At 65.5% G+C, this 56,093-nt stretch carries 51 protein-coding genes, 1 tRNA gene and 2 pseudogenes; 19 read left to right on the plus strand and 35 right to left on the minus strand.

Features of this window, described 5'->3' with window-relative positions:
• Positions 1-42: 42 nt before the first annotated feature.
• Positions 43-486 carry a thioesterase family protein gene (locus AC1Q7H_RS03180; RefSeq protein ID WP_013958014.1) on the minus strand — a complete coding sequence of 148 codons (444 nt, stop codon included), beginning with the start codon at positions 484-486 and terminating at the stop codon, positions 43-45.
• A 284-nt stretch (positions 487-770) separates the two neighbouring features.
• On the opposite strand from AC1Q7H_RS03180, the gene AC1Q7H_RS03185 reads away from it, so the two are divergent.
• The gene (locus AC1Q7H_RS03185; protein ID WP_211980303.1) at positions 771-1,763 is read left to right on the plus strand and encodes a Bug family tripartite tricarboxylate transporter substrate binding protein; all 993 of its coding nucleotides are present in this window, start codon (positions 771-773) and stop codon (positions 1,761-1,763) included.
• Between the two features lie 241 nt (positions 1,764-2,004).
• Entirely contained in the window at positions 2,005-3,507 is a 1,503-nt protein-coding gene (locus AC1Q7H_RS03190) for a methyl-accepting chemotaxis protein (RefSeq protein ID WP_211980304.1), read from the plus strand.
• A gap of 12 nt (positions 3,508-3,519) precedes the next feature.
• Here AC1Q7H_RS03190 and AC1Q7H_RS03195 read toward each other — a convergent pair whose 3' ends face one another.
• Both AC1Q7H_RS03195 and AC1Q7H_RS03200 read right to left on the minus strand, forming a co-directional pair.
• Positions 3,520-4,227 (minus strand): FadR/GntR family transcriptional regulator, encoded by a 708-nt coding sequence (locus AC1Q7H_RS03195; RefSeq protein ID WP_013958017.1) that lies wholly within the window; start codon positions 4,225-4,227, stop codon positions 3,520-3,522.
• Between the two features lie 93 nt (positions 4,228-4,320).
• Positions 4,321-5,658: an MFS transporter gene (locus AC1Q7H_RS03200; protein WP_492378458.1), complete on the minus strand. Its 1,338-nt coding sequence runs from the start codon at positions 5,656-5,658 to the stop codon at positions 4,321-4,323.
• Between the two features lie 348 nt (positions 5,659-6,006).
• Between AC1Q7H_RS03200 and AC1Q7H_RS03205 the strand changes: the two genes are divergently transcribed.
• Positions 6,007-6,555: an ureidoglycolate lyase gene (locus AC1Q7H_RS03205; protein WP_013958019.1), complete on the plus strand. Its 549-nt coding sequence runs from the start codon at positions 6,007-6,009 to the stop codon at positions 6,553-6,555.
• Positions 6,556-6,604: 49 nt separating this feature from the next.
• On the opposite strand, the gene AC1Q7H_RS03210 is transcribed toward AC1Q7H_RS03205, so the two are convergent.
• The 8 genes from AC1Q7H_RS03210 to AC1Q7H_RS03245 all read right to left on the minus strand — a co-directional run bounded on the left by AC1Q7H_RS03210 (position 6,605) and on the right by AC1Q7H_RS03245 (position 14,177).
• Positions 6,605-6,787 (minus strand): nuclear transport factor 2-like protein, encoded by a 183-nt coding sequence (locus AC1Q7H_RS03210; protein ID WP_148271590.1) that lies wholly within the window; start codon positions 6,785-6,787, stop codon positions 6,605-6,607.
• A gap of 301 nt (positions 6,788-7,088) precedes the next feature.
• Positions 7,089-7,949 (minus strand): c-type cytochrome, encoded by an 861-nt coding sequence (locus AC1Q7H_RS03215; protein WP_211980307.1) that lies wholly within the window; start codon positions 7,947-7,949, stop codon positions 7,089-7,091.
• A 288-nt stretch (positions 7,950-8,237) separates the two neighbouring features.
• Positions 8,238-8,708, minus strand: a complete 471-nt coding sequence (locus tag AC1Q7H_RS03220; RefSeq protein ID WP_492380950.1) for a cupin domain-containing protein — start codon at positions 8,706-8,708, stop codon at positions 8,238-8,240.
• Between the two features lie 310 nt (positions 8,709-9,018).
• Positions 9,019-9,834: an enoyl-CoA hydratase/isomerase family protein gene (locus AC1Q7H_RS03225; RefSeq protein WP_153954187.1), complete on the minus strand. Its 816-nt coding sequence runs from the start codon at positions 9,832-9,834 to the stop codon at positions 9,019-9,021.
• Positions 9,831-11,066, minus strand: a complete 1,236-nt coding sequence (locus AC1Q7H_RS03230) for a CaiB/BaiF CoA transferase family protein (RefSeq protein WP_013958024.1) — start codon at positions 11,064-11,066, stop codon at positions 9,831-9,833. The genes AC1Q7H_RS03225 and AC1Q7H_RS03230 overlap by 4 nt, the downstream gene beginning before the upstream one ends.
• Positions 11,067-11,142: 76 nt before the next feature.
• A complete protein-coding gene (locus AC1Q7H_RS03235) occupies positions 11,143-12,108 on the minus strand; it encodes a Bug family tripartite tricarboxylate transporter substrate binding protein (RefSeq protein WP_492380951.1) in 966 nt (321 codons plus the stop codon).
• Positions 12,109-12,170: 62 nt separating this feature from the next.
• Entirely contained in the window at positions 12,171-13,109 is a 939-nt protein-coding gene (locus AC1Q7H_RS03240) for a LysR family transcriptional regulator (RefSeq protein WP_211980310.1), read from the minus strand.
• A 222-nt stretch (positions 13,110-13,331) separates the two neighbouring features.
• Positions 13,332-14,177 carry a hypothetical protein gene (locus AC1Q7H_RS03245; protein WP_492380952.1) on the minus strand — a complete coding sequence of 282 codons (846 nt, stop codon included), beginning with the start codon at positions 14,175-14,177 and terminating at the stop codon, positions 13,332-13,334.
• A gap of 597 nt (positions 14,178-14,774) precedes the next feature.
• Here AC1Q7H_RS03245 and AC1Q7H_RS03250 point away from each other — a divergent pair.
• Positions 14,775-15,818, plus strand: a complete 1,044-nt coding sequence (locus tag AC1Q7H_RS03250; protein WP_041228469.1) for an SGNH/GDSL hydrolase family protein — start codon at positions 14,775-14,777, stop codon at positions 15,816-15,818.
• Positions 15,819-16,921: 1,103 nt separating this feature from the next.
• Here the strand turns inward: AC1Q7H_RS03250 and dapA are convergent.
• Both dapA and AC1Q7H_RS03260 read right to left on the minus strand, forming a co-directional pair.
• On the minus strand, positions 16,922-17,818 hold the full coding sequence (gene dapA, locus AC1Q7H_RS03255; RefSeq protein WP_013958029.1) for a 4-hydroxy-tetrahydrodipicolinate synthase: 897 nt from the start codon (positions 17,816-17,818) through the stop codon (positions 16,922-16,924).
• A 318-nt stretch (positions 17,819-18,136) separates the two neighbouring features.
• A complete protein-coding gene (locus AC1Q7H_RS03260) occupies positions 18,137-19,111 on the minus strand; it encodes a LysR family transcriptional regulator (protein WP_492380966.1) in 975 nt (324 codons plus the stop codon).
• Positions 19,112-19,209: 98 nt separating this feature from the next.
• Here AC1Q7H_RS03260 and dsdA point away from each other — a divergent pair, with 98 nt between their 5' ends.
• Both dsdA and AC1Q7H_RS03270 read left to right on the plus strand, forming a co-directional pair.
• Complete coding sequence (gene dsdA / locus AC1Q7H_RS03265; protein WP_211982337.1) at positions 19,210-20,550, plus strand: D-serine ammonia-lyase; 1,341 nt, start codon at positions 19,210-19,212, stop codon at positions 20,548-20,550.
• A 96-nt stretch (positions 20,551-20,646) separates the two neighbouring features.
• Positions 20,647-21,211: pseudogene (locus tag AC1Q7H_RS03270) on the plus strand (MFS transporter); the annotation flags it as partial.
• Between the two features lie 276 nt (positions 21,212-21,487).
• On the opposite strand, the gene AC1Q7H_RS03275 reads toward AC1Q7H_RS03270, so the two are convergent.
• The 7 genes from AC1Q7H_RS03275 to AC1Q7H_RS03305 form a co-directional block, all read right to left on the minus strand.
• Positions 21,488-22,672 carry a ribonucleotide-diphosphate reductase subunit beta gene (locus AC1Q7H_RS03275; RefSeq protein WP_013958036.1) on the minus strand — a complete coding sequence of 395 codons (1,185 nt, stop codon included), beginning with the start codon at positions 22,670-22,672 and terminating at the stop codon, positions 21,488-21,490.
• 138 nt (positions 22,673-22,810) lie between these two features.
• The gene (locus tag AC1Q7H_RS03280; protein WP_492380953.1) at positions 22,811-25,744 is read right to left on the minus strand and encodes a ribonucleoside-diphosphate reductase subunit alpha; all 2,934 of its coding nucleotides are present in this window, start codon (positions 25,742-25,744) and stop codon (positions 22,811-22,813) included.
• Positions 25,745-26,237: 493 nt separating this feature from the next.
• On the minus strand, positions 26,238-26,855 hold the full coding sequence (gene ampD / locus AC1Q7H_RS03285; RefSeq protein ID WP_013958038.1) for a 1,6-anhydro-N-acetylmuramyl-L-alanine amidase AmpD: 618 nt from the start codon (positions 26,853-26,855) through the stop codon (positions 26,238-26,240).
• Entirely contained in the window at positions 26,852-28,474 is a 1,623-nt protein-coding gene (locus AC1Q7H_RS03290) for a sigma-54-dependent transcriptional regulator (protein ID WP_492380954.1), read from the minus strand. Before AC1Q7H_RS03290 ends, ampD begins: the two co-directional genes overlap by 4 nt.
• Before the next feature lie 25 nt (positions 28,475-28,499).
• Positions 28,500-30,605: a sensor histidine kinase gene (locus AC1Q7H_RS03295; protein ID WP_492378437.1), complete on the minus strand. Its 2,106-nt coding sequence runs from the start codon at positions 30,603-30,605 to the stop codon at positions 28,500-28,502.
• On the minus strand, positions 30,602-30,907 hold the full coding sequence (locus tag AC1Q7H_RS03300) for a PP0621 family protein (RefSeq protein WP_013958041.1): 306 nt from the start codon (positions 30,905-30,907) through the stop codon (positions 30,602-30,604). Before AC1Q7H_RS03300 ends, AC1Q7H_RS03295 begins: the two co-directional genes overlap by 4 nt.
• Positions 30,908-30,913: 6 nt before the next feature.
• Entirely contained in the window at positions 30,914-31,852 is a 939-nt protein-coding gene (locus AC1Q7H_RS03305; protein ID WP_211980314.1) for a cytochrome C assembly family protein, read from the minus strand.
• A gap of 132 nt (positions 31,853-31,984) precedes the next feature.
• On the opposite strand from AC1Q7H_RS03305, the gene ffh reads away from it, so the two are divergent.
• Both ffh and AC1Q7H_RS03315 read left to right on the plus strand, forming a co-directional pair.
• Positions 31,985-33,379, plus strand: coding sequence for a signal recognition particle protein (gene ffh, locus AC1Q7H_RS03310; RefSeq protein ID WP_013958043.1), 1,395 nt, complete (start codon positions 31,985-31,987; stop codon positions 33,377-33,379).
• A 54-nt stretch (positions 33,380-33,433) separates the two neighbouring features.
• A complete protein-coding gene (locus AC1Q7H_RS03315; protein ID WP_013958044.1) occupies positions 33,434-33,976 on the plus strand; it encodes a hypoxanthine-guanine phosphoribosyltransferase in 543 nt (180 codons plus the stop codon).
• A 47-nt stretch (positions 33,977-34,023) separates the two neighbouring features.
• On the opposite strand, the gene AC1Q7H_RS03320 is transcribed toward AC1Q7H_RS03315, so the two are convergent.
• The 4 genes and pseudogenes from AC1Q7H_RS03320 to AC1Q7H_RS03335 all read right to left on the minus strand — a co-directional run bounded on the left by AC1Q7H_RS03320 (position 34,024) and on the right by AC1Q7H_RS03335 (position 35,975).
• The gene (locus AC1Q7H_RS03320) at positions 34,024-34,638 is read right to left on the minus strand and encodes a LysE family translocator (protein ID WP_013958045.1); all 615 of its coding nucleotides are present in this window, start codon (positions 34,636-34,638) and stop codon (positions 34,024-34,026) included.
• Between the two features lie 106 nt (positions 34,639-34,744).
• The gene (locus AC1Q7H_RS03325; protein WP_211980316.1) at positions 34,745-35,227 is read right to left on the minus strand and encodes a type II secretion system protein; all 483 of its coding nucleotides are present in this window, start codon (positions 35,225-35,227) and stop codon (positions 34,745-34,747) included.
• Positions 35,199-35,590 (minus strand): annotated as a pseudogene (locus AC1Q7H_RS03330) (type II secretion system protein). Before AC1Q7H_RS03330 ends, AC1Q7H_RS03325 begins: the two are co-directional and overlap by 29 nt.
• On the minus strand, positions 35,565-35,975 hold the full coding sequence (locus AC1Q7H_RS03335; RefSeq protein WP_211980317.1) for a general secretion pathway protein GspG: 411 nt from the start codon (positions 35,973-35,975) through the stop codon (positions 35,565-35,567). The pseudogene AC1Q7H_RS03330 and the gene AC1Q7H_RS03335 overlap by 26 nt, the downstream one beginning before the upstream one ends.
• On the opposite strand from AC1Q7H_RS03335, the gene AC1Q7H_RS03340 reads away from it, so the two are divergent.
• Entirely contained in the window at positions 35,968-36,402 is a 435-nt protein-coding gene (locus AC1Q7H_RS03340) for a lytic polysaccharide monooxygenase (RefSeq protein ID WP_211980318.1), read from the plus strand. The two genes, AC1Q7H_RS03335 and AC1Q7H_RS03340, sit on opposite strands and share 8 nt — an antisense overlap.
• Before the next feature lie 16 nt (positions 36,403-36,418).
• Here AC1Q7H_RS03340 and AC1Q7H_RS03345 read toward each other — a convergent pair whose 3' ends face one another.
• Genes AC1Q7H_RS03345 through AC1Q7H_RS03355 form a run of 3 tightly spaced genes read right to left on the minus strand, consistent with a single transcriptional unit; the run spans position 36,419 to position 39,779 of the window.
• Positions 36,419-37,312, minus strand: coding sequence for a 2OG-Fe(II) oxygenase (locus AC1Q7H_RS03345; RefSeq protein ID WP_013958049.1), 894 nt, complete (start codon positions 37,310-37,312; stop codon positions 36,419-36,421).
• Positions 37,309-38,052, minus strand: coding sequence for a lytic transglycosylase domain-containing protein (locus AC1Q7H_RS03350; protein WP_013958050.1), 744 nt, complete (start codon positions 38,050-38,052; stop codon positions 37,309-37,311). The genes AC1Q7H_RS03345 and AC1Q7H_RS03350 overlap by 4 nt, the downstream gene beginning before the upstream one ends.
• 5 nt (positions 38,053-38,057) lie before the next feature.
• Positions 38,058-39,779: a proline--tRNA ligase gene (locus tag AC1Q7H_RS03355; RefSeq protein ID WP_013958051.1), complete on the minus strand. Its 1,722-nt coding sequence runs from the start codon at positions 39,777-39,779 to the stop codon at positions 38,058-38,060.
• A gap of 192 nt (positions 39,780-39,971) precedes the next feature.
• Here AC1Q7H_RS03355 and AC1Q7H_RS03360 point away from each other — a divergent pair, with 192 nt between their 5' ends.
• A complete protein-coding gene (locus AC1Q7H_RS03360; RefSeq protein WP_013958052.1) occupies positions 39,972-40,655 on the plus strand; it encodes an RNA pyrophosphohydrolase in 684 nt (227 codons plus the stop codon).
• Positions 40,648-41,229, plus strand: coding sequence for a CNP1-like family protein (locus AC1Q7H_RS03365; RefSeq protein ID WP_013958053.1), 582 nt, complete (start codon positions 40,648-40,650; stop codon positions 41,227-41,229). The genes AC1Q7H_RS03360 and AC1Q7H_RS03365 overlap by 8 nt, the downstream gene beginning before the upstream one ends.
• A gap of 90 nt (positions 41,230-41,319) precedes the next feature.
• Here AC1Q7H_RS03365 and proB read toward each other — a convergent pair whose 3' ends face one another.
• The 4 genes from proB to rplU form a co-directional block, all read right to left on the minus strand.
• Entirely contained in the window at positions 41,320-42,438 is a 1,119-nt protein-coding gene (gene proB, locus AC1Q7H_RS03370) for a glutamate 5-kinase (RefSeq protein ID WP_013958054.1), read from the minus strand.
• 97 nt (positions 42,439-42,535) lie between these two features.
• Entirely contained in the window at positions 42,536-43,633 is a 1,098-nt protein-coding gene (obgE, locus tag AC1Q7H_RS03375; RefSeq protein WP_013958055.1) for a GTPase ObgE, read from the minus strand.
• 133 nt (positions 43,634-43,766) lie between these two features.
• The gene (gene rpmA, locus AC1Q7H_RS03380) at positions 43,767-44,027 is read right to left on the minus strand and encodes a 50S ribosomal protein L27 (protein ID WP_010814747.1); all 261 of its coding nucleotides are present in this window, start codon (positions 44,025-44,027) and stop codon (positions 43,767-43,769) included.
• Positions 44,028-44,066: 39 nt separating this feature from the next.
• The gene (rplU, locus tag AC1Q7H_RS03385) at positions 44,067-44,378 is read right to left on the minus strand and encodes a 50S ribosomal protein L21 (protein WP_006576525.1); all 312 of its coding nucleotides are present in this window, start codon (positions 44,376-44,378) and stop codon (positions 44,067-44,069) included.
• A gap of 530 nt (positions 44,379-44,908) precedes the next feature.
• Between rplU and ispB the strand changes: the two genes are divergently transcribed.
• Both ispB and AC1Q7H_RS03395 read left to right on the plus strand, forming a co-directional pair.
• Positions 44,909-45,838, plus strand: coding sequence for an octaprenyl diphosphate synthase (ispB, locus tag AC1Q7H_RS03390; protein ID WP_049800579.1), 930 nt, complete (start codon positions 44,909-44,911; stop codon positions 45,836-45,838).
• A gap of 130 nt (positions 45,839-45,968) precedes the next feature.
• A tRNA-Pro gene (locus tag AC1Q7H_RS03395) sits at positions 45,969-46,045 on the plus strand.
• A 110-nt stretch (positions 46,046-46,155) separates the two neighbouring features.
• On the opposite strand, the gene AC1Q7H_RS03400 is transcribed toward AC1Q7H_RS03395, so the two are convergent.
• Positions 46,156-46,437, minus strand: coding sequence for a helix-turn-helix domain-containing protein (locus AC1Q7H_RS03400; RefSeq protein ID WP_249221207.1), 282 nt, complete (start codon positions 46,435-46,437; stop codon positions 46,156-46,158).
• A gap of 240 nt (positions 46,438-46,677) precedes the next feature.
• Between AC1Q7H_RS03400 and pilB the strand changes: the two genes are divergently transcribed.
• From pilB to AC1Q7H_RS03430, 6 genes are all read left to right on the plus strand, one after another.
• Positions 46,678-48,408 (plus strand): type IV-A pilus assembly ATPase PilB, encoded by a 1,731-nt coding sequence (pilB, locus tag AC1Q7H_RS03405; protein ID WP_211980320.1) that lies wholly within the window; start codon positions 46,678-46,680, stop codon positions 48,406-48,408.
• 79 nt (positions 48,409-48,487) lie between these two features.
• Positions 48,488-49,759 carry a type II secretion system F family protein gene (locus AC1Q7H_RS03410; protein WP_013958059.1) on the plus strand — a complete coding sequence of 424 codons (1,272 nt, stop codon included), beginning with the start codon at positions 48,488-48,490 and terminating at the stop codon, positions 49,757-49,759.
• 3 nt (positions 49,760-49,762) lie between these two features.
• Entirely contained in the window at positions 49,763-50,665 is a 903-nt protein-coding gene (locus AC1Q7H_RS03415; protein ID WP_013958060.1) for a prepilin peptidase, read from the plus strand.
• A 63-nt stretch (positions 50,666-50,728) separates the two neighbouring features.
• The gene (gene coaE / locus AC1Q7H_RS03420) at positions 50,729-51,355 is read left to right on the plus strand and encodes a dephospho-CoA kinase (RefSeq protein WP_035826779.1); all 627 of its coding nucleotides are present in this window, start codon (positions 50,729-50,731) and stop codon (positions 51,353-51,355) included.
• Between the two features lie 209 nt (positions 51,356-51,564).
• Entirely contained in the window at positions 51,565-52,323 is a 759-nt protein-coding gene (gene zapD, locus AC1Q7H_RS03425) for a cell division protein ZapD (RefSeq protein ID WP_035826777.1), read from the plus strand.
• A 17-nt stretch (positions 52,324-52,340) separates the two neighbouring features.
• Positions 52,341-52,529 (plus strand): DNA gyrase inhibitor YacG, encoded by a 189-nt coding sequence (locus AC1Q7H_RS03430; protein ID WP_013958063.1) that lies wholly within the window; start codon positions 52,341-52,343, stop codon positions 52,527-52,529.
• Between the two features lie 29 nt (positions 52,530-52,558).
• Here AC1Q7H_RS03430 and AC1Q7H_RS03435 read toward each other — a convergent pair whose 3' ends face one another.
• From AC1Q7H_RS03435 to AC1Q7H_RS03445, 3 genes are all read right to left on the minus strand, one after another.
• Positions 52,559-54,598, minus strand: a complete 2,040-nt coding sequence (locus AC1Q7H_RS03435; RefSeq protein WP_492378433.1) for an OPT family oligopeptide transporter — start codon at positions 54,596-54,598, stop codon at positions 52,559-52,561.
• A 94-nt stretch (positions 54,599-54,692) separates the two neighbouring features.
• Complete coding sequence (locus tag AC1Q7H_RS03440; protein WP_013958064.1) at positions 54,693-55,139, minus strand: NUDIX domain-containing protein; 447 nt, start codon at positions 55,137-55,139, stop codon at positions 54,693-54,695.
• The gene (locus AC1Q7H_RS03445; protein ID WP_013958065.1) at positions 55,136-56,041 is read right to left on the minus strand and encodes an ATP-binding protein; all 906 of its coding nucleotides are present in this window, start codon (positions 56,039-56,041) and stop codon (positions 55,136-55,138) included. Before AC1Q7H_RS03445 ends, AC1Q7H_RS03440 begins: the two co-directional genes overlap by 4 nt.
• Between the last annotated feature and the right edge of the window lie 52 nt (positions 56,042-56,093).

The raw sequence follows: 56,093 nt of genomic DNA on the forward strand, positions 1-56,093 counted from the left end.
AGGGCGTTTTTTCTCGGCCGGAAAACCCCCCCACGCTGGCGGTTACTCGACCCAGTTCACCTTCGGGAACCGCCCGGCAAACCCCTCCGGCATCGCCACCACGTTCTTCCCCACGTAGTCGAAGAAGACAAAGCCCGACTTGGCCATCGCGATCAGCGCGCCATCGGCCGGCCGCGTGATGCGGAAGATGATGTCGCCGCCGTACTTGTTGAAGTCCATCACCCCCACCTCGAACTGCAGCTGGTCGCGCGCATGTGCCTCGTTGCGGTACATCGTGGCCAGGTCGGTCACGATGATGCCCACCCCTTCCTGCCGAACATCCTCGCTGCCGAATTCATACAGGAACCGCGCCCGCGCCTCGGAGATCATCGAGATCATCGAATCGTTGGCAAGGTGGTTGGCCGAGTTGATGTCGGTCACGCGCACGGTCAGGTGCGTGGCGTAGCAGAACTGGTCGGCAGGCAGGTCGAGTTTGAGGCGGGCCATGATGGAACAAGCAAGAAATGGATCGGGCGCCGCACGGGATCAGGCAGGCAAGCGGCAGAGACGGCGGCGGCGCCCATCATAAGGGAAACGCCGGTTCGGATTGCGGCACTGCCGCATAAACCCTCCCGCACATGCCCCCGGGTAAGTACTCCCCACTCTTTTCGTCCATCCCGCCGATGCCCCGGCATGGCGCTGCCTCGTAGGCTGCGGGTTGCCGTGGTCACTGGCGCCCTGGCGCACCCGTACCGCGCACCGACACGATGTCAACGACTGGAGGAAACACGATGCAAGCCGACCGCCGCAAAGTCCTGCACTGGCTGGGAGCAGGTTCCCTGGCCGCCACCGCCTCGACCCTTGGAGTCAACCGGGCGCGGGCCCAGCAGGCTTACCCGTCGCGCCCGGTGCGTCTGGTCGTGCCCTACCCGCCCGGCGGTGCCACCGACGTGCTGGCGCGCGCGCTGGGCGACCCGCTCAGCAAGCTGTGGCAGCGCCCGGTGATCGTGGAGAACCGCCCCGGCGTGGGCGGCATGATCGGCGCCGACGTGGTCGCCAAGGCGCCGGCGGACGGCTACACCCTGCTGCTGGCCCTGCCCAGCCTGGTGCAGACGCCCTATATGGTGGCCAAGCCGCCGTTCGACCCGCTGCGCGACCTGACCGCCATCAGCCAGCTATGCACCACCAGCCTGGTGCTAACCGCCAGCAGCGCCATGCCGCGCACGCTGCCGCAGATGATCAGCCTGGCCAAGTCCCAGCCCGACAAGTATTCCTATGGCACCTATGGCATTGGCACCGGCGCCCATCTCTACATGCAGGTCTTCCTCAAGGGCGCGGGCGCCCAGCTGGTCCATGTCCCGTACAAGGGCGAAGCCCCCATCGCCACCGACCTGATCGGCGGCCAGATCTCGCTGGGCACGCTGTCGCCGATGACCGTGCGTCAGCATGCGCGCACCGGCAAGCTCCAGCCGCTGGCCGTTACCGGCAATACCCGCGCGCCGATGCTGCCGGATGTGCCAACCTTCCAGGAACTCGGCTACAAGGGGCTGGATGGCCCGGCCTGGTTTGGCCTGTTCACCACCGCCGGCACGCCGCAGGCCATCGTCGACAAGATCTCGGCCGATGTGGAAACGGTGATGGCCGCGCCGGAGATCCGCCAGCGCCTGGCCGAGCTGGGGCTGATCGTCAAGACGACGCAGCCGGCGGCGTTCGCGGCGGCGACCAGAGCGGATCAGGCGTACTGGGGCAACGTGATCAAGGAAAACAATATCCGGCTGGACTGAGGCATGGCGACTGAAGCAGCGCCGCGGGCCGCGCCGGCACATCGTAGCGCCTGGCGCCGGCTCTGAACATCACTCAATTGCAGCAATTTTCCCGCGGTGTTGCGCGGCTGCGCCATGGCCTGTCGCAGCCGATAGGCGTCGATATAATCAGCCGCGCAACACCATAAAGTAAGACATTAGAACAATTAGCCATCAGGCGAACGGGGTGCAGCGTCTTCTCGACTTACGCTGCGAGGGAACCATGATCAGCGCTGACCACGCCCTGACCGGACGGCTGTCCGCGACCATCCCTGCCCGCCGTGCCGCGGGCAGTTCCGTTTCTGCGCAAGCCGCGCCGCACACCCCGCTGCTGCAAGGCGTGCACCGCCGCGCAGACCAGTTGATGACGGCCATGCTGTGGGTGCTGAGCCTCCTGTCGCTGATCGTCGGCAATCACTATGGGTCGACCGGGCTGACGCTGGCGCTGGGCTTGCCAATGGCGCTGCTCGGCACGCTGATGGCGGTCACCCTGCCCGCCCGCCTGGCTACGCGGCTGGCGATGGCCGTGCTGCTGATGATCTTCGTCGCACTGCTGATCCACCAGGCGCACGGGCAGGTGGAATTCCACTTCCTGGTGTTCGTCTCGCTGTCGCTGCTGCTGGCCTACCGCGACTTCCGCGTGATCCTGCTGGCGGCGGCGGTGATCGCGTTGCATCACCTGAGCTTCAACTTCTTCCAGCAGTGGGGCTGGAACACCATCTGCTTCACCGACCCGAGCTTCAATATGGTGCTGTTCCACGCCGCCTTCGTCATCGTGCAGACCGGCGTGCTGTGCGTGATCGCGTGGCGGCTGGAGCGCGATGCCCACTCCACCGATGAACTGAGCGCCCTGGCCGCGGGCATCGAACGCGAACCCGGCTACCTGACGCTGACCGCCGATGGCACCCACCCGGACAGCGACTTCGCGCGCGCCTTCCGCAAGACGCTGGACACTGTGCGCCAGACACTGCTGCAGGTACGCAACACCGCCGGTACCGTGGCCAACGCGGCTGGCAACATCCTGGACACCAGCGCCACCGTCGCCCGCCGGACCGACGAACAGGCTCGCACCGTGGCGCACACCATGCAGGACATGCAGGCGCTGACCCAGGCCGCCCGCGCCAGCGCCGACCAGGCCCGCGGCGCCTGCGAACTGGCCGGGGCCTCCAGCACCGTGGTCGCGCGCGGCAGCGGCGAGATCCTGTCGGTGATCCACACCATGGGCGAGATCAACGAGGCCTGCGGGCGCATCACCGAGATCATCGGCGTGATCGACAGCATCGCCTTCCAGACCAATATCCTGGCGCTGAACGCCGCCGTGGAGGCCGCGCGCGCGGGCGACCACGGCAAGGGCTTTGCGGTGGTGGCTGGCGAGGTCCGGCAACTGGCGCATCGCTGTGGCGCCGCGGCCAAGGAGATTCGCGGGCTGATCAATACCTCGGTCGAACGCGCCCACGCCGGCACCGAGTTGGTCGGCCATACCGGCGAGACCATGAACGAGGTGGTGGCCAGCATCGGCAAGCTTGCCACGTTGGTAGAGGAACTGGCGACGCTGGGCGACAACCAGCGCAGCGGCATCGAAGGCATGGCCCGGCGCGTGGCGGAGATCCAGGCGGCATTCGAGGAGAATGCAGAGTTGGTGGCCAGTGCCGCCGAAGCTGCGCGGGTGCAGCGGCAGCAGACGGAGGGGCTGAACCGGGCGGTCGGGGTGTTCCGGCTGGGCTGACACCCGCTCAGCTCAATCCTCTTTCTCGTCCCCCGTGGGGAAATGCACGCCTGCACGGCGCGCCGCCAGCATGATGTGGCGCTCCATCGCGCGCTGCGCCTGCTCCGGCTGGCGGGCGGCCAGCGCCTCTATGATGGCGCTGTGCTCGGTGAAGGTGGCATTGCGCGCGCCGCGCCGGTAGTACGGCAGGCGCTGGCTCTCGCGCATCACCTCGGCGCTTTCGCGCAGGATCTCGCGGATGACCTGGTTTCCGGACACCGTGACGATCAACGTGTGAAATTCATAGTCGAGCTGCGAGGCTTCGTCATAAGCATCCGCCTCGATCGCCCGCTGCATCGTGGCCGCGTTCTGGCGCAGCTGTTCGATCTCGTTCTCGGAGATGGCCAGCGCGGCCAGCCGTGCGGTCAGCCCTTCCAGCGCGAAGCGCAACTGGTAGATATCGATCAGCGAATGCGTGGCCGCAAAACGCCAGGGCGGCGTGGCTGCGGCGCTGTCGCCGGCGGCCGTCACGTAGACGCCCTTGCCCGGGCGCGACACCACCACGCCCATTCCCTGCAAGGTAGAGATCGCCTCACGCAGTGACGCGCGGCTGATGCCGACCTTCTCCGCCAGCTCCCGCTGCGCCGGCAGCAGCGTGCCCGCGGGGAACGTGCCGTCGCGCACCCATTGCTGGATAAGGCTGACAGCCTGGTTGGCGACGGAGGTGGAAGATCCTGTCATACGTGAGGGGGGGTGACCAGTAAGAGGTGACGCACAAGGGGCGCGAAGCCGGTTGCCGGAAATTCTAGCCGACAAACCGGCCTGTCCTGCCCCTTACTTGTTGACCAGCCTGGCCGGCACCGAATAGGTCAGCAGCGCGCCGCACAGCAGCACCGCTGCCAGCACGAACATCGCGGCATCCGTGCTCCGGGTGGCATCCTTGATCAGGCCGATCATGTACGGGCTGATAAAGCCGGCCAGGTTGGCGAACGAGTTGATCAGCGCAATGCCCGCCGCCGCGCCCACGCCCGACAGGATGGACGTCGGCAGGCTCCAGAACAGCGGCGAGGTAGCCAGGCTGCCGCCGGCGGCCAACGCCAGCGCTGCCAGCGACAGCGCAGTGTTATGGCTGAAGACCGCGCTCAGCACCAGGCCCGTGGCCGCGCAGCAGAACGGCACGATCAGGTGCCAGCGGCGCTCGCGCATGCGGTCAGAGCTACGGCTGACCAGGATCATCGAACACACCGCCACGCCAAACGGGATCGCGGTCAGCAAACCCACGTCCAGCACGCTCTTCACGCCGGTCTGCTTGATCAGCGTGGGCAGCCAGAAAGTCAGCCCGTACTGGCCCATCACCGTGCAGAAGCAGATCATCGTCATCTTCAGCACGCGCGAGTCCGTCACCAGCGTGCGCAGCGACATATGGGCGGACTTCTGTGCGTTTTCGGCGGCGATATTGCGCTCCAGCAGCGCCTTTTCATCGGCCGTCAGCCAGCGCGCCGACTGGATGTTGTTGTCCAGGTACCAGAGCACGGCCACGCCCACCAGCAGCGACGGCACGGCCTCGATCACGAACATCCACTGCCAGCCGCGCAGGCCGTTGACGCCGTGCATGGCCTCCATCACCCAGCCCGACAGCGGCCCGCCGAAGATGCCCGAGATCGGAATCGCCGCCATGAACAGCGCCACCATGCGCGCGCGCCGGTGCGACGGGAACCAGTAGGTCAGGTACAGGATCATGCCGGGATAGAAGCCCGCCTCCGCCGCGCCCAGCAGGAAGCGCAGCACATAGAACTGCGTGCTGGTCTGCACGAACATCATCGCCGCGGAGATCAGGCTCCACAGGATCATGATGCGCGAGATGGTGGCCTTGGCGCCGATGCGGTGCATCAGCAGGTTGCTGGGCACCTCGAAGAAGAAATAGCCGATAAAGAACAGCCCCGCGCCCAGCCCGTAGACCGCCTCGCTGAACTGCAGGTCGGCCAGCATGCTCAGCTTGGCAAAGCCCACGTTGACCCGATCCAGGTAGGCCACCACGTAGCACAGCATCAGGAACGGCAACAGCCGCCAGGCCACCTTGCGGTACACCGCGTCCTCCCTGGCCTGTGCCTGCGCCTGCGCCTGCGGCACGGAAATGGCATCCGGCCCGGCATGGGCGGTTTCAGTCGGAATCATGGAAGTCTCCTTGGTTTTGTTCGAGTCATCGGCGTGGCAAAGCCTGGATCGCATCCGGCACGACGCCAAATCGTCATACCGGTCTGACCAGTAGATGCCGAATGGTAGGGAGGCACCTTGCCGGTGTCAAGGAGCGATTGGACTGGGGAAAGCCCGTATCTGCAGGCCGATTTTGGCGAGAGTGCCCGCTGCGTGGGGATCGCACCAAACTCCGCCGCTTGTGCAAAATCGAGACTTGCTGCAAAATCCGGCACAACTGGTCCGACCAGTTGAGGCTGGCCCACATGATGCGTGCCACAGGGCAGACAGCCGCTTGCCGGCCCGACCTTCAGCTAGGAGACTTTGATGGGAACCACGCCCCCGCTCATGGCATCAGCCATGGTGCGCCTGCATCCGCTGCCGCTGAGCGCGGCCGCCTTTGCGCCCTTCGGTGACGTGATCGAGGCGCGCCCAGCCGGCGACCCCGGCGCCTTTCCGATCAACGGCGGCATGGTCATGCGACACCACGACCTGGCTGCCGTCGAACTGGAAGGTGGCCGGGCCCTGATCAACCTGTTCGAGGCCAAGCCCTACGCGTATCCGCTGGAGATCGCAATGCTGGAACGCCATCCGCTCGGCAGCCAGGCCTTTATCCCGCTATCGGAGCAGCCCTTTGTGATCGTGGTGGCGCCAGCTGGCGACGTGCTGGATCCCGCTTCGCTGCGCGCCTTCATCACCAACGGGCGGCAGGGCGTCAACTACCGCCGCGGCGTCTGGCACCACATGCTGCTGGCCGTGGGCGTGCCGGCGCGCTTTGCCGTGATCGATCGCGGTGGGGATGGCAACAACTGCGAGGAGCGCACGCTGGCGCAGCCGTTGCTGCTGGAACTCCCGCCGGCGCTACACGCCGCATGAGTGTGTGGAGGCAACCGCGACAGGCCGCGGTTGCACCAGCCCGTCGCGCTTACTTGGCGTCCGGCCAGGAGACCTGCTTCCAGTAGGCCTCTTTCGAGCGGATCTTGCCATTCACCACCCGGTAGACCTCCAGCCCGGCTGCGTCCACTTTCTTCTTCCCGCCGCTGGCCGGCACCCGCACGCGGAAGCGCATGATGGCCAAATCACCGCTGTACTCAAGCTTGACGTCCACTAGATGGGCAATGACTGGTTGTCAAGTGACACCAGAAAATAAGCACAATCCGAGTGGATCGGAGCATTGTCTTTGGACTGGCCCGAGCGGGCGTTGAGAGGACTCTGGAATCGGCGGAAACGAAGTCGTAGCCAGCATCTTGCTACGCTGGTCGAGGGCTTGCCATCATGCGGATCTCCTGCGCGCTGGCAGAATGAGACAGCCAACGGGCCGGAGCGCAATACTTGCCTAGCGCAGCGGTATTGGGAGACGAAGATCCCGCAAGGCAGCGCGCAGAGATTTGTCGACGCGGCCGGGCCGGTTACTCCTTGCCGCCGAATGGCTGCGGCTTGAGCGAGCCAAGGTAAGCGACCAGCGCGTTCATGTCGGCACCACTGATGTTCTTGTACCAGTCGAACGCCATGGGCGGCTTGTAGTGCATGCCGTTCTTGCCTGTGCCTCGGATGGCCTGGGCGATCTCTTCCTTGCTCCAGTTCTTGAGCCCGCTCTCATGGGGAGTCAGATTGCGTGCCACACTCTCGCCCCAAGGACCTTTGAACACCTGGCCGCCGGCGCCCAGACGCGTGAGCACCAGCTCTCCCTTTTCATCCCGCGGCGTGTGACATTCCATGCAATGCCCGATATCGGCGAGGTACCGGCCATACGTGATCGTCTCCTTGGGCGAGGGCGCGCTAACGCCTTTCACAGCCGGGCCGTAGCTGGGCGGCAACGGGATGTTGTACTCGGACTTCCTGACGGTATTCTTCACGGGCGGCTGTACCCTCAGATAGGCGATGATCGCTGCCAGGTCTGCGTCAGACATGCGCCGGTAGAACTCGATAGGCATCGGCGGACCGATGATGGTCCCGTCCGGCCGGATACCTTCGCGGATCGCCTTGCCGAGCTGTGCATCGGTCCACTTGCCGATCCCTGTCTCAGGGTCTGGCGTAATGTTGGCCGCGTACGCCTTGAACGGCGGGTGATCGAAGACCATGCCACCCGACAGGCCCCTGGAGAAGACAGGCGCCCCATTTTCCGCTCGGGCAACATGGCAATTGCCACAAGCCACCACCCCCTCCATCAGGTATTTGCCACGCGCGATGCGCGCCTGGTCCTGCCCGCTGCTTGCGCCAATTTGAGACATCAGGAACAAGCCTGCGGCCAACCTCAGGAATATCGCCATGGTTACCCCTTGCCTGGATTCCTGGCCAATGCGCCCGGACTGAATCCATCGAAGTATCGGCAAATCCTGTCTGAATGGAATCCTCCAAACAGTTGAGTACGGCGGTGGAGGGGGCCGATATCCAGCGCTGCGGCAGGAGTTCGGCGATGTCACCGGTCTCCTGGACAGGCAGGCGCTGGAGCACGTCCGTAGCCCCCTGCCCCACGGCATCTGCCAGCCCGAAAGCTGCCCCGGCCTATCCGGCGGTGTGCCGAATGTTGCCTCGCCCGGATCGCCCGGCACCAGGCATCACTTCTTCTTCCTGGGATCATCAGCCGGGTTGACGAAGTTGAAAGCCCAGGGCCCCGTCGCATTGATCTGGATAATGGTTTCGTCCTTCGTCCAGCCAAAATGGTGCATCTTGGGTGGCATGACAATCAGGCTGCCGGGGCCGAGCGGCGAGGTCTTTTCCGGGTCGAGCTTGTCGCCCATGCCATAGTTGAACGTCCCTGAAAGCACGGTCACCCGCTCCACGCCTGGGTGCCAGTGCGCTGCCACCTTAGCATCCGCGGGTAGCTTGATCCGGGCCGTGAACGGCTCTTTCTTGTCCATCTGCCCCTCGAGAACGGCGAGTTTGGCACCCGGTATCAGTGGCAGGTCCGCCTTGATCTCGTCGGCGGTGACCTTGATCATGCTGCCCGCAGGGGCAGCCAATGCCGCAGACATCGTCAGGCAGACGCCGAAGGCCAGTGTGGCAATCGGGGGAAGCTTGTTTTTCATGGCGCGCTCCTTCCTGAGACGGCAACCAGACAGCCGGAGCGGTGACGGCACAGACCGCATTGATGCCATCTGGCACCCGATTCCGCCACCAGCCGCGCTGGAGACATCCACTGCATGGCACAGGTTCAGGCATGCAGGCTCGAGCGTCTTCATCGCCCGAAGCAATAATCTGATGCATATCACGGACCACCCGTGGTGGGAGGCTGACGGGCGGGTGCGTGACGCTTGCCCGGTGTGTCGGTTGCGCGGTAAATCGGCCAGATCGTTTCAGTTGTGAAACACCGGCGGCTAGCGTACCAGGCCCCGACTTTCAACTCCCCTTCCACACCGGCGACCGCCGGCCCACAAACGCATCCACTCCTTCACGAAAGTCGCTACTGCCATAGCACAACCGCACCAGATCGTCCGTGTCGGCCACCGACTGCACGGTCTGGCGCCGCAACGCCTCCTTAACGACCGTCTGCGTGACAGGCGCCAGCGCGCCAAGCCGGTCGCATAGCGAAGCGACCTCGGCCTCTAGCGCCTCCGCGGCATATACGCCCTCCAGGAAACCGCAGGCCAGCGCGGCGTCCGCGTCGAGGATCTGCGCCAGCAGCAGCATGCGGCGCACCGGCTGCAGCCCCCAGGCCGCTCGCAGCTTGGCAAGATTCAACGCCGACAGCGTATTGCCCAGCGTGCGCGCAATCGGCACGCCAAAGCGGCCCTTGGGAGTAGCGACACGGAAGTCGCACGCAGTAGCGATAGCCAGGCCGCCGCCCACCGCCCAGCCTTCGATAACCGCCACAGTTGGCATCGGCAGTTGCTCGACCAGGCGGATGCCTTCGTCGATACGCGCTTCGTAGGCAACCCCGTCGTCGCCGCTGGAGAACTGCTGGAACTGCGCGATGTCGGTACCGGCAACAAAAGCCTCACCGCCCGCGCCGCGCAGCACCACCACGCGCGCACCCGCATTGCCTTGCGCCGCAAGCCTGCGGCAATGCGTGCCGAGTTGCTCGTACATGGCCCACGTCATCGCATTGCGCGCGGCAGGACGGTCGAACGTCAGCGTCGCGACCTGCCCCTGCATCGTGAGCGTGACCTGTCCGTCGTTGCCGGAACCGCCTTCCGGCGGCAGCGCGGCCTTCATGATCCGAATGCGCCGGCTACAGCCAGCGACTGCTGTTCGTCCTTCGGAATACCCAGTTCGGCCAGGATTTCTTCCGTGTGCTGGCCAAGCAGCGGCGGGGGGCGCCGTACCTGCTGGGGCGTGCCGCCCATCTTCACGGCGAAGCCGATATTGGGCACCTTGCCCTCGATCGGATGATCGATCTCGATGCGCATCTGGCGGTGCCGGCCGTGCTCGCTGTCGAAGGCCTGCGGGTAGGTCAGGATCGGCCCGGCCGGGATGCCTACGCCGAGCAGGCGTTCGATCCAGTAGTCGCTGCTCTCCTTGACGAAGCTCGCCTCCAGCGTCGCGATCAGTTGCTGCCGGTTGGCCAGGCGCAGCGCCACGGTGGCAAAGCGCTCGTCCGCCAGCAGATCGGCCCGCTCAAGCGTGTTGCACAGCAGCTGCCACAGCTTCTGGTTGGTGGCCCCCATGACGAAGTAGCCGTCGGCGGACTTCATCGCCTGGTAGGGCGCGCTCATGCGGTTGGCCGTGCCCAGCGGCTCGGGCTCGCGGCCCGTGCCCCAGTATTCGCAGGTGTCCCACACCGAGAACGCCAGCGCGGAATCGAACAGCGACGCATCGACATACTGCCCCTTGCCCGTCTCCCTGGCGCCGATGTAGGCAGACAGCATGCCGTAGGTCGCGAACAGTGCGCAGCCGATATCTGCCACCGGCACGCCCGCCTTCACCGGCGCGCCACCCGGGTAGCCGGTGACGCTCATCACGCCCGACATCGCCTGCGCCATCAGGTCAAAGCCCGGCCGCCCGGCCCACGGCCCGCTCTGGCCAAAGCCCGAGATGCTGCAGTAGACCAGCTTCGGATTGATCCTGGCGAGGGTCTCGTAGTCGATCCCCAGCCGCTTCATCACGCCGGGGCGGTAGTTCTCCACCAGGATGTCAGCCGTTTCCGCCAGGCGATAGAGCACCTGCCGGCCGGATTCGGTCTTCAGATCCAGCGTGACGCTGCGCTTGTTGCGGTTCATGTTGAGGAACCCCATGCTGTCCGAGCCCTTCATCTTGAAGCCCATCGCGCCGCGCGTCTGGTCGCCTCCATCGGGCGGTTCGATCTTGATCACATCGGCGCCGAGGTCGGCCAGCAGCATGCAGGCGTAGGGCCCGGCCATGACCTGGCTGACGTCGAGCACGCGCACGCCGGCCAGCGGCAAGGTGGAGGCAGGCGCCTGTGCGCCGGAGTCGCGGAAATCTGTCATGGGGTGCTTCTTCCTGGATAAATGGATGGGGCAACGTGCGCGCGTGCGTCGGCTCTCGGCCATCGTCTTGCAGCGCTCAGCTCTCGGCCTTTACGCCGGCCTCCTTCACGACCTTGGCCCACTTGGTGGACTCAGAGGCGATGAATGCGCCGAACTGCTGGTTGGTGCCGCCGGAGTCCTCGGCGCCAAAGCTCTTGAGCCGCTCGGCAACGTCGGGCATGGCCAGCACGCGGTTGACGTCCGCGTTCATGCGCTGCACCAGCGCCGGCGGCATATTCTTCGGGCCCACCAGGCCGTACCACGACGCCGCGTCCAGCCCGGGAAAGCCGGACTCCGCCAGCGTCGGCACATTGGGATGGCTGGCCGCGCGCTTCAGGCGCGTCTGCGCGATCGCAATCACCTTGCCCTGCTGGATAAATGGCGTGGCGGCGGTCATGGTGTCGAACGCATAGTCGATCTGCCCGCCGATCAGGTCCGCCACCAGCGGGCCCGAGCCCTTGTAAGGCACGTGCACCACGTCGAGCCTGGCTTGCAACCGGAACATCTCCAGCGCCAGGTGCTGCGCCGAACCGATGCCGGACGAACCAAAGGAGATCTTCCCCGGCTTCTGCCGGCACAGCGCCACGATGTCCGAAACGCTGCGCACCTTCTGTTCCGGACGGCAGGTCAACATATTGGGCGTGACGCCCACCATCGAAATCGGCGTGAAGTCGGTGCGCGGGTCGTACTTGACGTCCAGCAGCGCCGGGGCGATCGCGTGGCTGTTCACATGCGCCATCAGCAAGGTAGTGCCGTCAGGCGGCTGCTTGGCCACATAGGCGGCGGCGATGGCGCCGGTGGCGCCGGGCTTGTTCTCCACCAGCACGCTGGTGTTCCACATGACCCCCAGCTTCTGCCCGATCACGCGTGCCAGCACGTCGGTGCCGCCCCCGGGGGCGAAGCCCACCACAATGCGCACCGGGCCGGCGATATCGGCGGCTCGCACCAGGCTGGGCATCACCAGCCCAGCCGCTGCCGCCAGAATGAATTGTCTGCGCTGCATTGCGTGTCTCCGTCCTGTAGTTATGGAGCCATCATCCGCAATGCATCCGCCGCGGGCTATCGCTATTTGGGGGATTCTGGTTTCGCGTTTTGCGCAAGCACCGCCAGCACGCTGACCGCCGCCGAGGAAAGTGTCCCATGGGGCCGATGGCACAGCACAAACTGCCGCTGCGCCCAGGGCGCGGCAATGGGCAGCCGCACAAAGCGGCTGCCGCCCGCCACCTCACGCGCAATCGCCTCCGGCATCACCCCGCCGCCCAGGTTCTGCGCCACCAGCGCGGCCATGCTGTCGAAGCCGCCCACGCGCATGCGCATGCGCAGCACGCGGCCGGCCTCCTCCGCCAGCCGCTCCAGCACGATCGAGATCGCCGAGCTCTCGCTGAGCACGATCAGGTCGCAGTCCAGCACGTCGTCCGGCGTGACCTTGCGGCGCCGCGCCAACGCATGGCCGCGCGCCACCACCAGGACCAGTTCGTCATTCCGATAGGGCGCGGTCGGCAGGTCGATCACGCCCAAGCTGCCGTCGTAAATGCCGATGTCCACGGTGCCGCGGCGCAGCGACTGCTGGACTTCCGCGCTGTTCATTTCCTGCAGGTCGATGCGCACGCCGGGGCAGGCGACGGCGCAGCGTTGGATGTCGAAGGGGAGGAACTGGATGACTGCGGACTTTGGCGCCGCTACCCGGACCACGCCCAGGTCGCCGCCGACGAAGGAGGCGGCGTCGTCCTGCATGCGCTGGACGGTATGGGTGATGCCGCGGGCGTGGGCCAGCAGTGCGCGACCGGCTTCGGTCAGGGCCATGCCGTGGGGGAGGCGTTCGAAGAGGGAGACGCCTAGTTGGGCTTCCAGTTCGAGCACGCGTCTTGACGCGGCAGCGGGGGCCAGATGGAGACGCTCCGCGCCGCGGGTAATGCTGCCGGCGTCGGCCACGGCGATGAAAAGCTGGACGGTGGTGAGGTCAAAATGCAGGCGGGTGGTGCGCAAGGGGGGTGAGGACGTCACGATGGTCGGCGCTAATGCAGGCGTCGTCGCAGGGGGCGAGCTACGGATTGAGGGAAGAGGAAACCGTTACGGGCGCCTTGGAATGCGGTACCGCGCGCCATCTGATTCTCCACTTATCAAGCGGCGTCAGCAACTGCGGATTTCCCGCGCAACCCTCGCGAGGGTGTCCGGCGTGACTGGCAGACCAGACCACGCGTCGACGGTGGAACTGCGAGCTTTCGCTCAGGGAATATGGAGAACCTCCGCGATCTTGTCGACGAACTTTACCCCGAGCTTTCCGTAGCCGTCCGCAGTCGGGTGAATCTCGTTCTCCCAGTCTGCCGTGGCGCCATCGTCGTCGGTCCCGGCCGGCTCCAGCGTGTCGCGCGTCTCGGCCACATGAAAATTCGGGATACCGGCCTGGCGAATGACTTCATCGGCAAGTCGGTCGGTGAATTCATTGGCCAGGTCAATCCAATTTCCCTCGGGAATGCCATAAACCAGCAGCGCCGGAAACAACCATGGCCCACGGCCCAGCCCCGCACCGCTGTTGCGCGGCGTGGCGTAGTCGTAGGTGTGCGTGATGATCGGCGTGTTCTGGTTCTGCGCGCTGATCCGGCGCAAGAAATCCAGGGCTCGGTACTGGTCCAGCATATACCGTGTGAATGCAATCCAGCCCGGTCGGGAGATAAATGTACTGATCGCGTCAGGGCCATCCCATTCATCTTCGGTCAACAGCAGTCTGTCGTTGGGCGGCCTGCGATGGCCGTTGGCATCGTTCGGCGTGGTCTGGATGGCGTCGATCAGGTCATTGCCGCCACCGGACAACAGGATGACGCTCCAGGCCTGGTCGTGCGGACCGACGAGGAAACTGTAGAACAGGGGATCCTGGCGGCTGTCGAGCATATGCGCCAGGGTATCGCCAGGATCCGCGCAATCCACGGCGATGGCGCTGCGCGACAGCCACATGTTCATCAGCAGATTTGAGCCGCTAAACGGCCTCAACGTATTAATGGAGAACCAGGAGTCCCCCTGGGCCAGGCATTGCAGGCTGAAGTCGCCGAGCATCGGCGCGCCTTCGCGCATCATCTCAAAGGACTGCACTGGCTTGAGTCGGTTGGGGCGTTCAGCTGATCCCGGCATCGCACATCTCGCTCTACTCTCGACAACTTTCCAAACCCGCCTGGCCGGTCATCAGCCGTCGTTGAAGGAAATCGTAGGCGCTGCCATGGCAATACCAAGTCATCGCGCTTGAAGTCTGGTCTGCACGGAATTAACAATGCTTCAGTCATGAAACATCTCGCACGTGCAGCGAGCATTATTTACACGGCGCATCGAGCGTCCCTGGTGGCAGCCGGGGCTCCACCTGTACACAGCGTTTAGCAGTCGTTGGGCAAACGCCTGCGGCTCGCAACGCCCTGGCTGCTGCCTGCTTCTATTCCACTTGCCTTTCCCGTGAAACCCAATAGCTTTGTACTAAACAGAGTTCGATTGCCCCGCTAGTGACAAGGCAACTGTCGAGGCTGCGGTTCCAGGCCTGGGAAGTCGAGCAAGCGCGCGTAAAGACTTTGCTGACTGACAGTAAAGGGGCGGTTTCTTTGTCTGTTACGTCATACAAGCGCGTTTCACTCCATTGGCGCCTTGATGGGCGCGAACGACTGGGGCACTTACCATTGGACGGTTCCCATGAAAGCACGCCATCAATCCCTTTTCGATCTCGTCCGCTCAGGGCTTCTATGTGTCACTGTGGCACTGTTCGCCGCCTGCGGCGGAGGTGACGACGGGAAACCAGCTGTCAATCCGCCTCTCCAATTCCAGGTGGTGTCGTTTGGCGACAGCATTTCTGATGTAGGAACCTATGCGCCAGTTGCGCAACTGGTCGGCGGCGGGCGTTTCACCACCAACCCTGGGCAGGTGTGGACCCAGGATGTTGCAAACTTCTTCGGCGGGACACTGACCGCGGCGCAAACCGGTGGCTATGGTGCGCCAGTGCGGAATCACGCAGACGGATTGGGTTACGCCCAGGGAGGCGCCCGTGTAACGGATCCCAATGGCATCAACTTCAAGGCGAATGGACTCGGCGCGTTGACGGTGCCGATTGCAACGCAGCTGCAAAACCACCTTTCAGCGCACGGCAACTTCAATGACGGCCAGCTTGTTCTTGTCCAGGGAGGCGGCAGTGATATCCTGATCCACGCCGACGCGGTTGTAGGAGGAAGTGAGACACTTGGTGATGCGAATCAGGCCGTGACGCTTGCCGCGCAGCAATTGGCGGCAATCGTCGGAAAGATCCTCCAATCCGGTGCCAAGCATGTCGTTGTCTCAAACGTTGGCAATATCGGCGTGTCGCCGTTGGGGGTCAGCGACAACAGCCTCGGGTCCCTTCTCACCGGGATGACGCTCACCTTCAATTCTGCGTTGACGAACGCGCTCCAGACTGCAGGCATCCAGAACCAGGTCATCAACATTGATCAGTTCGGCTTCATCAACGATGTCCTTGCCCATTTCAAGGAGAAGGGATTCCAGGTCAGCAATACCGGGACCGGCTGCAACCTGCAGCTTCTGTCCAAGGAGATCGAAGTGAGTTCGCTGTTCTGCTCACCGAAGACCTACACGGTGCCGGACGCTGATCAGACCTATATGTTTGCTGATGAGGTCCATCCGACCACGCATCTTCATGCGCTGTTTGCGACGCTGGTGGAGCAGGCAGTGCAGGCGGCGAGCAAATAGGAGAGCGGATGGGGGCAAATCGATCGTTCCACATACTTTAGTTGCGCACCGACAACGGCACGCATCGCGGCCTCGACCCAGCCCCCCCCCACTTATCGCGGCACAAACAATTGCGGATTCGCCGCATAACCTCGCGAGCATGTCGGGCGCGACTGGAGAACCGGCCCGGCGGATCATCGGAGCGCTACAGATGAACGGCTATCGTATCGATGCCCCGCCATTCGCCTTACAGCCATGGCGGTCTTGCGGCACGATGGAAGCGGTGTGCGCATCAAAATATATGCCATCGTACCGGCCTCCGGAATAAAGAAACGTGTAGAGCAGCTTACGTTTGAATTGCCCCCTCAGGCGAAGCACGGGACTTGCGCAAGCCTCGGCAGACAAGGCGCTGACATTCCGATATTTGAGCAGCGGTTTGTCAGACCCCTTGTGCAGCACGACAACATCCCATCCGATAAACCGCATCGGGGTATCGCTCTCGTTGCCGAACGTTCTGGCATGTGTCTGGCCGTTCGCGTCGCCAGCCTTTAGCACTCGATACTGTACGTGGCACTCTCCGCAGGCATACTGCATATGTATGACATCGACTGTTGTGTCTTTTTCCGACAGCTGAAAGGGGTATAGGAACGCAGCCAGGAGCTCACGCATGCCTCCGGTACTGGTCGCGTCTCCATTTCGTAGCGCGCAGCGAACGTCAACCATAGTTCTCCTCGTTCGTCATTGAACTGAAGATCTATAAGCTACGTGCGTAGTGCCGGCTGTAGGCCACGTCCTAAAATGAGGTCGAAATTTCCGCGCTTGAGCGGAGTTACGCGGCTCTCGCGATGCGGGACGGTGATATCCACGCTTCATGCCCGTGAGTTGTTGGAATACCTCTGTTTTCCTGTGGAGAAAAGGTTGGATTTCCTGCATGCACCCGAGCGGTACCGCCTGGCTGGCTGAACCGGTGCGCATAGTGTATTTGCGGGCAACTTTCCCCCGCATCTGGTGCTGTGGTGCCTTTCATACGCGCAGCTCTCACCGAGACACGCCTCTGCCGAACTTCTGCCTTGAACATGGCAGGCATACGGCAGTGACCGTACGCCTACCTCTAGCCTGCGCAATTACAACGCATTCGCACGTACTGAATCCAACGCGTCACATGCAATTGCCAATTGCTCGGCGAGCGCGGTTGAAGCCGACGTCATTGGCAAACGCAGTTCATCAGACAGCCAGCCATGCCTGGCCAGTAATGTCTTGACCGGACCTGGGTTAGGTTCTGCAAACATGAGTCGAATCAGGGGAATTAAGGCATGGAAAAGGTGGCGCGCGACGCTCAGACGCTGCTCAGCCACAGCGCGCCACAACGCCGAGAAGAGATCAGGCCGAATGTGCGCTGACGCAACGATTGCGCCCTGACCGCCCATGCACAGCGTGGCAAGCAGTTGGTGGTCCTCTCCCGAAAGGACAGCTAGGCGGCCATCGGCGATCAACGCCTGTGTAGTTTCAGCGTTACCGCCGCAGTCCTTGATACCTCGAATATTGCCGTGGTTCGCCAACGAGAGCAGCGTTTCGGCGCTCAGCGTCACACCGGTTCGGTAGGGGATGTCATACAGCACCAGCGGTGCCGTAGATCTATCGGCCAGGTCGCGAAAGTATCCCTTCAATCCTTCCTGCGACGGTCTTATGTAGTACGGTGCAGGCGCTAAGACCCCCGCCAGCGGACGCTCGCCAATCCTGTCCAGACGGCTCAACACATCCCGAAGATTGTTGCCAGCCAAGCCCATCATGACCGGCAGTTCCCCGGCCTCGGCCAGCACGGTATCCAGGACGGCCAACTGTTCCGCCTCATCGAGCGCGGCGGCTTCGCCGGTGCTCCCGCACACCACCAACCCCGCCAAGCCGCTACCGCGGTAATGGGCCACTAGCCGCCGCAGCGCGACGTGATCCACCTCATGGTTGCGAAAAGGGGTGACCAGGGGTAGCCAGATACCACGATAGAGATAATCCACTTCTTGCATTGCATGCTCCGGATCGACCGATTCGGAAACCGCGCAGGCAAGCGACGGAGCAAGATGCGCTCAAGACGGCAAGGGAGGGATTGGCAGACCGTCTTCTACACTGATGCTGTTCCGTCGCTCAACTGACGGAACAGCACGCTCCGGTCAGATGAGCGACTGTTTTTTGGATTTGGCGCGCGCGCCCCACTGCGGCTGGTTCGCAGTGAGATCAAGAGAGAGGGAGGCGGGGCGGCGGCCCATGGTTGCGTCAATCTATCCGCTTCTCGGCAAGCTCGTCAAGCCTGGCCTGGGAGGGCTCTCTTCCAAGGGGCTATCGAATCAACGCCCCAACCTGGCTCTTCGCGGTACTCCATCCAGCGAAAGCAACTCCATTCGCGCGGTATCGAAGCGCGCACACTCTGCCTTGAGCCACGTCGAGAAAATGATCACGCGCCTATCCTCAGGATTACGAGAAAGCAGCATGTAGCGCGCCGGCGCGCGTACGTGCTTGCCGAAGACATTCACCAGCCGTCCGCTCCTGATCTCGTCATAGACCAGGGCCGTACGCCCCATCGCCACCCCCTGGTGGTTCAACGCCGCGCTGATGGCAAGGCTCGACAGATTGAACTGCGGCCCCTCCAGATGCCCAATCCATGTCGGGTGAAAGGCCTCAAGCCATGTCCGCCATTCCACAAACTCGGCTGCGCCGACCCATGGCGATGCGTCATGCAGCAACACGACGCCGTCGAGCGAAGCCCCGTCAGATAGCCCAGGATGCTGGGTGAGGTACTCGGGTGTGGCCACCGGAATCAGGAACTCGTCCAGCAAAACGTCAGCTTGCAACTGGCTGTAGCGGACGGGGTCGTAACGCACTGCCACGTCAATGTCTTCCGCCTCCATCGATTGCCTGTCCAGGGCCTGGAACTCGGCTTTCAGGCGCACGGATACGTCCGGCTGCTCGCGGTGGAACTCAGTCAGGCGCGGCATCAGCCATTGCAGCGCATACGACGGCAGGCAATTGACCTGCAAAGGCGCATTTGGCAGGCCGAGTCGCTGGATCGTCAGCTGAATCTCGTGCAGTGCGCGCGTGGTCGTCTCGAACATAGCCTCACCCTTTGGCGTCAGTTTCAAGTTGCGCGGCTGGCGCACGAAGAGCATGTAGCCGAGACGGTCTTCCAGATGGCGAATCTGCTGGCTCACCGCGCTTTGGGTGAGGCTCAGCGATTCGGCGGCCTTGGTAAAGCTCAGCAAGCGCCCCGCGGCTTCGAAACACCGCAACGCGCCGAGAACAGAGGAATCGAGCTGCATTCGTATTAGCCTGACTAATGCATGCGTTAGAAACGATCGCTATTTTTGCACGATTACAGCGTCTACGATCACGGTTCATAAGGAATTCCTTGGAGAAGGACGTGATGGCCACCCTGCCGCTCACTCGTGATCTATTAGAAATACTTCAATCGAGACAGCCGCTGCTTTGGCTGAATCCGAGGCTGGGGCAACCCCTGCCGGCTTCCGCCCCATCGACGGAACTGATCGCATCGGCCGAGGCGCGCCTTGCGCGCTGTGCACCACTCATGGCGACGCTGTTTCCCGAACTGGGGTCAAGCCATGGGCAAGTGGAATCGCAATTGATGCCGGCCACCGCACTCCAACACGCGATCGTCGGCAACGATGGCGCCGAGGGGGCATGGTTCATCAAGCGGGACGACGAACTGCCGATTGCAGGTTCCATCAAGGCTCGCGGCGGCTTTCATGAAGTGCTGGCGATTGCCGAATCTATCGCGATCGAGCACGGTGTCCTGAAGCCTGCGGGTGATCGCCGCCTGCTGGCGACGGCGGCAGCGCGCGCGCTGTTCTCGCAATACTCGGTAACGGTCGGCAGCACGGGCAACCTCGGCTTGAGCATCGGCGTGATGGCGGCTGCTCTCGGGTTCGATGCGGTTGTACATATGTCCGCGGACGCCAAGGCGTGGAAGAAGGACCGCCTGCGCAAACGCGGCGTACGCGTCGTGGAACATGAAGGCGACTACGCTGAAGCAGTGGCAGCTGGCCGGGACCAGGCGCTGGCAGCGCCGCGCTGCCATTTTGTTGATGACGAGCGCTCCGCCCTGCTCTTCTTCGGATACGCTGCCGCGGCACGCCACCTGGCGCGCCAGCTGGCCGAAGCCGGCCGCGTCGTGGATGCCGCGCATCCGCTCTTCATCTATCTGCCCTGCGGTGTCGGCGGCGCACCCGGTGGTATCACTTACGGGCTCAAGGCACTGTTCGGCGAGCATGTGCACTGTTTCTTCGCCGAGCCCGTGGCCTCGCCATGCGTACTGGTGCAGTTGGCCTCAGGTGCGCAAGCTCCCGTATCCGTCTACGACATCGGCCTGGATAACCGGACCGACGCCGATGGCCTCGCCGTCGGCCAGGCATCCCATCTGGTCAGCCCGTTGATGGCTTCCCAACTCGCCGGCGTGTTCACCGTCCCCGACGATCAACTCTACGTTCAGTTGCTCGCGCTCAAGACGTCGATGGGCGTGGAAGTCGAGCCGTCAGCGGCCGCCGGCATCGGAGGCCCGGGCTGGCTGCGTCGCTCGCCCGAGGGCCAGGCGTATGTGCGCGATCACGGATTGCACATGCACGACGCCACGCATGTGATCTGGGCCACCGGCGGCTCGCTCGTCCCGCCCGAGGAGCTTCGCCGGTTCCAGGATTACGCCGCAACACTGGCCGGCCATGCTTCTGGCGCGATGCAACAGGCAGCCTGACCCTCTCGTCGTCGCGCCCCCCACAATACAAGGAGACACTTTCATGGAGCAGCATCGCCCGATGTTCAGGGGCGGCCTGACACTTACGCATTTGAAGACGCCACCTATCGCAAGGTCGCCCTGCGCTTCATCCCGTTCCTGATGCTGTGCTACGTCGTCGCGTATCGCGATCGCGTGAATATCGGCATCGCCAAGCTCAACATGCTGGCCGACCTGCAATTCAGCGAGGCGGCCTATGGGCTCGGCGCAGGGCTGTTCTTTATCGGCTACATGCTGTTCGAGGTACCGAGCGACCTAATCATGCATCGTGTCGGCGCGCGACGCTGGATTGCCCGCATCATGATCTCCTGGGACCTGCTCTCAGGAGTCATGGCATTTGTCACGACACCATTGCAGTTCTACACGGTACGCTTCCCTGCTCGGCGTCGCCGAAGCCGGCTTCTACCCCGGCGTAATCCTCTATCTGACGTACTGGTTTCCGAATCGCCACCGCGCTAAAGTCACTGCCATATTTCAGGCGGGCATTCCAATCACCGGCTTGCTCGGCAGCCCTTTGTCGGGCTGGATCCTGGAGCGCTTTCACCTGGTCGGCGGTCACGCCGGCTGGCAATGGGTGTTTGTGCTCGAAGCCCTGCCGACGCTCCCGCTGGCGATCGGCGTGAAATACGGCCTGACGACGAATTCACAAACACGTCAATCCCGCCCTGAGTGTCCTCTTCGACCGTTTATCTTTGGAAGTGGGTCGTTGAGCACCTCGCCATAGATGCGGGCGCACATATCTTCCAAGGCCGAATCGTCTGTTGGCTTCGAAATTTCAAATTGCACGACGCGCATGCCCTTCCCTTGTGCTTGCTCCTCTCGTGAAGGCGCCAATGCGCAAACAAAAAATGGGAGCGAGTTGCTCCCATTTTTTGTCACTTAGCATCTATCTACTGCCTCAATCCCAGCTCAACGCCCCACCCGTCTGATACTCAATAACGCGAGTCTCGAAGAAGTTGCGTTCCTTCTTCAGATCGATCATCTCACTCATCCACGGGAACGGATTCTCCTCATTCGCGAACAACTGATCCAACCCAATCTGCTGGCAACGACGATTGCAAATGAACCGCAGATACCCCTTAAACATCGGCGCATTCAACCCCAACACCCCACGCGGCATCGTATCCTCCGCATAGCGATACTCCAGATCCACCGCCTTCTTGAACAGCTCAGTAATCTCAGCCTTGAACTCCGCCGTCCACAGATGCGGGTTCTCCAGCTTGATCTGGTTGATCAGGTCGATACCAAAATTGCAGTGCAGCGACTCATCGCGCAGGATGTACTGATACTGCTCGGCAGCACCAGTCATCTTGTTCTGCCGGCCCATCGCCAGGATCTGCGTAAAGCCCACATAGAAGAACAGCCCTTCCATGATGCAGGCGAACACGATCAGGCTCTTCAGCAGCTTCTGGTCGTTTTCCGGCGTGCCGGTCTTGAACGACGGGTCGGTCAGGGTGTCGATGAACGGGATCAGGAACTCGTCCTTGTCGCGGATCGACTGCACTTCGTGGTACGCGTTGAAGATCTCGGCTTCGTTCAGGCCGAGGGACTCCACGATGTACTGGTAGGCGTGGGTGTGGATGGCCTCTTCAAAGGCCTGGCGCAGCAGGTACTGGCGGCATTCCGGCGCGGTGATCTGGCGGTAGGTGCCCAGGACGATGTTGTTGGCGGCCAGCGAGTCGGCGGTGACGAAGAAGCCGAGGTTGCGCTTGATGATGCGGCGCTCGTCTTCGGTCAGGCCGTTGGGGTCTTTCCACAGGGCGATGTCGCGGGACATGTTGATTTCCTGCGGCATCCAGTGGTTGGCGCAGCCGGCCAGGTATTTTTCCCACGCCCACTTGTACTTGAACGGCACCAGCTGGTTGACGTCGGTCGAGCCGTTGATCACGCGCTTGTCGGCGGCATTGACGCGGCGGTTGCTTTGCGCGGCGGCGGCGTTGGGATTGTCGCCCAGGATACCGGGCTGCGTGGCGGCCGGCGGCAGTACGCCTTGCTGGTCGGCCGTGGCGGCAACAGCGGGTTGCAGGGCAGGCTGCGGTGCGGCCTGCGGGGTAGCTTGAACGTCGTCGTCCCAGCTCAGCATGATGTGGTTCTCCGTGATTCGATTTGGGGGCGGCGGTTTGGTCGGATTTGACGCTTCACTTCGTGGTGGCGCCGGCCCTCACCCCCGCCCCTCTCCCGCAAGCGGGAGAGGGGCGGGGGTGGCTTTTACTCTCTTACGTTATTGGCAGGCTTCGCACTCTTCAAAGCCAGGGTCGCCCGGGCGCATCGTGCAGACCGCGCCTTCGGCTTCCGGCATGGCCGGGGCCGATGCTGCGGCTGCGTCCAGGGCGGAGCCGCTGTCGCTGCCCGACGACACTGCGTTCAGCGAGCCGCGCGACACGGTGGACTTCTCCACGTGCGTCGCAGCCATGGTGCGCAGGTAGTAGGTGGTCTTCAGGCCGCGCAGCCAGGCCAGCTTGTAGGTGTCGTCCAGCTTCTTGCCCGAGGCGCCGGCCATGTAGATGTTCAGGGACTGGGCCTGGTCGATCCACTTCTGGCGGCGGCTGGCGGCTTCCACCAGCCAGGTCGGCTCCACTTCGAACGCGGTGGCGTAGATGTCGCGCAGGTCTTGCGGGATGCGGTCGATGCGCGACAGCGAGCCGTCGAAGTACTTCAGGTCGGCAACCATCACCTCGTCCCACAGGCCGCGCTCCTTCAGGTCGCGCACCAGATAGTCGTTGACCACGGTGAACTCGCCCGACAGGTTGGACTTGACGTACAGGTTCTGGAAGGTCGGCTCGATGCAGGCCGACACGCCGATGATGTTCGAAATGGTCGCGGTCGGGGCGATCGCGATGCAGTTCGAGTTGCGCATGCCGTGCTGCTTGATGCGGGCGCGCAGCGCGTCCCAGTCCATCGTGCTGGACAGGTCCACGTCCAGGTAGCCGCCGCGCTCTTCGGCCAGCAGCTTGAGCGAGTCTTGCGGCAGGATGCCACGGTCCCACAGCGAGCCTTCATAGGTGCTGTAGCGGCCGCGCTCTTCGGCCAGCTCGGTCGAAGCCTTGTAGGCGTAGTAGCACACCGCTTCCATCGAGGTATCGGCAAACTTGACGGCGGCGTCGCTGGAGTACGGCGTGCGCAGCACGTGCAGGCAGTCCTGGAAGCCCATGATGCCCATGCCGACCGGACGGTGGCGCAGGTTGGAATTGCGCGCCTTGTCCACGGCGTAGTAGTTGATGTCGATCACGTTGTCGAGCATGCGCATGGCGGTGCGCACGGTCTTCTGCAGCTTGGCGTGATCCAGCGCGTAGGTGCCGTCGGCCTGCTTGGTCATGTGGGCGACCAGGTTGACCGAGCCCAGGTTGCACACGGCGATCTCGCTCTCATTGGTATTGAGCGTGATTTCCGTGCACAGGTTGGAGCTGTGCACCACGCCCACGTGCTGCTGCGGGCTGCGGATGTTGCACGGATCCTTGAAGGTGATCCACGGGTGGCCGGTCTCGAACAGCATACCCAGCATCTTGCGCCACAGTTGCAGCGCCGGCAGCTTCTTGAACAGCTTCAGTTCGCCGCTGGCGGCCTTGGCTTCATAGCCCAGGTAGGCCTTTTCGAATTCCTTGCCGACCTTGTCGTGCAGGTCCGGGCAGGTGGCGGGCGAGAAAAGGGTCCATTCGCCGGCTTCCATCACGCGCTTCATGAACAGGTCCGGAATCCAGTTGGCCGTGTTCATGTCGTGGGTGCGGCGGCGGTCGTCGCCGGTGTTCTTGCGCAGTTCCAGGAATTCTTCGATGTCCAGGTGCCACGTTTCCAGGTAGGCGCAGACGGCGCCCTTGCGCTTGCCGCCCTGGTTCACCGCCACGGCGGTGTCGTTGACCACCTTCAGGAACGGCACCACGCCTTGCGACTTGCCGTTGGTGCCTTTGATGTGCGAGCCCAGTGCGCGCACGTTGGTCCAGTCATTGCCCAGGCCGCCGGCGAACTTGGACAGCAGGGCGTTTTCCTTCAGCGCTTCATAGATGCCTTCCAGGTCGTCCGAGACGGTGGTCAGGTAGCACGACGACAGCTGCGAGCGGCGGGTGCCGGAGTTGAACAGGGTCGGCGTGGACGACATGAAGTCGAACGACGACAGCAGCTGGTAGAACTCGATGGCGCGCGCTTCACGGTCCTTCTCGTTCAGCGCCAGGCCCATGGCCACGCGCATGAAGAAGGCTTGCGGCATTTCGATGCGGGTTTCATCGATATGCAGGAAGTAGCGGTCGTACAGGGTCTGCAGGCCCAGGTAGTTGAACTGGAAGTCGCGGCCGGCGTCCAGCGCCGCGCCCAGGCGGGCCAGGTCGTAGGTGGCCAGTTGCTCGTCCAGCAGTTCGGCTTGAATGCCGCGGGCGATGAACTTGGGGAAGTACTCGGCGTAGCGGCTGGACATCTCGGCCTGGGTCACTTCGGTGCCCAGGATTTCCTTGCGGATGGTGTGCAGCAGGATACGGGCGGTGACCTGGCTGTAGTCCGGGTCTTTTTCGATCAGGGTACGCGCGGCCAGGATGGCGGAGTCGTACACCTGCGTCATCGGTACGCCGTCGTACAGGTTCTTCAGGGTTTCCTTCAGGATCGGCTCGGCGCTCACTGCATTGCCAAGGCCGCTGCAGGCATTGTCGATCAGGGCGTGCAGCGCGGCGATGTCCAGCACGTGCGTGACGCCGCCATCGGTCACGTTGACCGAGATGCCGCCTTCCTGCACGCGGGCCACGGCCTGGGCGTTGGCCTGGGCGCGCTCGTCCTTGCGCTTCTCGCGGTACAGCACATAGGCGCGGGCCACTTCATGCTCGCCCGAGCGCATCAGCACCAGTTCCACGTGGTCCTGCACGTCTTCAATATGGATGGCGCCCCCGTTGGGGCGGCTGCGCACCAGCGCGCGCACGACGTTGTCAGTCAGTTGCTCGACGATCTCGCGCACACGCGCGGACGCGGCGCCCTGCCCGCCATTCACGGCGAGGAAGGCCTTGGTCATGGCAACGGCGATCTTGGACGGCTCGAAAGCCACCACGGCGCCGTTGCGTCGAATGATCTTGTGATCCGGGTAGTTCGTATTGGCGGCGTTGGCGGGGGTCTGCTGCGCGGTCGGTGCAATACCGGCGGCGGCGCCACCCGTGGTGATTTCGTTCTGGGCCGTTTGCATGAGAACTCCTGTTTTTACCCTGGAAATAAGAGACAAAAGAGTCCCTGGCGAAATGCGGCGAAAAGAACGTCCCTCCCGGCGTGAAGTCAGGGCGGACAGACTGCCTTTACGTGAACATTTCGCCAGGGACTCTTGTGATTCGCTGGCCTTAGCGGGCGGTTTCGAGACGATGCACGAACTTCGTGATCCCTGACTCGCCCTTGGGCCGGCTCCCCGGTTTGACTACTAGATATAGTGTGTGACGCGTGAAACTGGGCTAAGTATAGTGAAACGAATCCGAATGACCAGTCTTGACAAGCGCTATTTCGGAGGCGGTTGCGCCGATGCGGCAGCGCCACATGCCCGCAACCCTAATACTCGCAAGGGTTTTCGCCAGACCGTTCGCAACTGCACATTTCACAAAAATTTTTTTGATTGTTGCGAGGTTGCGATAGCCCCACGCCGAGGTAGGGCATGTGCGCCGGAACGGGGCGCACGGGGATGGGGAATGACGTTAAGAATTCGTCACCTGGCCAGCCGCGCCAGGGCACTGGTAGGGCAACATGCCCGGCGCCACGCCCGCCTGCCTGGCGAAGCGCGCCCAGTCGAAATGCGGGCCGGGATCGGTCTTGCGCCCCGGGGCGATGTCGCTGTGGCCGGCAATCGCGCGCACCGGGTAGGCGACCAGCAGCGCGGGCACCAGCGCGGCCACGGTGTCGTACTGGGCCAGGGTGAACGGCAGGTCGTCGCAGCCCTCGATCTCGATGCCGATGGAAAAATCGTTGCAGCGGGCGCGGCCGAAGAAGTCTGACTGCCCGGCGTGCCAGGCCCGCTGCGTGCACGGGACGAACTGCACCAGTTCACCCTCGCGGGTGACCAGGAAGTGCGCGGACACCTGCACCTGGTGGATGGTGGCAAAGAACGGGTGCTTATTGGGATCGAGCCGGTTCTGGAAGAAGGCCTCGATGTCGCCGCTGCCGAACTGGCCGGGCGGCAGGCTGATGTTGTGCAGCACCACCAGGTCCACCGGCATGCCGGCCGGGCGCTCATCGAAATTGGGCGACGGCACGCGGCGCGCGGCGGGGACCCAGCCGTCGGCATCGGGCAGGTAGCGGTGCTCAGGCTTGCTCATGGCGTGCCCCCGCCTTCCACGGCGCTGCGGTCGGCGGCGTCCATGGCTTCGCGGATGCCCAGTTGCTGGATGCGGTAGCGCAGCTGGCGCAGGTTCAGGCCCAGCAGCGGCGCGGCCGCGGTGCGATTGAAGTTGGTCTGCGCCAGCGCCTGCAGAATCAGCTCGCGCTCCACGGCTTCCAGCCTGGCCGGCAGGTCGATCGGGAAGACGATGCCGCGGCAGGCACGTTCGGCGGGGTCGCCGGCGGGCTCGGGTTCGGGCGCGCTGGCCGGGGTCGGTGCCACGGGCGGCGGCTCTGCCAGGGCCGGCGCGGGCGCGGCGGCCGGCGGCACCGGCGCCCACATGCCTGCGGCACCCCAGGGTGCGTAATAGTTAGGCGCCATCGCCGGCGCGGGGGCATGCATCAGCCCGGCCCGTTCGGCACCGGCGTCCAGCGGGCCCAGATCGGCCAGCTCGATCTCTTCGCTCTCGGCAAAGGCGTAGGCGCGCTCCAGCAGGTTCTCCAGCTCGCGCACGTTGCCCGGGAAGGGATAGGCCACCAGCCGTTGCAGCGCCGCCGGCGACAGCCGCTTGGGGCGCGGGTCGCCGTAGCGCACCGCCAGGTGGTCCAGGATGGCGCGCGCCAGCACCGGGATGTCTTCACCGCGCTCGCGCAGCGTGGGCATGCGCAGCGCCAGCACGTTCAGGCGGTAGTACAAGTCCTGCCGGAACTGCCCGGCCGCCACCATCGCGGCCAGGTCCTTGTGGCTGGCGCACATCACGCGCACGTCGACGGCGTCTTCGCGGCTGGCGCCGATCTTGCGCACGCGGCGCTCCTGCAGCGCGCGCAGCAGCTTGACCTGCATCGGCAGCGGCAGGTCGGCCACCTCGTCCAGCAGCAGCGTGCCGCCGTTGGCGGCCTGGAAGAAGCCGCCGCGCTCCCCGTCGGCACCGGTGAAGGCGCCTTTGACATGGCCGAAGAACTCGGACTCCATCAGGTTCTCGGGGATGGCGCCGCAGTTGACGGCGATAAAGGGATGCGCGGCCCGCCCGCTGGTGGCGTGAATGGCGCGCGCGGCGCGCTCCTTGCCGCTGCCGGATTCGCCGCTGATCACCACCGGCGCCATGCTACGCGCCAGCCGCGACAGCGAGCGGCGAACCTCCTGCATGGCGGCGGAATGGCCGGGCAGCAGGGCCGCGGCGCGGTCGGCGGCCTGCTCGGCCGCGGCGGCTTCGGCATCGGTGCTGTCGCGTTGCTGGCGGCCCAGCGCGTTCAGCACCAGGCTGCGCAGCTGCTCCAGCGAGACCGGCTTGGCGATGTAGTCGAAGGCGCCGGCCTTGAGTGCTTCCACGGCGTTGTCGGCGCTGCCGTAGGCGGTGATGACCGCCACCGGGATGCGCTCCGGCGCGGCCGACAGCTGGCGCACGATCTCTATACCCAGGCCGTCGCCCAGCCGCATGTCGGTCAGCACCAGGCTGTAGCGGCCCTGTGCCAGCTTCTCGCGCGCCTCGGCCAGGGAGCCGGCCAGCACCACGTCATGGCCCATGCGGCGGATCGAGATGTCCAGCAGCTCGCGCAGGTCGGCCTCGTCGTCGATGACCAGGATGGGGTCGGGCGCTCGGGGCATTCGGGGTGGCATGGGGTGGTGGCTGGGTTGGGACAGGTCAGGCGGCGGCCGCATCGGCACTCTCGATGCGCAGCGTCAGCACGAAAGCCTTGGCCGGCAGTGTATCGCGCGCGGCGGGGGCCAGCATGCCGGTGCGCTCGAGCAGCGCCGGCAAGGCGATGGCGCCGTAGCGCACCTGGGCGTCATTGGCGCCGCACAGCTCGCGCGCCATGAACAGGCCCAGCCCGGTGCCCTGGGCGTTGCTGGTGAAGAACGGTTCGAACAGGCTGCGCTGGTGCTCGCGCGCGACTTCGGCGCCGTCGTTCCAGACGATCAGCTCGGCATGGTGCTGGTCCAGCGCATGCGCCAACAGCCGGATCGAGCCCGGCAGCCGGCTGCAGTAGCGCCAGGCGTTGTCCAGCAGGTTGCCCAGTACCTGTTGCAGCTGCGAGGCGTCGAACACCACCGGCTGGGCCACGTCCACGGTCAGCCGGATGGCATTGGCGTTGATGTCGGCCCGGCCCGCCGGGCGGGTCTCGCCTGCGCGCGGGCGGCGCGAGCGCATTTCGGCGCGCCAGCGCTCGACGATCTCGGGCAGCGCCTGCGCCAGGTGCACGGTGCTGCGGCCGGTGCGCGGGCGGCGCGACATCTGCAGCACGTCTGACACCACCTGGTCCAGCCGGCGCACGTTGTCGTTGATGATGCGCAGCAGGCGGGCGTCGATATCGACATCGGCGCCGCCATGGTCCTGGGCGGCGGGGTCGCGCCGGCCGGAATCGCCCAGCAGCTCGCTGGCCTGGCTGATCGCCGCCAGCGGGTTGCGGATCTGGTGCGCGATGCTGGCCACCAGCCGGCCCATGGCGGCCAGCTTTTCCTGCTGCACCTGCTCGGCGATGCGTTCCCAGCTTTCGATGTGGACCAGCACGGTGTCGCGCATCTCGTTGCGCAACAGGGCCTCATCCTCCTGCGACCAGGCCATGGCCTCGTTCTGGGCGATGGCCAGGCGCAGGCGGCCGGCGGCTTCGGGCGACAGTTCGCTCCAGGCGGCCGTATCCAGCGTGGCCGGCACGGTGCGGCCATGCGCCATGGTCGAACGCAAACCTGCCAGCCCCGGCAGCACAAAGCGCAGCCGCAGCCGGGTGTGCTGCATGGTGCCGTCTGCCAGCGCGGTGCCGGACGCCATCGGCAGCAGCTGCAGGATGCGCGGCACGTCGTCCTTGCTGTGCAGCCAGTCGCGCAGCATCTCCATCAGCGGCTGCAGGCGCGGGATGCGGCGCAGGTCGAACAGCACGGCTTCGCCGCCCTGCCCTGCCGCACCACCCAGCCGGCGTGAGTAGATGCGCTCATGCGGCTGCACGCCCAGCAGCACCACCGCCGCGGGGTTCGCCGCCACCACCGCGCCGTTGGCACGCACCAGCATCACGCCGTCCTGCATATCGTTGACCATCAGCCGGTTGACCAGCTGCTGCAGGCGCAGCTCCTGCTCGCGCGCCAGCGCCAGCCGCTCCTGCGCGATCTGGCGGTTGGCCAGCATATACATCAGCAGCGCCGCGATCATGAACACCAGCCCGAACAGGCCCGAGCCCAGCAGCCCGGCATCGGCCTGGCGCAGCAGGATGGTGTGCATGAAGGGCCCGCTCATCACCACCAGCGCGGAGATCGAAGCGGCAAACAGCGCGAACAGCAGGCTGGTCAGCGCGCCGGCTTCCAGCGCCGGCAGCAGGAAGATCATGGCCAGGCCCTCGGCCTGCCCGCCCCGCCCCAGCACGCTGAAGACCAGCGCCAGCAGGGCCAGGTCGGCCAGCACCTGCACCCGCACGCGCAGATGGAAGTGCCGGCGCCACAGCGTGCCGGCCAGCATCGCCACGGCAATGCCAAGATAGGGCACGGCGATGGTCATGGCCGCCGCGTGCTCGATGCCGCCCAGGGCCCCAAGGTCGAACGGCACGGGCGGGATCGCATTCGTGACGGCGGTGACGGATGCCGGCTCGCCGCGCCGCATCAGCGCAAAGCCGACCAGCAGCAGGCCCACGGCCACGCGGGTCCAGCAGAAATAGCGCAGCAGGCGCCAGTGGAAGTCAGGCGGTTCGGGCTGGCGCCACAGTTGGGCCAGGCCGCGCCAGGCGTTCAGCCGCTGCCAGCCCGACGACGCCGGCTCTGTCACGGGCGGGGGCCGCTGCTGCCGTCACCGCCTTCAGCCCGACTCTCGTCAGGCAGATGGCTGCGGCGGCAGTAGTGCAGGCCGCGCCAGGCAATGGCCTCGCCCTGCGGCAGGTGCACGCCGCACTGGGCGCACTGGACCATGGGTTCGGCGGTGGCGTCGTCGGCCGGGCCGGCTGCGCCAGTGCGCTCGCCGGCCTGGCGGGCCTGGCGTGCGCGGTGTTCAGCCAGCCGGGCCTCGGCGCGGGCGCGCAGCCACCAGATGACGCCCAGCACCACGGCCAGCAGGATCAGGATACGTGCCATGGAAGATCAGAGACGATGCAGGACGACTTCAATCACGAAACGGCTGCCGACATAGGCCAGCAGCAGGATGCCGAACGAGGCGATGACCCAGCGCAGCGCCACCTTGCCGCGCCAGCCGCGGAAGATGCGCCCGGCCAGGATGCCGCCGAACATGGCCCACGAGATCAGCGCGAACACCGTCTTGTGGTCCAGCCGGAAGGCGCGGCCGAACAGCTCTTCAGAGAACAGCAGGCCCGAGCCGATGGTCAGCGTCAGCAGCACAAAGCCGGCGCCGATCAGCCGGAACAGCAGCTTCTCCAGCGTCAGCAGCGGCGGCAGCAGGTCAAGCCAGCGGCCCAGCCATTCGCTGGGTTGCTGCTCCGGCGGCCGCGCGGGCGCGTGCCGGAAGCCGTGCAGGCGCCGTTCGGCCAGCAGCATCAGGAAGGCGTGGAACGCCGCCAGCGTGAACAGCCCGTAGGCCACGTTGGCGATGATGAAATGTAGCTTGAACAGCGGCCGCGCCGCGTAGCCCAGGATCTGCGAGCCGGGGAAGGCCAGGGGCATCAGGCTGGCTACCAGCGCCACCGGGATCACGATCAGCCCCAGGCCCGCCAGCGAGAAGAAGAAGCTTTCTATCCAGTAGATGCCCACGCCCAGCCACAGCATGGCCGACAGCGCAAAGGCAAAGCCGAACATCATGCGCTCGGCCGGGAAGATGGTTTCATGCAGCAGCAAGCCGTGGCTGGCCAGCGCCGCCAGCATCAGCACGTGCCACCAGGCCGGGCGCCCTTCGCCATGCGCGCCGCCTACCGGGGGGATGGGGCCACCGCCGGCCACCAGCACGGCCGAGGTCGCCCCCCCTGCCTGGCCGGCAGCGGTGGCAACGCGTGGATGGCGCGTGGCCCAGCCGTGATAGGCCAGGCCGCAATAGAGAAGTGCCGTCAGGGCATACAGTACAATGACCATTTACGCAGTTTACCTTAGTGCCCACGGACGGTGGCGGCCGGTTGAACAGGTGTTCCAGGCGCGCCCCGTGTGCCAGACTGCTTCCGAATTTCAGCCCCGAGCCCTGCTCCGACTTCTCCCCCGATTCCTGCCATGCTGGACAATCTCACTCAACGCCTGGCGCGTGTGGTCAAGACCATGCGCGGCGAGGCGCGCCTGACCGAGGCCAACACTGCCGAGATGCTGCGCGAAGTGCGCCTTGCCATGCTCGAAGCCGACGTGGCGCTGCCGGTCGTGCGCGAATTCGTTGCCCGCGTGAAGGAAAAGGCCATGGGCGAGGAGGTTGTCAGCAGCCTCACCCCGGGCCAGGCCCTGGTCGGCGTGGTCCAGCGCGAGCTGACCGCCGTGATCGGCGGCGCCGACGCGGCCAGCGGCAACAACAAGGAAGCCGAGCTGAACCTGGCCGTGCAGCCGCCCGCCATCATCCTGATGGCCGGCCTGCAGGGCGCCGGCAAGACCACCACCGTGGGCAAGCTGGCCAAGTGGCTCAAGGAAAACAAAAAGAAGAAGGTGCTGACGGTCTCGTGCGACGTCTACCGCCCCGCCGCTATCGCGCAGCTGAAGACGGTTTCCGAGCAAGTCGGCGCTGACTTCTTCCCGTCACAGCCGGACCAGAAGCCGGTGGACATCGCCCGCGCGGCGGTGGACTGGGCGCGCAAGCACTACCACGACGTGCTGATCGTCGACACGGCCGGCCGGCTCGGTATCGACGAGCTGATGATGCAGGAAATCGCCGCGCTGCACGCGGAGCTGAAGCCCGCCGAAACCCTGTTCGTGGTCGACGCCATGCTGGGCCAGGACGCCGTCAACACCGCCAAGGCCTTCAACGACACCCTGCCGCTGACCGGCGTGGTGCTGACCAAGCTGGACGGCGATGCGCGCGGCGGTGCCGCACTGTCGGTGCGCCATATCACTGGCCGCCCGATCAAGTTCGTCGGCGTCGGCGAAAAGCTGGACGGCCTGGAGCCCTTCTACCCCGACCGCATGGCCCAGCGCATCCTGGGCATGGGCGACATCCTCGCGCTGGTCGAGGAAGCCCAGCGCGGCGTGGACATGGAAGCGGCCGAGAAGCTGGCCAAGAAGATCAAGAAGACCGGCGACTTCGACCTGGAAGACTTCAAGGCCCAGATCGGCCAGATGAAGAAGATGGGCGGCCTGGGCAGCCTGGTCGACAAGCTGCCGGCGCAGTTCGCCCAGCAGGCGCAGGGCGCCAACATGGACCAGGCCGAGAAGCAGGTGGCCCGCATGGAAGGCATCATCAACAGCATGACGCCCACCGAGCGCGCCAAGCCCGAGCTGATCAAGGCCAGCCGCAAGCGCCGCATTGCCGCGGGCGCCGGCGTGCCGGTGCAGGAAGTGAACCGCCTGCTCAACCAGTTCGACCAGATGCAGTCCATGATGAAGAAGCTCAAGGGCGGCGGCATGATGAAGATGATGCGCCAGATGGGCGCGATGAAGGGCGGCATGAAGGGTCTCTTCAACCGCTAGAATCCGTCTGCGCACCTCGACTTGCCTCCCCCGCAAAAGAACAGGAAAGACATCATGATGAGCGCCGTACAGGCCCGCGAGCTGTGGGCCAACTCCGAAGAAATCGTCTCCGCCGCGGAAGTCCAGGCGTCGCTGGACCGCATGGCCACGGAAATCACCGCCAAGATGGGCGATGCCTTCCCGCTGGTGCTGTCGGTGATGGGCGGCGCGGTGGTCTTCACCGGCATGCTGCTGCCCAAGCTGGCCTTCCCGCTGGAGTTCGACTACATCCACCTCTCGCGCTACAACAACAAGACCGTGGGCGGCGAGATGCAGTGGCGCGTGGCCCCGCGCGAGTCGGTCAAGGATCGCGTGGTGCTGGTGCTGGACGACATCCTGGATGAAGGCGAGACCATGGCCGCCATCCGCGAGCGCATCATGGACATGGGCGCCAGGGAATTCCACGCCGCCGTGCTGTGCGAGAAGACGCTGACCAAGATCAAGCCCATGCATCCGGACTTCTGCGGCTTTGCTGTGCCGGACCGCTATGTCTTTGGCTGCGGCATGGACGCCAAGGGCTACTGGCGCAACCTGGACTCGATCCGCGCGCTGGTTTGATCAGTTGAATACAGGCACCCGCCCGGCTGCCTGCCCCGGCGCCATCCTCAGGCGCCCAGGATCGGCCACAGCGAGGCCAGCAGCAGCACGGCCATGCCGATATTGAAGGCGCGCAGCACCCGCGGACGCGCCAGCCAGCGCCGCAGCGCCGAGCCGCACAGCGCCCACATCGCCACGCTGGGCAGGTTGACCACCCCGAAGATCCCCGCCAGCAGCAGCACGTTGAGCAACAGGTTGCCGTGCAGCACGTAGGTGCTGCACGCGCCCACCGCCATCACCCACGCCTTGGGATTGACCCACTGAAACGCCGCCGCGGCCCAGAAGCCCATCGGCCGCTTGACCTGCTGGTCCTGCACGCCGCCGGCAGTGGCCAGCTTCCACGCCAGCCATATCAGGTAGACCGTCGCCACCACGCGCAGCACCTGCCAGGTCCACGGGAAGGCGTGGAACAGCGATCCCAGCCCGAGCCCGACCAGCCCTACCATCAGCGCAAAGCCAATGCTGACGCCAAGCAGGTGCGGCACCGTGCGCACGAAGCCAAAGTTCACGCCCGAGGCGAGCAGCATCGTGTTATTGGGACCAGGGGTGATCGACGACACCAGCGCAAAGCCGGCAAACGCGGCAAAGACACCGGTTCCGGCGGCGAGTTGTGATACTTCCATGACTGACTCCAAGGCATTCAGGGAATCAGTCTACGGTCAGCAAACGGTACAGTACCGGTACACTTTGACGGAAATACGCCGATACAGGGATGCCGCCGGCCGCCGGTCAGTTTGCTTCCGGCTGGTGGACAAAGATCCACTCCTGGTAGCTGCCCTTGTCGGCAAACCCTGCGTTTGCCGGCGTAAAGCTGCCCACGCGAAGCGGGGTGCCTGGGGCCTGGCTGTACACGCCGACGATGCCGTTGTCCGGTCCGGGGACGATGCCCCACTCGCCGCCTTTCGGGAGCGGGTCGCGCCAGGCCCGGCGCAGGTAGCGCGCGACCACCGGCTGCCTCGGATCGAGCACCAGTTCATCAAGGCGCTTCGGGTACTGCCCGGCCGGGTTGGCATCGTAGTAGGCGCCGATTGCGCGGCGGATCTCGTTGCCGTGCGCGAGCAGGTCAGCCTCGCGCGCGCGCCGGTCCTGCGTGGCCCACAGCACGCCGAACTGGCTCAGCATCACGCCCAGGATAGCCAGCGCCACGAGCGCGCCGATGTAGACGGAGCCGCGGCTGTGCCGATCACCAGCTTGCATAGTCGGTCCCGTCATGCGCCTTGCCGGGCGCGCCGCTGTGCACGTCGGCAATGCCGCCCTTGGGCGAGCGCTCGAACACCCAGCTGTCGCGCCGGTTGTGAGCGGGTCCAGCGGCAGCTCGCGCAAGTAGCGGCGCTGCACCAGCTCGTCGAGCGATTCCGGGGATTTGCCACGGTCGTCGCGGTAATCGTCCAGCGCCTTGCGCAAGGTCACCAGGTTGTGGCGCAGCACGGTCTCGCGCGCCTTGTCCTGCTGGCGGAAGTACTGCGGCATGGCAAGCGACAGCAGCGTGGCGATAATGGCCAGCACCACCAGCAGCTCGATCAGCGTAAAGCCGCGGCGGCGCATGCCGTCACCACTGGTCATAGTGGTTGCCATCCAGCGCCTCGCCGCTATTGCGCGACATCACGTCGAACACAACGCCCCCCTCGCGCGGATCGTCGGGCGGGCTCTGGTAGCTGCGCAGGCGCCAGTTGCGCGCGGCGGGCTCATCGGGGCAGCCGCACAGCGGGTCGCGCGGCAGGCGCCGCAGGAAGTAGAGGCGGCGCTCGCCGGCGGGATCGGTGGCGTCGGGCACGCCCTCGGCCAGCGCTTCCAGCGACGGCGGATAGCCGCTGTCGCCGACCTTGCGCTGGATCTTGCCGGCGTCCGCCGCGTCCTTGTAGTCGTCGATGGCCTTGCGCAACTCGCGCAGTACGCGGCGCAGCTCGTTTTCCTGCGCGCGACGCACCGTCAGTTCGGCGGACGGCTCGGGCGTGCCCAATGCCGCTTGCCGCGAGGCCTTCCGGCGCAGCGGCGCCTATCCCTTCCAGCAATGGAACGAGATCACCGGGTTCCCGCAGGACTACAGCCAGGCCTCGGTCGAGCAAGCCATCAAGGACTGCACGCTGTGCAGCGGCGGTGACCTCAGGAAGGCGGGGCTCGACGTGCGCTCGACGCAGTGGCACAAGACCCCGATCAAGCCCCAGAGCGGCAAGATCCGCGTGATGTTCTACGCCACGCTGCGGGCCCTGCGCGCGCTGCGGCAGGAAGCCGGCGCGGCCGAGGACGACCCCCACCTGCTGGCGCGCATCGATGCGCTGCTGGAGTTGCTGACGCTGCTCGGCGGCTGGATGCACGGCATGCAGCGGCTGGACGATGAGGCCGTGCGGCGCGCATTGCGCCATGGCGCTGCGCCGGAGCCGCCCTAACGGGCCATGGGGTGGCTCACCGCTCGCTGCGGTACGGGCGTTCGCGCAGCCATTTGGTGGCGATCCACTTCTCGCCGGACGCCACCGGCAGGCCGGCGTGCAGCGTGCGTTCGTCCAGCGTGCCGTCGGGCAGCAGGTAGCTGAAGTACACCGCGTTGCCCTTGACCGGCGCCACCTCCAGCCCCACGCGCGGGAACGCCGTGGCGCCGCCCGCCTCGGGCGTGTTCAGGTAGATCACCAGGGTGGCGATGCGCTGCCCGCCGACGGACAGTTGCCGCGCCTCGCCCGGGCGCTGCGGGTTGAAGTAGTCGAAGTGCGGCTGGTACTCGCCGCCGGGCTTGTAGTTGAGGATCTGCAGCCCTTCGCCGTGCTCGGCGGGTACGCCGGTGACGGCGGCGATGCGCGCCTCGATGCGCGCGATCAGGGCGTGCTCGGCCACCTGGAACATCGCGCCCATGCTGGTGCGGGCGTCGATCAGGTTCTCGTCGCCGGTATCGGGGTTGACCACCGGCGAGCGCGCCAGGCGGCCGCGCGACAGCGCCACCAGGGCATCGCACTCGTCGTCGGTCAGCAGTTGCTGGAACAGCTGGACCTGCGGCGACGCCAGCCGGAACAGGATCGGGACCTGGCGGTCGCCGCCATCGGCCGCGTAGACCGCGGGCGTGCCGGCGGTGGCGGCAGGGCGGGCCGGCGCGGGCCTGGCCGGCGCGGCGCCATCGGCGCCCTGTGCAAAGGCCGAGGCCACGGCCCGGCGCGCAAAGGCCTCGTCATAGCCCGAGCGCAGCATCGACAACACCAGCGCATCGGCGGCAAAGCCCTGGGCGATATGCCGGGCCAGCCATTGTTCAAGTTCGGGCGAGGATTCGGTGTAGCCGGTCTTGCCGCCGGCAACGGAGGCTTCGCGGATCATGACGGATTGGCGGCGACGCGTTGCGACGAGAACGGGTTGCGGGCAGGCGGCTCGGACACCGGTGCGCGCGGGCGCGACGGCGCGATCTCGGGATCGCCGGCCACGGTGACCGTGGCTTCGGAATACTGCCAGCGCTTCCACGCCGCCAGCACCGCGTTCGGGTATTCGGGGCGGCCGCGGCTGCCGTTGTAGCGGCCCAGCGCCAGATACAGGTCGCCCTGCTCGCGGTCCAGGTAATAGCGCAGGATGGTGCAGCCGTAGCGCAGGTTGCTCTGCAGGTGAAACAGCTTGCGCGGGTCGCTGTCGCCGATGGCGCGCACCCAGAACGGCATCACCTGCATCAGCCCGCGCGCACCGGCCGAGCTGATCGCGTACTTGCGGAAGTTGCTTTCGACCTGGACCAGGCCCAGCACCAGCGCGGGCTCCAGCCCGGCGCGCTTGGCCTCGTAGTAGGCCACCTCGATCAGTTCCACGCGCACCTGCGGCTCGGGGATGCGCGAGGCCAGGCGGGCGGACATCTCGCCCAGCCATTTCAGGTAGGCCAGGCGCTCGCCGCCGGACGCAAATACCGGCCGCGTGGGCCGGTCATCGGCAATGGCGGCGGCCAGCGCGCCGCGCACGGAATCGGCCAGGTCTTCTTCCTTTTGCGCGCCGGCGTGGGCTGCCATGGCCGCCAGGGCCAGCAGCAACCCGCCCGCGCAGCGGCGGGCGGCGTCGGTCATGCCGCGGGCGGCGCGCATGGGGCTCAGTTCGCCAGCTGGCTGCGCACGTGGCCGACCACATCGGCCACGCTGACGGCGGTGGCCTGCGCGTCGCGCCGGCCCTGGTACTCGACCTTGCCTTCCTTCAGGCCGCGGTCGCCCACCACCACACGGTGCGGCACGCCGATCAGCTCCCAGTCGGCAAACATCACGCCCGGGCGCTCGCCGCGGTCGTCCAGGATGACGTCCACGCCGGCGGCCAGCAGCTCGGCATGGATGCGGTCGGCCTCGGCCTTGACGGCTTCGGAGCGGTCGTAGCCCACCGGGCAGATCACCACCGCGAACGGCGCGATCGCGGCCGGCCAGATGATGCCGCGCTCATCGAAGTTCTGCTCGATCGCCGCGCCCAGGATACGGGTGACGCCGATGCCATAGCAGCCCATCTGCATCGGCTGGGTCTTGCCGTTCTCGTCCAGGAAGGTGGCGTTCATGGACTCGGAATAGCGCGTGCCGAGCATGAACACGTGGCCCACCTCGATGCCGCGGCAGATTTCCAGCGTGCCCTTGCCGTCCGGCGAGGCGTCGCCTGCGACCACGTTGCGCAGGTCGGCCACGATCGGCTCGGGCAGGTCGCGACCCCAGTTGACGCCGGTGTAGTGGTAGTCGCGATAGTTGGCGCCACAGACGAAGTCGCTCATGTTGGCGACGGTGCGGTCGGCCACCACCTTGACCGGCTTCTTCATGTCGATCGGGCCCAGGTAGCCCGGCGGCGAGCCGAAGGCGTCGACGATCTCGTTCTCGGTGGCAAAGCGGAAGTCGGCCAGGCCCGGCACCTTGGACGCCTTGACCTCGTTCAGTTCGTGGTCGGCACGGATCAGCAGCAGCCAGATTTCGGCGCCCGCTTCGGTATCCTTGGCCAACACGATCGACTTGACGTTGCGCTCCAGCGGGATGTTCAGGAATTCCGCCACCTGCTCGCACTTGACCTTTTCCGGGGTGAAGGTCTTGACCAGGTCTTCCTTGGGCGAGGCGCGCTCGGCAAGCAGGGGCAGCGCCTCGGCTGCCTCCATGTTGGCGGCGTAGTCCGAGGTCGGGCAGTAGACGATGGCGTCTTCGCCGGTGTCGGCGATCACATGGAACTCATGCGAGCCCGAGCCGCCGATGGCGCCGTTGTCGGCCGCCACGGCGCGGAATTCCAAGCCAAAGCGGCGAAAGATGCGCACGTAGGCGTCGTACATGTTCTCGTACGACTTGCGCAGGCCGTCCGTGTCGCGGTCGAAGGAATAGGCATCCTTCATGGTGAACTCGCGCCCGCGCATGATGCCGAAGCGCGGCCGGCGCTCGTCGCGGAACTTGGTCTGGATCTGGTAGAAATTGACCGGCAGCTGCTTGTAGCTGCGGATTTCCGAGCGGGCGATGTCGGTCACCACCTCTTCCGAGGTCGGCTGGACTGCGAAGTCGCGCTCATGGCGGTCTTTCAGGCGCAGCAGTTCGGGGCCCATCTTGTCCCAGCGGCCGGTTTCCTGCCACAGCTCGGCCGGCTGGATCACCGGCATGGACAGCTCCACCGCGCCGGCGCGGTTCATTTCCTCGCGCACGATGTTCTCCACCTTGCGGATCACGCGCAGCCCGATCGGCATGTAGTTGTAGATGCCGGCACCCAGCTTCTTGATCATGCCGGCGCGCATCATCAGCTTGTGCGAAACGATTTCCGCGTCGGCGGGCGCTTCCTTGAGGGTGGAAATGAAGAATTGCGAGGCTTTCATCCGTAATTTCTCTCTGGGCCGCTAGGTTCGGGAAAATCCGTCCCGGCAAAATCCGGGGGCCGGCGGCACTGAATTGTGTGCACGCGCCTGAAACTGCCCTTCCGCTCGGGGAAAACCAGCATCCCCCGGTCCGGGCCCGGCTGCGCGCTTCCTTTATAATCAGCGTAATTCTAAAGGATTCGAGGTGCAGTCATGCTCGATCGTGAAGGCTTTCGCCCGAACGTCGGCATCATCCTCCTCAACGCACGAAACGAGGTTTTCTGGGGCAAGCGAATCGGCGAACACTCCTGGCAGTTCCCGCAAGGTGGCATCAAGTACGGCGAAACGCCTGAACAGGCCATGTACCGCGAACTGCATGAGGAAATCGGCCTGCTTCCGGAGCACGTCAGGATCGTCGGTCGCACGCGCGACTGGCTGCGTTACGAGGTGCCGGACAAGTTCATCCGCCGCGAGATCCGCGGCCACTACAAGGGCCAGAAACAAATCTGGTTCCTGCTGCGCATGGCCGGCAGGGACTGTGATATCCATCTGCGTGCCACCGAGCACCCTGAGTTCGACGCCTGGCGTTGGAGTCATTACTGGGTGCCGCTGGAGGCGGTGATCGAGTTCAAGCGCGATGTCTACCAGCTGGCGCTGACGGAGTTGTCACGCTTCCTGAACCGGCACGCGCGTGTGCCGCTGAGTCCGTATGGCACACACGGGACGCACGGCCCCCACGGCATGCATGGCCGCCACGGCGGACCACGCAGCCAGGCGCTCAGCCGCGCCCAGCAGGCGCAGCAGGCCGACGCCGACTGCAATGCCGAGGCCGAGCACGCGACAGAGCACGATTCACCGGCAACGCCGGTTTCCACCTCACGGAGCACTGATGACTAGTTTCACCGGCCTGGGCCGCCGCGGCGGCCTGACCGCTGCCGGAATGCTGATTGCCGCGGCCAGCCTTGCGCTGGCCGGCTGCAAGACCACCGGCAAGGAAATGGCGGAGGAAGAAAGCACCTGGATCAACCCGTTCGGGGCCAAGACCTTTGAAGAGGCCAAGGCCATGCTGCCGGCGCCGCCGCAGGACGCCAACCTGATCCCGTTCACGGTGTCGGGTACCGGCTCGCTGTCGTTCGCGGTGGACGGCAAGTCGGTCTCGGTCGGCAAGGACAACGTGGTGCGCTACACGGTCGTCACCACCAGCCAGAGCGGCGCGCGCAACGTGACCTTCGAAGGCCTGCGCTGCGATGCGTTCGAGCGCAAGCTCTACGCCACGCTGCCCAAGGGCGCGACGGAATGGGTGCCCAACAGCAGCGACTACGGCGAGACCTGGCACCGCATGGAGACTGGCGTGCGCAATGCCTACGCCGCCACGCTGGCGATCGATTTCTTCTGCGAGGGCCGTACCGTGGCCGGCACCGCCGACGCCATGGTGCGCGACCTGCAATCGCGCGCGCCGCGCAAGCGCTGAAGCGCACAGCGTCGGCATGAAAAAACGGCGGGACTGCCTGGCAGCCCCGCCGTTTTCATTTCCGCCTGGCCTTTGCGCCGGGATGCCGGATCAGACCAGCACCAGGTTGTCGCGATGGATCAGTTCGGGCTCGTTCAGGTGTCCCAGCACGGACTCGATCTCGGACGAGGGCTTGCGCGCAATCAGCCGCGCCTCGGCACTGGAATAGTTGGTGATGCCGCGCGCCACCTCCTTGCCCTGGGTGTCGACGCAGGCGATTACCTCGCCACGGGCGAACTCGCCCTGCACTTCCGTCACGCCGATCGGCAGCAGCGACTTGCCGCCGCTGGTGAGCTTCTCGACCGCGCCGTTGTCGATCACGACCCGGCCGCGCAGTTGCAGGTGATCGGCCATCCATTGCTTGCGCGCCGTGAGCCGCCCGGTCGGCGCCAGCAGCTGTGTGCCGATGGCCTCGCCCGCGGCCAGTCGCTCCAGCACGTTGGCCTCGCGCCCGGAGGCGATGGTGGTGTGGGCACCGGACTTGGCCGCGCGCTTGGCCGCCAGGATCTTGGTCAGCATGCCGCCGCGCCCGATCGACGTGCCGGCGCCGCCGGCCATGGCTTCCAGCTCGGGGGTGCCGGCCAGGGCCTCGTCCACGAACTGCGCGGCCGGGTCCTTGCGCGGATCGGCGGTATACAGGCCGCGCTGGTCGGTCAGGATCACCAGCGCGTCCCCTTCGATCAGGTTGGTCACCAGCGCGCCCAGCGTGTCGTTGTCGCCGAACTTGATTTCGTCGGTGACCACGGTGTCGTTCTCGTTGATGATCGGCACCACACCCAGGGACAACAGCGTGAGCAGGGTCGAGCGGGCGTTGAGGTAGCGTTCGCGGTCGGCCAGGTCGGCGTGGGTCAGCAGCACCTGCGCGGTGCGGATGCCGTAGCGGCCGAACTGGCTTTCATAGACCTGCGCCAGGCCCATCTGGCCGACGGCGGCGGCGGCCTGCAGCTCATGGATTTCCTTCGGGCGGCGCACCCAGCCCAGGCGCTGCATGCCTTCGGCGATGGCGCCGGAGCTGACCAGCACCACTTCCTTGCCGGCTACGCGCAGCTTGGCGATCTGGGCCGCCCAGCGGGCGATGGCGTCGTGATCCAGCCCCTTGCCGTCGTTGGTGACCAGGCTGGAGCCGACTTTAACGACGATGCGCTTTGCCTGCGCGATGACCGATTGCATGAAGGGAATCCTGTCTCCCGGGCAGCCGGCGGCGGGCGCCGCGCCCGAATTGTCCGTGGGTATTCTTCTGTGGTGGGGCGCCAGCGGCGGCCCCGGCTTATGCCTCGCCCTGCCCCTGGTCGACGTTGTGCAGCCGCTCGTCCAGGCGGATGTCCGGCTCGGCTAGCGCCGCGGCCTCTGCGGCCTTGATCGCCAGCAGGTGATCCTTGATCGCGTAGATCAGCTCGCGGCAGCCTTCGCCGGTCAGCGCCGAAATCTGGAACACCGGCCCCTTCCACTTGTAACGCTTGATGAAATCCTTCACGCGGGCGGCGCGCTCTTCCCCGGGAACCACGTCGAGCTTGTTCAGCACCAGCCAGCGCGGCTTGTCGTACAGGGTTTCGTCGTACTTCTTCAGCTCGTTGACGATGGCCTTGGCCTCAGCCACCGGGTCGACTGCCTCGTCGAACGGCGCCAGGTCGACGATATGCAGCAGCAGGCCGGTGCGCTGCAGGTGGCGCAGGAACTGATGGCCCAGGCCCGCGCCTTCGGCGGCGCCTTCGATCAGGCCGGGAATGTCGGCGACCACGAACGATTGCTCATGGTCCACGCGCACCACGCCCAGGTTCGGGTGCAGCGTGGTGAACGGATAGTCCGCCACCTTCGGACGCGCGTTGGAGATATGCGAGATAAAGGTCGACTTGCCGGCGTTGGGCATGCCCAGCAGGCCGACGTCGGCCAGCACCTTGAGCTCAAGCTTGAGCATGCGTCGCTCGCCCGGCTTGCCGTCCACCTGCTGGCGCGGCGCGCGGTTGGTACTGGACTTGAAATGCAGGTTGCCCCAGCCGCCCATGCCGCCTTCGGCCAGGCACACGCGCTGGCCGTGCTCGGTCAGGTCGGCGATGACTTCGCCGGTGTCCATGTCGGTGATCAGCGTGCCCACCGGCATGCGCAGCGAGATGTCCTCGCCGGCGGCGCCGTAGCAGTCGGAGCCGCGGCCATTCTCGCCGTTGCGGGCCACGTGCTTCCTGGCGTAGCGGAAGTCGATCAGGGTATTGATGTTGCGGTCCGCCACGGCGAACACGCTGCCGCCGCGGCCGCCATCGCCACCATCCGGGCCGCCGAAGGGCACAAACTTCTCGCGCCGGAACGAGGCGCTGCCATTGCCGCCGTTGCCGGCGATGGCTTCGATTCGGGCTTCGTCTATGAACTTCATGATGATGGGTTTCCGTGATGGATCGGCGGATCAGCGGCTGGAAGCCTCCAACCGGGCTGGCGAACTGACATTGTCGCCAGAAAAGAAAAGGCCCCGCAAGCGTTGCGGGGCCTTCATCCTGCAAAGGCTGTTATCAGGCCGCCGGAACGACGCTGACTTGCTGCTTCTTGGCAGGGCCCTTGACGGCGAACTGCACGTGGCCGTCCACCAGGGCAAACAGCGTGTGGTCCTTGCCCACGCCGACGTTGTCGCCGGCATGCACGCGGGTACCGCGCTGGCGGATGATGATGCCGCCGGCGTTGATGGCCTGGCCACCAAACACCTTCACGCCCAGACGCTTCGATTCGGAATCACGGCCGTTCCGCGTGGAACCGCCGCCTTTTTTCTGTGCCATGTCTTACTCCTGTCGCTTTACCTGGTTACGCTCGATCGATCAGGCAACGATCGCTTCGATGCGCAGTTCGGTGTAATTCTGACGATGGCCTTGACGCTTCTGGTAGTGCTTGCGACGGCGCATCTTGAAGATCTTCACTTTGTCGTGACGACCTTGGGAGATAACGGTAGCCTTGACGGAAGCCCCGCTAACCAGCGGCGTACCAAACTTGATTTGGTCGCCGGCGCCCACTGCGAGCACCTGGTCGAGCGTGATTTCTGCGCCAATGTCTGCCGGTATCTGTTCTACTTTCAGTTTTTCGCCAGCAGCAACCTTGTATTGCTTGCCGCCGGTTTTTACGACCGCGTACATTGTCGAACCTCTCGGATGTGAATAAAACGCCGTATGCCGGCACTGGCGCATCCTGCGCGGCCGGTCAATTGCACGGCCTGGCGTCTGGATGGGCTCACCGCGGCCCGGTTATCTCCCGCCGGCCAGAACCCGCAAAGCGAGCGCAGCTACCGGAGGAAACCGGGAATTGTAAACGAGATCAGGGAAAAGCGCAAAGAAAACAGGCACATAGCCTGCGTGCGGCGGCATCGCCACAAAGGAACCGCTCCCTGGCTCAGGTCAGGTCGGCGAGCAGGAATCCCGCCAGCGCCGCAAACGCCACCCAAAGGGCAGTGCGGCGCAGGTGGCGGCGAGGAACAGACTTGTTCATGGCTGCATTATAGATGCGCGCCTTGCGAACACCCTGAGCGCATACCCTGAGCACGAATCTTTAGAAGAGCCCCATAAGTAGAACGCCACGCGCATCGCATATAATCGTCCGGTTTTGCGTAACGGTGATCATCTTGTCCCAGCCTTCCGCCACTGCCTTGCTTGCCCCGGTCGCTGCAGACATGCGCGCGGTCGATGCTGTTATCCGCCAGCGGCTGTCTTCTGAAGTCCCCCTGATCGAGCAGATCGGCGAATACATCATCGGTGCCGGCGGCAAGCGCCTGCGCCCGGTGATCCTGCTGCTGACGGCGCGCGCGATGGGTTACGACGGCAATCGCCACCATGAGCTGGCCGCCGTCGTGGAGTTCATCCACACCGCCACCCTGCTGCACGACGACGTGGTCGACGAGTCCGAGCTGCGGCGCGGGCGTGATACCGCCAATGCCGTGTTCGGCAACGCCGCCAGCGTGCTGGTGGGCGACTTCCTCTATTCGCGCGCGTTCCAGATGATGGTCGATGCCGGCAGCATGCGCATCATGGAGATCCTGTCCAACGCGACCAACGTGATCGCCGAGGGCGAGGTCCTGCAGCTGCTGAACATGCACGACCCCGACGTCACCGTCGAGCGCTACCTGCAGGTGATCCGCTACAAGACCGCCAAGCTGTTCGAGGCCGCCGCGCAACTCGGCGCCGTGCTGGCCGGCGCCGACGCCCAGATGGAAGAAGCCGCGGCAGAGTATGGCCGCCGCATCGGCACCGCCTTCCAGCTGATCGACGACATGCTGGACTACACCGCCAGCGCCGAGCAGATGGGCAAGAACGCCGGCGACGACCTGCGCGAAGGCAAGCCCACCCTGCCCCTGCTGCACCTGCTGGAACACGGCACGCCCGAGCAGCGCCAACTGGCGCGCGACGCCATCGTGCAAGGCGGCACCGAGCATTTCGACGCCGTGTTCGCCGCGATCCACGCCAGCGGCGCGCTGGACGTCACCTTCGAAGCGGCACGGCGCGAGGCCGAAGCCGCCGAACAGGCAGCACGGCAGTTCCCGCCGTCGGAACTGAAGGAAACCCTGATCCAGCTCTGCGCGTTCTCATTGCAACGGCAGTCCTGACGCAACCGCGGGGAAGGCAGCGGAAGCGGGCTGAACGGCGATTTTCCTCGCCCTCTTCCATTCCCTAAAAAACGCTGCTAAACTTACATTCTTTGCTGCAGACGGTCAGACGTTTGCCAGCAAACCAAATCGGGGTGTAGCTTAGCCTGGTAGAGCGCTACGTTCGGGACGTAGAGGCCGGAGGTTCGAATCCTCTCACCCCGACCAGATTTAAAAGGCCGAACCAACGTCAGTTGGTTCGGCCTTTTGTCTTTCTGCCCCCTCCCGCCCTCCGGCAACTCATCCCTTGATCGCCTTGCGCTGACGCTTGAATGCCTTCAGGTCGGCCGCGGAGAACAGCTGGCTACGCCCACTTCCGCATGAGGCGCCAGCTTGCCGTCGCGCACCCTCCGCCGGAAGGTGGCAATTGAAACTTCGAGGTATTCAGCCGCCTCCGCGGCGGTGAAGTCTGCTTCAGCGAGGTGGCCAAAGACTTCCTCGTGCGAGAAGTTCTCGTCCTTGAAAGCCTGCTCGCCCGCCAGCGTGAAGAACTTGACGCGCTCCTGCGCGGGCATCTTGCTGACGGCCTTCATCAGGTCTTCTGCGGTCATGATGGTCATCTTTCTCTCCCTCTCTCAAAAGGACACCACCCCGCGCGCAAGGCAGCTGCCTGAAACGCCCCTTCTTCCCCGCGCAAGTAGGGTTGCGCCCGTGTCGCGCAAACGCCAACACCACGCCCGCATCGGCTTTACAAAAAGTGACCCCGGCGGCAAACTGCCCCGATCCGGGGACGTGGGTCCGTCCGCCCCCGCCAGCGTGGCATCCGCCACCGCCTAACCGCACCGCACAGCGCACCTGCCATGACACTCGGTCTTGCCCTGGCCCAGAGCCGGCGTATCGCGCCCGCCCTGCTTGCTCAGCTGGAGCAGGCCGCGCGTGAAAAGCAGTCGCAGCTGATCGACGAGATCGTCGGCAGCGGCACCATGAACGCGCACGACCTGGCGCTGTTTGCCGCGGACAAGTACCAGCTGCCGCTGCTGGACCTGGCCCAGTACAACCTGACCAAGGTGCCGCCGGCGCTGGCCGGCAACCGTGAATTCCACGCGCACCGGTTGCTGCCGCTGGGCCGGCGCGAGAACCGGCTGGTGCTGGCGATGTCCGACCCGTCCAACCAGGCCGGGCTGGATGCGATCAAGGAAAAGTACAAGCTGCCGGTCGAAGCGGTGGTGGTCGAGCACGACAAGCTGATGAAGCACGTGCGCTCCGCCGGCGAGGCCCTGGGCACGCTCAGGAACATCTCGCCGGTGCAGGCCGAGCGCAAGATGATCGAATACGATCCGGTGGCCGCGGCCGGCAACCAGCGCAACCGCACCACCGCCGACAATATCGACGACGCCCCGGTGGTGCGCTTCCTGCAGAAGCTGCTGACCGAGGCCTTCCACCGCGGCGCGTCCGACCTGCACTTCGAGCCGTTCGAGACCTTCTACCGCGTCCGCTTCCGCGTGGACGGGGTGCTGCAGGAAGTTGCACGCCCGCCGCTGGATATCCGCGACAAGATCGCCACCCGCATCAAGGTGCTGTCGCGCTTGGACATTTCTGAAAAGCGCGTGCCGCAGGACGGCCGCATGAAGCTGCTGATTGCCCTGCCCAAGGACAAGGACGCCAAGGAGACGGTCGAGCGGGCAGTGGATTTCCGCGTGTCGACGCTGCCGACGCTGTTCGGCGAGAAGATCGTGATGCGGATCCTGGAATCTTCGTCCGACAAGCTCGACATCGACCAGCTCGGCTATGAGCCCGAGCAGAAGGCGCTGCTGCTAGACGTGATCAAACGCCCCTACGGCATGGTGCTGGTGACCGGCCCCACCGGCAGCGGCAAGACGGTGTCGCTGTACACCTTCCTGAACCTGCTGAACCAGGGCGACATCAATATCTCCACCGCGGAAGACCCGGCCGAAATCCAGCTGCCCGGCATCAACCAGGTCAACGTCAACGACAAGGCGGGCCTGACCTTTGCCGCGGCCCTGCGTTCGTTCCTGCGGCAGGACCCGGACATCATCATGGTCGGCGAAATCCGCGACCTGGAAACCGCCGACATCTCGATCAAGGCCGCGCAGACCGGTCACCTGGTGTTGTCGACGCTGCACACCAACGATGCGCCGACCACGCTGACGCGGTTGATGAACATGGGCGTGGCGGCCTTCAATATTGCGTCGAGCGTGCTGATGATCACCGCGCAGCGGCTGGCGCGGCGGCTGTGTACCTGCAAGCGCGAGGGCGAGGGCGAGATCCCGCGCGAGGCGCTGCTGGAGGCGGGCTTCCGCGAACAAGACCTGGACGGCAGCTGGCAGCCCTACCACCCGGTCGGCTGCGAGCGCTGCAACGGCACCGGCTACAAGGGCCGCTGCGGCATCTACCAGGTCATGCCGATCACCGAGGCCATGCAGGAGATCATCCTGACGCACGGCACGGCACTGCAGATCGCCGAGCAGGCGCGCAAGGACGGCGTGCTATCGTTGCGCGAAGCGGGGCTGCTGAAGGTGAAGCAGGGCGTCACGTCACTCGAAGAAGTGCTGGCGACAACGAATACTTAGGGAAGCAGGACAGGCGGGGCAAGACACAACGTAAATACAAGACGCAGAACAAGCGTCATTTACATCGGGGGTCAATATCATGGCGACGCGTGCACCAGCGGCGGGCGCCCGGACGGCGGCACCGTCACGGGCAAAATCAGGGAAGGGGCGCAAGGCACCCACCCAGTACATCTTTGAGTGGGAAGGCAAGGACCGCAAGGGCAAGACCTTCACCGGCGAACTGCGCGCCGAGAACCAGGCGGAGGTCACCGCCACGCTGCGCAAGCAGGGCCTGACCATCGTCAAGTTGAAGAAGCGCAAGGCCGCGCGCGGGCGCAAGATCACCGAGAAGGACATCGCCTACTTCACCCGGCAGCTGTCGACCATGCTCAAGGCCGGCATTCCGCTGCTGCAGTCGATCGACATCATCGCGCGTGGCCACGTGAACCCCAACTTCACCCAGCTGCTGTCCGACATCCGCTTCGACATCGAGGCCGGCAGCAGCATGGCCGCGGCATTCCGGCGCCATCCGAAGTACTTCGATACGCTGTACTGCAACCTGATCGATGCCGGCGAACAGGGCGGTATCCTGGACTCGCTGCTGGAGCGCCTGTCGCTCTACATGGAAAAGACCATCGCGCTGAAAGGCCAGATCAAGTCGGCGATGATCTATCCGATCGCGGTGCTGACGGTGGCCTTTGCCGTGACCGTGATCCTGATGCTGTTCGTGATCCCGGCGTTCAAGGGCGTGTTCTCCAGCTTCGGCGCCAACCTGCCGGCGCCGACGCTGCTGGTGATCGCCATCTCGGACTTCTTTGTCCAGTACTGGTACCTGGTGATCGGGGTGCCGGTGGCCGCCATCTCCTTCTACCTGCGCTCGCTGAAGAAATCGGAGAAGGTGCAGCGCGTCACCGACCGCGCGCTGCTGAAGCTGCCGATTTTCGGCAGCCTGTTCCGCAAGGCCGTGATCGCGCGCTGGACCCGCACGCTGGCCACCATGTTCGCCGCCGGCACGCCGCTGGTGGAGTCGATGGAGTCCGTGGCCGGCGCGGCCGGCAACTGGGTCTACTACGACGCCACGCGCGAGATCGAGCAATCGGTGCGCATCGGCACCAGCCTGACCAACGCGATGCAGGCCACCCATGTGTTCGACAACATGGTGCTGCAGATGACGCAGATCGGTGAGGAGTCCGGCGCGCTGGACAACATGCTGCTGAAGGTGGCGGAGTTCTACGAGCGCGAGGTCGACGATGCCGTGGCCGCGATCTCCAGCCTGATCGAGCCGCTGATCATCGTGGTGCTAGGTGTGCTGATCGGCGGCATGGTGGTGGCGATGTACCTGCCGATCTTCAAGCTGGGACAGGTGGTGTAAGCGATGTTGTCTGCGTGGTCTGCTTCTCCGTATCCGACCGGTGGCGCGCCGCTGGTGGAGGCACTGGCGGCGCTGCCGCCCGCCTTTCTGGTGGCTGCCGCGGCGCTGCTCGGGCTGGTGGTCGGCAGCTTCCTCAACGTGGTCATCCACCGGATGCCGCGCATGATGGAGCGCGACGAGGCCAACTATATCGCCGAGCTGCGCGGCGACCCGCTGCCCCACCCCGGCCGCTACAACCTGATGGTGCCGCGCTCGGCCTGCCCGCATTGCGGCCACGCGATTGCACCCTGGGAGAACGTGCCGGTGCTGAGCTACCTGTTCCTGCGCGGGCGCTGCTCGGCATGCAAGGCGCCGATCAGTGTGCGCTATCCGCTGGTCGAGCTGGCCTGTGGCGTGCTGAGCGCGCTGGTGGCGTGGCGCTTCGGCCCCGGCGGACAGGCCCTGGCCGCGCTGGTGCTGGTGTGGGCGCTGCTGGCGCTGACCATGATCGATGCCGATACGCAACTGTTGCCGGACCAGATCACCCTGCCGCTGCTGTGGCTGGGCCTGCTGCTGAACCTGGGCGGCGTCTTCGTGGCGCTGCCCGACGCCGTGATCGGCGCGGCTGCCGGCTACCTGGTGCTGTGGACGGCCTACTGGCTGTTCCGGCTCGTGCGCGGCAAGGAAGGCATGGGCTTTGGCGACTTCAAGCTGATGGCGGCGCTGGGCGCCTGGTTCGGCTGGCAGGCGCTGCCGGCGCTGGTGCTGCTGTCGTCGGTGGTCGGCGTGCTGTTCGGGCTGGCCAATATTGTGCTGCGCCGCCAGGAACGCGACACGCCCTTCCCGTTCGGACCCTTCATCGCGCTGGCCGGGGTGGTGGTGCTGCTGTTCGGCCCCGGCGTGCTGCCGCTGTTTGCATGGCCCTGACGGTGTCCGACGATATCCGCTGAAGCTGGTATCGTTGCGGCAACATCGTCAACAGAGCCTCACATGCTGGAAATCGGACTGACCGGCGGCATCGGCAGCGGCAAGACCCGCGTGGCCGACATGTTTGCCGCGCGCGGTGCCGCGATCATCGACACCGACCTGCTCGCGCACGAGATCACCGCCCCGGGCGGGCGCGCCATCCCGGCGCTGGTCGAGGCCTTCGGCCCGGCCTGCCTGCGCCCCGACGGCGCCATGGACCGCGACGCGATGCGCGCACTGGTGTTTGCCGACCCCGCAGCCAAGGCACGGCTTGAAGCCATCACCCACCCGCTGATCCGTGCGCTGACGACCGAGCGCGCCCACGCGATCCGCGATGCCGGCGAGCATCCCTACCTGATCTACGTGGTGCCGCTGCTGGTGGAATCGGGCTCATGGCGCGAGCGCGTGGGCCGCGTGCTGGTGGTGGACTGCACCGAGGCCACCCAGGTGGCGCGCGTGATGGCGCGCAACGGCTTCAGCCGCGAGCAGGTGCAGGCCATCATGGCCAGACAGGCCACCCGCGCCGCGCGCCTGGCATGTGCCGACGACGTCATCGACAACGACGGCCCGGTGGAGGCGCTGGTGGACCAGGTCGACCGGCTCGACCGCTACTATCGTGAACTGTCGGCGGCGGCCAGGGTCCATCCATAACGCGCAACCCGGCGCGCCAGCGCATGGCATCATGCACGCGACATTGTCCTCGGCCCTTGTCTCGCATAGAATGCGCTGGAATATGCGGGGAAATCACCGCATACTGCCGGTAACCGCCTGCCATATATCGCCCCTTCCGGCATTTCCCGGGCCTCATTCTGCACCGGGCCGCTCCTGAAAGCGCCCGACGCCCTGCACGGACATTGCACTTGATTCTGTACGAATACCCTTTCAACGAACGCATCAGGACACTCCTGCGCCTGGAGGACCTGTTCGATCGGCTGGAATACTTTCTCGGCCAGGATCATGCCCACCAGCATCATGTCGCGCTGACCACGCTGTTCGAGATCATCGACGTGGCCGGCCGCGCCGACCTCAAGACCGACCTGATCAAGGAACTGGAACGCCAGCGCCAGGCACTGGCGCCGCTGCGCGCCAGCCCGCAGATCGACCAGGAGGCACTGGACGCCATCATCGGCGAGATCGAGCAAGGCATCGCCATGCTCAACCAGACCGTGGGCAAGGCCGGCCAGCTGCTGGCCGACAACGAGTGGCTGACCAGCATCCGCAGCCGCGCGATCATCCCCGGCGGCACCTGCGAGTTCGACCTGCCGGCCTACTATGCTTGGCAGCACCGCCCCGCCGAAGACCGCCGCGCCGATATCCTGAAGTGGGTACGTCCGCTGCTGTCGCTGCGCATGGGCACCACCATCGTGCTGCGCCTGCTGCGCGAAGCCGGCCAGAGCGGCAAGGTGATCGCCACCGGCGGCAGCTACCAGCAGATGCTGTCCGGACGCAGCTACCAGCTGATGCAGGTCTACCTGGATGACTCGCTGCTGGCCTTCATCCCCGAGATGAGCGCCAACAAGTACATGCTGTGGGTGCGCTTTACGCAGCAGGACGGCGACCTGCGTCCGCGCTCGGTCGATGCGGATATCCCGTTCCTGCTGAAACTCTGCAATTTCTGAAGCCTGCGCTGAACGCTATGCCTGCTGTCGTCAAATGCCCCACCTGCGGCACCGAGGTGGCCTGGGTGCCCGACAACAAATTCCGCCCCTTCTGTTCCGAGCGCTGCAAGCAGATCGATCTCGGCGCCTGGGCGTCCGAGAAATACGTGATCGGCGGCAAGCCGGGCGAAACCTCCGCCGACCAGCCTGAAGACGAGGACGACTGAAGCGCCCTCGCCTTCAGCGCCCCCCTGGTTCAGTGCGCCGCCGCCAGCACGCGGCGGTAGAAGCCCACGCACACCAGTGCGAACACCGCCAGGCCCAGCCACTGCGCGGTCGCTTCAAACCCGGCCCCGACCAGCGCCAGCGGCGCATCCTTGCCCGACAGGCCGATCACCGCGGCCAGCATCACGCCGACCAGGCTTTCCCCCACGATCAGGCCCGAGGCCAGCAGCGTGCCGCGCCGCTCGGCATGTTCCAGCGCCAGCTTGACGTCGTCGCCGCGCGCGGTGGCGCGGCGGCGTTCGCTGCGCAGCAGGAGCCACGACAGCACCGCGCCCACCACCAGCGCCGAGCTGATGGTCGGCGGCAGGTAGATGCCGATGCCCACCGCCAGCACCGGCAGCCGCGCCGCGCCGCGGCGGCGGCGCAGCATCTCGTCGATGGCGATCAGCACCACGCCCAGCCCGATGCCGATCAGGATCATGGTCCAGTTGAGCTGGTGGGTGAAGATGCCGGTGGCGATCGCGGTCATCAGCGTCGCCTGCGGCGCGGCCAGCGCCTGGTTGGGGTCCATGCCCGCACGCGGCAGCGCGCCGGCGAAGCCATAGGCGCTGTAGAGCAGTTCCAGCACCGGCGGGATCACCGCGGCGCCGACCACGCAGCCGATCAGCAGCGCCACCTGCTGACGCCACGGCGTGGCGCCGACCAGCCAGCCGGTCTTCAGGTCCTGCAGGTTGTCATTGGCGATGGATGCGACCGCCACCACCGCCGAGGTGGTAAAGATCGCCAGCGCAATCGAGAACTTGCTGCCCTCGGGCGTGGCCAGCAGCCCGTCGGCCTTGCCCGCCACCAGGATCAGCAGCGACACCAGGATCACCGCGATGATGCCGATGCCCGAGATCGGGCTGGCCGACGAGCCCACCAGCCCCGCCATATAGCCGCACGCCGCCGCCACCAGGAAGCCGAAGATAAAGGCGAATACCACCGCGTAGATCACCAGGCGCCAGCGTGCGCCGCCATCGAGCGGCGCCGGCGCGAGGAACCAGGCGAATACCGTCACCAGCACCGCCAGCAGCCCCAGCATCACCAGCCCGATCCATTTGGCCGGCATATCCTGCTGCGTGCGCGGCATCTTGCCCTGCCCCGCCGGCCCGCCCTGCAGCGCGCCGAACGAGGCGCGGATACCGTACAGCATCGGCCCGGCCAGCGACAGCAGCGTCCAGATCGCGGCGATGCCGATGGTGCCGGCGCCGATAAAGCGCGCCTGCTGGCTCCACACCATGGTGCCGAAGGCCGACAGCGTGGCGCCGTCCGGGCGCGGCGTGATGGCCGTCAGCCACGGCACCGCGACGCCCCAGGTCAGCACCAGCCCGAGCAGCATGGCCAGCCCGCCGACGATGCCGACCAGGTAGCCCGCGCCCACCAGCGCCAGCGAGAAGCCCATCGACAGCCTCACCACCGAGGCCCCGGCCGACAGCCAGAAGTTGGCGCCCTCGGCCAGCAGGCGCAGCCCGCCGGCGGCAAAGCTGAACAGCCCCGCCACCAGGCCGCCGGCCATCAGGTCGGCCAGGCCGGTCGCCTGGGGCTTCTGGCCCGGCGCGGCCTGGTCCGGCGCGGCGCTGCCCACGCGCAGGATTTCCGCCGCGGCCACGCCCTCCGGATAGGGCAGCTCGCTCTGCACCACCATCGCGTGGCGCAGCGGGATGCTGAACACCACGCCCAGCATGCCGCCGGCCGCGCAGATCGCCAGCGTCTGCCAGAACGGGAAGCCCTGCCAGTGGCCCAGCATCACCAGGCCCGGCAGGATAAAGATGATCGACGACAGGGTGCCCGCGGCCGAGGCCTGCGTCTGCACCATGTTGTTTTCCAGGATGTTGGCGCCGGGGAAGAGCCGCAGCACGGCCATCGAGATCACGGCCGCCGGGATCGCCGACGAGAAGGTCAGGCCGACCTTCAGGCCCAGGTAGATGTTGGAGGCGGTGAACACGACCGTGATCAGCGCACCGAGGATGATGCCGCGCAGGGTCAGTTCGGGCAGGGAAACGTCGTCGGCGATACGATCGACACGTAGCATGCAGGTTCTTTTCCTGTGGATCAGGGCCTGGTCAGGCCCTGGCGGCGCGCAAGCGGGCGCCGCGGCCGCTTGCCCGACAGCGGGAATGGCAGGGTCAGCCGTTGCCCGATTCCTCGGCCAGCCACTCCACCACGGGAATGGTGGCCGGCAGCAGCGGCCCCACCGTCACCGGCGTGCGCTGCCACGAGAAGGCCTGGCCTTCGCGGCCGACGGGGTCGCCCCGCCAGTCGGTGACCTTGCAGAAATACAGCCGCACATAGGCGTGCGGGTAGTCATGTTCCAGGATGTGCCAACGCTCACATTGCGTGACATCAAGACCCAGCTCTTCATGCAGCTCGCGGGCGAGTGCCGCCTCTACCGACTCGCCCGGCTCCAGCTTGCCGCCTGGGAATTCCCAGTAGCCCTCGTAGGGCTTGCCGGCCGGGCGCTGCGCCAGCAGGAAGCGTCCGTCGGGCTGCACCAGCACGCCGACCGCCACCTCGGTCACCTTGCGCGGCGGGTTGCCACCGGTCTGCGCGGGGTTCTGCGTGGCCGCGCTCATGCCTTGGCGTCTCCGGCGACATCGGCAATATAGGGCTTGCCATGCTTGCCGCCCCAGTCGCGCGCAAACTGCCAGGCCACGCGGCCCGAGCGCGAGCCGCGCTCCAGTGCCCACACCAGCGCGTCGCCGCGCGCCGCGGCGATGTCCTCGTCGGTGCAGCCGAAGTGCCTGAGCCAGTGGCCGACAATGGCCAGGTACTCATCCTGCTTGGGCGGGTAGAACGACAGCCACAGCCCGAAGCGCTCGGACAGCGAGATCTTCTCTTCCACCACTTCGCCGGGATGGATCTCGCCATCGTCGGTGTGGCGGTAGGTCTCGTTGTCCTTCATGTACTCCGGCAGCAGGTGCCGGCGGTTGGAGGTGGCGTAGATCAGCACGTTGTCCGACTGCGCCGCCACCGAGCCGTCCAGCGCCGACTTGAGCGACTTGTAGCCCGACTCGCCCTCTTCGAACGACAGGTCGTCGCAGAAGATCACGAAGCGCTCGGGGCGCTGCGCAACCAGCTCGACGATATCGCCGAGGTCGCCCAGGTCATCCTTGTCCACCTCAACCAGCCGCAGCCCGTCCTTGACGAAGGCATTGAGGCAGGCCTTGATCAGCGATGACTTGCCGGTGCCGCGCGCGCCGGTCAGCAGCACGTTGTTGGCCGGCAGCTTGCCCACGAACTGGCGCGTATTGCCGACGATGGCATCCTTCTGGCGCTCGATATTCTTCAGGTCGTCCAGGTGGATCGGCGGCAGCTGGCGCACCGGCTGCAGGTAGCCGATATTGCCGAACAGGCTCTGCCGCTTGCGCCAGCGGAACGCCACGGCCTCCTGCCAGTCGGCGTCGCTCAGTTGCGGCGGCAGCCATTGTTCGAGTCGTGCGAGGAAGTTGTCGAGGCGGGCGGCGAGGTCAGACATGGCAGGGGCGATGACAGTAGAGGGTTGGCTTATGCCAATTGTTTTGGCTCCC

Source organism: Cupriavidus sp. GW823-FHT06D04 (assembly GCF_058795055.1).

Excerpts from the sequence above, each read along its gene's own strand:
- proB (WP_013958054.1), bottom strand. The coding sequence starts at position 42,438 with ATGCAATCGGTCATCGCGCAGGCAAAGCGCATCGTCGTTAAAGTCGGC.
- AC1Q7H_RS03400 (WP_249221207.1), bottom strand. The coding sequence starts at position 46,437 with ATGACCATCATGACCGCAGAAGACCTGATGAAGGCCGTCAGCAAGATG.
- AC1Q7H_RS03245 (WP_492380952.1), bottom strand. The coding sequence starts at position 14,177 with ATGATGCGCGAAGGCGCGCCGATGCTCGGCGACTTCAGCCTGCAATGC.
- AC1Q7H_RS03195 (WP_013958017.1), bottom strand. The coding sequence starts at position 4,227 with ATGACAGGATCTTCCACCTCCGTCGCCAACCAGGCTGTCAGCCTTATC.
- AC1Q7H_RS03205 (WP_013958019.1), top strand. The coding sequence starts at position 6,007 with ATGGGAACCACGCCCCCGCTCATGGCATCAGCCATGGTGCGCCTGCAT.
- AC1Q7H_RS03235 (WP_492380951.1), bottom strand. The coding sequence starts at position 12,108 with ATGCAGCGCAGACAATTCATTCTGGCGGCAGCGGCTGGGCTGGTGATG.
- AC1Q7H_RS03230 (WP_013958024.1), bottom strand. The coding sequence starts at position 11,066 with ATGACAGATTTCCGCGACTCCGGCGCACAGGCGCCTGCCTCCACCTTG.
- AC1Q7H_RS03300 (WP_013958041.1), bottom strand. The coding sequence starts at position 30,907 with ATGGCACGTATCCTGATCCTGCTGGCCGTGGTGCTGGGCGTCATCTGG.
- dapA (WP_013958029.1), bottom strand. The coding sequence starts at position 17,818 with ATGCAAGAAGTGGATTATCTCTATCGTGGTATCTGGCTACCCCTGGTC.
- AC1Q7H_RS03280 (WP_492380953.1), bottom strand. The coding sequence starts at position 25,744 with ATGCAAACGGCCCAGAACGAAATCACCACGGGTGGCGCCGCCGCCGGT.
- AC1Q7H_RS03305 (WP_211980314.1), bottom strand. The coding sequence starts at position 31,852 with ATGGTCATTGTACTGTATGCCCTGACGGCACTTCTCTATTGCGGCCTG.
- AC1Q7H_RS03410 (WP_013958059.1), top strand. The coding sequence starts at position 48,488 with ATGGCGACGCGTGCACCAGCGGCGGGCGCCCGGACGGCGGCACCGTCA.
- AC1Q7H_RS03440 (WP_013958064.1), bottom strand. The coding sequence starts at position 55,139 with ATGAGCGCGGCCACGCAGAACCCCGCGCAGACCGGTGGCAACCCGCCG.
- ampD (WP_013958038.1), bottom strand. The coding sequence starts at position 26,855 with ATGAGCAAGCCTGAGCACCGCTACCTGCCCGATGCCGACGGCTGGGTC.
- rpmA (WP_010814747.1), bottom strand. The coding sequence starts at position 44,027 with ATGGCACAGAAAAAAGGCGGCGGTTCCACGCGGAACGGCCGTGATTCC.
- AC1Q7H_RS03225 (WP_153954187.1), bottom strand. The coding sequence starts at position 9,834 with ATGAAGGCCGCGCTGCCGCCGGAAGGCGGTTCCGGCAACGACGGACAG.
- AC1Q7H_RS03435 (WP_492378433.1), bottom strand. The coding sequence starts at position 54,598 with ATGCTACGTGTCGATCGTATCGCCGACGACGTTTCCCTGCCCGAACTG.
- obgE (WP_013958055.1), bottom strand. The coding sequence starts at position 43,633 with ATGAAGTTCATAGACGAAGCCCGAATCGAAGCCATCGCCGGCAACGGC.
- ffh (WP_013958043.1), top strand. The coding sequence starts at position 31,985 with ATGCTGGACAATCTCACTCAACGCCTGGCGCGTGTGGTCAAGACCATG.
- AC1Q7H_RS03445 (WP_013958065.1), bottom strand. The coding sequence starts at position 56,041 with ATGTCTGACCTCGCCGCCCGCCTCGACAACTTCCTCGCACGACTCGAA.
- AC1Q7H_RS03415 (WP_013958060.1), top strand. The coding sequence starts at position 49,763 with ATGTTGTCTGCGTGGTCTGCTTCTCCGTATCCGACCGGTGGCGCGCCG.
- AC1Q7H_RS03350 (WP_013958050.1), bottom strand. The coding sequence starts at position 38,052 with ATGCGCGCCGCCCGCGGCATGACCGACGCCGCCCGCCGCTGCGCGGGC.
- AC1Q7H_RS03315 (WP_013958044.1), top strand. The coding sequence starts at position 33,434 with ATGATGAGCGCCGTACAGGCCCGCGAGCTGTGGGCCAACTCCGAAGAA.
- AC1Q7H_RS03345 (WP_013958049.1), bottom strand. The coding sequence starts at position 37,312 with ATGATCCGCGAAGCCTCCGTTGCCGGCGGCAAGACCGGCTACACCGAA.
- AC1Q7H_RS03355 (WP_013958051.1), bottom strand. The coding sequence starts at position 39,779 with ATGAAAGCCTCGCAATTCTTCATTTCCACCCTCAAGGAAGCGCCCGCC.
- rplU (WP_006576525.1), bottom strand. The coding sequence starts at position 44,378 with ATGTACGCGGTCGTAAAAACCGGCGGCAAGCAATACAAGGTTGCTGCT.
- AC1Q7H_RS03290 (WP_492380954.1), bottom strand. The coding sequence starts at position 28,474 with ATGCCACCCCGAATGCCCCGAGCGCCCGACCCCATCCTGGTCATCGAC.
- pilB (WP_211980320.1), top strand. The coding sequence starts at position 46,678 with ATGACACTCGGTCTTGCCCTGGCCCAGAGCCGGCGTATCGCGCCCGCC.
- AC1Q7H_RS03430 (WP_013958063.1), top strand. The coding sequence starts at position 52,341 with ATGCCTGCTGTCGTCAAATGCCCCACCTGCGGCACCGAGGTGGCCTGG.
- AC1Q7H_RS03320 (WP_013958045.1), bottom strand. The coding sequence starts at position 34,638 with ATGGAAGTATCACAACTCGCCGCCGGAACCGGTGTCTTTGCCGCGTTT.
- AC1Q7H_RS03275 (WP_013958036.1), bottom strand. The coding sequence starts at position 22,672 with ATGCTGAGCTGGGACGACGACGTTCAAGCTACCCCGCAGGCCGCACCG.
- AC1Q7H_RS03360 (WP_013958052.1), top strand. The coding sequence starts at position 39,972 with ATGCTCGATCGTGAAGGCTTTCGCCCGAACGTCGGCATCATCCTCCTC.
- AC1Q7H_RS03220 (WP_492380950.1), bottom strand. The coding sequence starts at position 8,708 with ATGAAAAACAAGCTTCCCCCGATTGCCACACTGGCCTTCGGCGTCTGC.
- ispB (WP_049800579.1), top strand. The coding sequence starts at position 44,909 with ATGCGCGCGGTCGATGCTGTTATCCGCCAGCGGCTGTCTTCTGAAGTC.
- dsdA (WP_211982337.1), top strand. The coding sequence starts at position 19,210 with ATGGCCACCCTGCCGCTCACTCGTGATCTATTAGAAATACTTCAATCG.
- AC1Q7H_RS03190 (WP_211980304.1), top strand. The coding sequence starts at position 2,005 with ATGATCAGCGCTGACCACGCCCTGACCGGACGGCTGTCCGCGACCATC.
- AC1Q7H_RS03215 (WP_211980307.1), bottom strand. The coding sequence starts at position 7,949 with ATGGCGATATTCCTGAGGTTGGCCGCAGGCTTGTTCCTGATGTCTCAA.
- AC1Q7H_RS03250 (WP_041228469.1), top strand. The coding sequence starts at position 14,775 with ATGAAAGCACGCCATCAATCCCTTTTCGATCTCGTCCGCTCAGGGCTT.
- AC1Q7H_RS03185 (WP_211980303.1), top strand. The coding sequence starts at position 771 with ATGCAAGCCGACCGCCGCAAAGTCCTGCACTGGCTGGGAGCAGGTTCC.
- AC1Q7H_RS03325 (WP_211980316.1), bottom strand. The coding sequence starts at position 35,227 with ATGACGGGACCGACTATGCAAGCTGGTGATCGGCACAGCCGCGGCTCC.
- AC1Q7H_RS03180 (WP_013958014.1), bottom strand. The coding sequence starts at position 486 with ATGGCCCGCCTCAAACTCGACCTGCCTGCCGACCAGTTCTGCTACGCC.
- AC1Q7H_RS03365 (WP_013958053.1), top strand. The coding sequence starts at position 40,648 with ATGACTAGTTTCACCGGCCTGGGCCGCCGCGGCGGCCTGACCGCTGCC.
- coaE (WP_035826779.1), top strand. The coding sequence starts at position 50,729 with ATGCTGGAAATCGGACTGACCGGCGGCATCGGCAGCGGCAAGACCCGC.